The organism is Pseudofrankia saprophytica, from assembly GCF_000235425.2.
GTDB lineage: Bacteria > Actinomycetota > Actinomycetes > Frankiales > Frankiaceae > Pseudofrankia > Pseudofrankia saprophytica.
Map to the genome: position 1 here is coordinate 1,175,849 of NZ_KI912267.1, position 53,341 is coordinate 1,229,189.

The window sequence follows — 53,341 nt, forward strand, 5'->3', positions numbered from 1 at the left end:
TCGGCGCCGGCGGGCTGGTGGCGGCGCGGCCGCAGCTGGCGCAGCGAGCGCGCCACCGGCCGCGGCGAGGTGATCTCGCCGTCCATGGCCCGCGCCGGGGGCCCGATCAGGTCGTGCACCGAGCGCATCACCTTTGGCTGGCGGGCCCGGTCCTCGCCGCGGAAGCCGGTCTCCAGCTCGCGGCCGTCCAGCGACCAGGCGATCACCAGCAGCCGCCCCGGGGCGGCCACCTTGCCGGCGTGCGCGCGCTCCAGCCGGGCGCCGCGGACGGCCTCCCGGGGGATCCAGAACGCCGACGCGCCGCGGTCGACCCGTATGCCAGCGTCGTGGACGGTGAGGTAGGCGCCGTCCCTGCCGGACAGCCCGCGGGCGGAGAACCATTCGAGCCACTGGCCGGCGTCGGTCGTCCCCAGGTAGGCGCCGCGCAACGGCGCGGCGAGCACCGTGCCCGACTCCTGCGGCGGGGCGAGCAGCTCCGGCAGGCCCTCCTCCTGCTGGGCGGCGCGGCGCCGCCAGGTCTGGCGCAGCCAGCCGATCACCGCGATCAGCAGCAGCACGATGCCGAAGACCAGCAGCACGCGCAGGCCGATCAGGCCGGCCCCCGCGCCAGCGGCCACGACGTGGCCGGCGACCGGGCTCATACGATCTTCCCGTCGAGCACCGTCGGCCGTCCGGCGAGGAAGGTCGCGTGTACCTGTCCCGGCATCGTCATCCCCCGGTAGGGCGAGTTCCGGCTGCGGCTGGCGAACCCGGCGGGGTCGACAACCCAGCGCGCCTCCGGGTCGACGAGGGTCAGCGTCGCGGCGGCGCCGACGTCCATCGAACTCCTGGCGTCAACCGGCACGTCGGGCAGGCCACCGATGCGGGCGGGCGCGAGCGCCATCCGCTCGGCGACGCCAGCCCAGTCGAGCAGCCCGGTCGTCACCATCGTGTCGAGAACGATCGAGAACGCGGTCTGCAGCCCCAGCATCCCCGGCCGGGCGGCCGACCACTCGGTCTCCTTGTCCTGCGGGGCGTGCGGGGCGTGGTCGGTGGCGACGGCGTCGATGGTGCCGTCGGCGAGCCCGGCGCGCAGCGCCTCGACGTCCTCGGCGGTACGCAGTGGCGGGTTGACCTTGTACACCGGGTCGTAGGTCGCCGCGAGCTCGTCGGTGAGCAGCAGGTGGTGTGGGGTGACCTCGGCGGTGACCCGCCAGCCCTTCGACTTCGCCCATCGGATGATCTCCACCGACCCGGCGGTGGAGACGTGGCAGACGTGCAGCCTGGAGCCGACGTGCCCGGCTAGCAGCGCGTCACGGGCGATGATCGCCTCCTCGGCGACCGCCGGCCAGCCCGCCATGCCCAGGCGCGCCGAGCAGGTGCCCTCGTTCATCTGGGCGCCCTCGGTGAGCCGCGGCTCCTCCGCGTGCTGGGCGATGACGCCGTCGAACGCCTTGACGTACTCCAGCGCCCGGCGCATCAGCAGCGCGTCGGACACGCAGTGGCCGTCGTCGGAGAAGACCCGCACCGCGGCGGCGCTGGTGGCCATCGCGCCGAGCTCCGCGAGCCGCTTCCCGGCGAGCCCCTCGGTGACCGCCCCGACCGGGCGGACCTCACAGTGGCCCGCGTCCCTGCCCAGGCGCCAGACCTGCTCGACGACGCCGGCGGTGTCGGCGACCGGGTGGGTGTTCGCCATCGCGAAGACGGTGGTGTAGCCGCCGAGCGCGGCGGACCTGGTGCCGGACTCGACCGTCTCGGCGTCCTCCCTGCCAGGCTCGCGCAGGTGGGTGTGCAGGTCGACGAAGCCGGGCAGCGCGTACAGCCCGTCGGCGTCGAGCACCTGGGCACCGGTCTCGGTCGCGTCCAGCGTGCCCGCGGCCGCGGTCTGAACGATCCGGCCGCCGGCGAGCAGCAGGTCGGCCCGGTCGCCGCCCAGCGGCCGCGCCCCGCGCAGCAGCCAGGCCTCGGCCGAACCAGATGCCCGGTCTGACGTCATCTGGTGACCTCCCGCTCGTCGCGCTCGTCCGCCCCGCCCAGCAGCAGGTACAGGCAGGCCATGCGGACGCTGACCCCGTTGGCCACCTGCTCGACGACGGTAGACCGCGCGGAGTCGGCCACCTCCGAGGAGATCTCCATGCCGCGCACCATCGGTCCGGGGTGCATGACCAGTGCGTGCTCCGGAAGGGTGGCCGCGCGGTCCGCGTCCAGGCCGTACCGGCGGCTGTACTCCCGCTCGGTCGGGAAGAAGGCCGCCGACATCCGCTCCTGTTGCACACGCAACATCATGACGACGTCCGAGGCGGGCAGCACGGCGTCCAGGTCGTAGGAGACGTCCACCGGCCAGGCGGACACCCCGTGCGGTACCAGCGTCGGCGGCGCGACCAGCGTCACCTTCGCCCCGAGGGTGTGCAGCAGCCAGACATTGGACCGGGCGACCCGTGAGTGCAGCACGTCGCCGACGATCGTCACGGCGAGCCCGTCGAGCCGGCCGAGCCGGCGGCGGATCGTGAACGCGTCCAGCAGCGCCTGGGTGGGGTGCTCATGGGTGCCGTCGCCGGCGTTGAGCACGCTGCCGCGCACCCAGCCCGCGAGCCGGTGCGGGGCGCCGCTGGCCGGGTGCCGGCAGACGACCGCGTCGGCGCCCATCGCCTCCAGGGTCAGCGCCGTGTCCTTGAGGCTCTCGCCCTTGGAGACGCTGGAGCCCTTCGCCGAGAAGTTGATGACGTCGGCGGACAGCCGCTTGGCGGCGAGCTCGAACGACGTGCGGGTACGGGTGGAGTCCTCGAAGAACAGGTTGACGACGGTGCGCCCGCGCAGCGTCGGCAGCTTCTTCACGGCGCGGCCCGACAGGCGCGCCATCTGCTCGGCGGTGTCGAGCACCAGCAGCGCGTCGTCGCGGCCCAGGTCCGCGGTGCTCAGCAGGTGGCGGTTCACCGGCCGCCTCCCGCGGCGGGCGATGCCGGACCGTCCGGGGAGACGATCAGGACGGCGTCGGCGCCGTCGGTCTCGGTGAGCCGGACGGCCACGGACTCGCGCCGCGAGGTTGGCATGTTCTTGCCGACGTAGTCGGCGCGGATGGGCAGCTCACGGTGGCCACGGTCGACGAGCACCGCCAGCTGGACCGCGCGGGGGCGGCCGTACTCCGCCAGCGCGTCCAGCGCGGCGCGCACGGTGCGCCCGGAGTAGAGGACGTCGTCGACGAGGACGACCACTCTGCCATCGACGCCGCCGTCCGGGATGTCGGTGACCCGCAGCGGGCGGACGGCCCGCAGCCGCAGGTCGTCGCGGTACATCGTCGGGTCGAGTGAGCCGGTCGGCACCGCGACGCCTTCGACGTCGTGGATGCGGGTCGCGAGCCTCGCGGCGAGCGGGACGCCGCGGGTGGGGATCCCGAGCAGCACGACGCCGGCGCCGCCGGAGGTCTTCTCGAGGATCTGGTGGGCCATCCGGCTGACGATCCTGGCGATGTCGGCGGCGGCGAGCACCGTCCGGCTCACCCGTTGCTCGCCGGGGCCGAGATCGCCCGGAGCGGCAGTGGTGCCGCCCGCGTCGGGAGGCCGGGAACCGGCGTCCCCCAGGGCGACACCTAGATCACCAACGGGGTCGTCATTACGGCGAGCAGCGTCAGCCACCCAGCCCTCCTTCCCCGCCTCACGGGACGGTCCTTAAAGGAGCGGTCCGAACGACGGTACCAGTCACCCCGGCCGCTACCGGGCGTCGCGAGGAAGCCCACGGCGTGCTCGCGGGATGTCACACCGTCCTGTCGCGCGGCGTGCACACCGGGACGCGACGGCGGTACGCTCACGCGCCGCCATCCACACTCTCGATGACCCTTCCCCGCTGAACAGTCACCCAGAGCATCCGTATGGCGATTGGACGTGAGAGTGACGTGGACCTCGTTCAACACGGGTCACATCGCGTTACCGTTGCCCGACACCGATCGAGCGGTGTCCGATACCAGAAGTCTCCGAGGGACTAGCGCCAGGAGCGACGGTGGCGCTACAGAAAGTGGTACAAAGAAAGAGGCGACACGACCCCCCTCATGTCGGGTCGCAACCGCCTGGGCACTACTATCGGTAACCGCCGACGGCAAGAGCCTCGGCTCCATCTGACTCAGACCACGACAGGAGTGGGCACTCCGATGTCCGACTATGCGAAGGCGCTCGGTGCTCGGCTGCGGGCAATACGCACCCAGCAGGGGCTCTCGCTGCATGGCGTGGAGGAGAAGTCGCACGGTCGGTGGAAGGCCGTCGTCGTGGGCTCCTACGAACGTGGGGACCGCGCCGTCACCGTTCAGCGTCTGTCCGAGCTCGCCGAGTTCTACGGCGTGCCGGTGGGCGAGCTTCTTCCCGAAGGCTCGACCGTCGCTCCGCTGGAGCAGTCTCCGCGCATCGTCCTTGACCTCGAGCGGCTCTCGCAGGTCCCCAAGGAGCAGGGCGGCCCGCTCGCCCGGTACGCGGCCACCATCCAGAGCCAGCGCGGCGACTACAACGGTCGCGTCCTGTCGATCCGCTACGAGGACCTGCGTTCCCTCGCGGTGATCTACGACACCTCACCGAGCAAGCTCACCGAGCAGCTCGTGTCGTGGGGGGTGCTCTCCCCCGAGGCCGGCCAGGAGGCAGCCTCCTCGGACGCCTGAGGGCGTCCCTCAGCCTGACGCCGGGGCACAACCCGGTACGCCGCACGAGGCGGCGTACCGGGGCAGCCGCGGACCGCGGCCGGCCCACTCGCGAGGCGAGCCAGCCGGCCAGCAGGTAGAGAACTCTCCCCGGACCGGCGGAGAGCCGTCCGCGCGGCTTCCGGGGAGCCAGAGCTAGCCGACCGACGGTTTCCCGTCGAGGAGGCTGGCGAGCAGGCCGTTGACGAAGGCCGGTGAGCGGTCGGTCGAGACCGACTTCGCCAGTTCCACCGCCTCGTCTATCGCCACCCGGTCGGGGACGTCGTCCCGCCAGACCATTTCCAGGACCGCGATCCGCAGGATGTTGCGGTCCACCGCCGGCATCCGCTCGAGTGTCCATCCCTCGGCATGCTCGGCGATGAGGCCGTCGATCCGCCGCCGGTGCTCGGTCACGTCCCGGACCAGGTCACTGGCGTACTCGCTGACCGGTGGGTCGGACTGGGCCGACCGCGCCGCGAGCGTCTCCAGCGGAGAGGCGGACCGCAGGTCCGCCTCGTAGAGAATGTCGAGCGCGCGTTTGCGCGCCTTCGACCTGGCGCTCAGCTGGTCACCCGGCCGAGGTAACGCCCGTCGCGGGTGTCGACCTTCACCCTCTCGCCGGTCGTGACGAACAGCGGCACCTGGATGGTCGCGCCGGTCTCCAGCTCCGCGGGCTTCGTGCCACCCGTGGAGCGGTCGCCCTGCAGGCCCGGGTCGGTGTGCGAGATCGTCAGCTCGACGCTCGCCGGGAGCTCCACGTACAGCGCGACGCCGTCGTGCAGCGCCACCGTCGCGACGGTGTTCTCCAGCATGTAGTCGGCGACCGTGCCCACGACGTCCGGCGGGATCGGGATCTGGTCGTAGGACTCGCTGTCCATGAAGACGAACTCGGCGCCGTCGCGGTAGAGGTAGGTCATCTCCCGCCGGTCGACGGTCGCCACCTCCACCTTGACGCCCGCGTTGAAGGTGCGGTCGACCACCTTGCCGGTGAGCACGTTCTTCAGGGTGGTGCGGACGAACGCCCCGCCCTTGCCCGGCTTGACGTGCTGGAAGCCGACGACGTTCCACAGGACACCGTCGATGTCGAGCGTCATGCCGTTCTTCAGGTCGTTCGAGGTTGCCACAGTGCCGAGTCTCTCTGTGTGATCCGCTTCGTCGAGGTCGCGGACGAGTCTACTGAGTCACTGGTCCGCTCCGTCCGGGCGGCGCGCTCCGGTGCTCCGCGGAGGCGCGCCTCCGCGGAGGCCCGGCCCCGAGCGAAGCGAAGGGGTTGGGCCGCAGCGGAGGTCGCCGCAGCGCACGTTCGCGGAGGAGGACACGGTGCGGAGGTCCCGTGGGAGCGAAGCGAGTACGGGGCCGTAGCGCCCTGCCCGCACGGAGCGAACCAGAGATACAGCTCAGACGTTCTTGGACAGGCGGGCCGCTAGCGCGCGCAGCGCGAGCAGATAGCCCTCGACGCCGAGGCCGGTGATGGTGCCGGTCGCGACGGGTCCGATGACGCTGACGTGCCGGAACGACTCACGCGCCGCCACCTGGGACAGGTGTACCTCCAGGAGCGGCCCGGTAAGCGCCGCCGCCGCGTCGCGCAGCGCGTACGAGTAGTGCGTCCACGCACCGGGGTTGAGGACCACCGCGGCGCCGCTGTCGGCGGCCTCGTGCAGCCAGCCGATCATCGTCGCCTCGTCGTCGGTCTGCCGGCAGTCGACGGCGACGCCGAGCTCCGCCGCGGTCTTCTCCACCTCGGCGACCAGCTGGGCGTACGTCGTGCGCCCGTAGACCGCCGGCTCCCGCTTGCCGAGCCGGCCCAGGTTCACCCCGGACAGCACCAGGATCGGCGTCATCAGCGCGTCCCCTCCCCCGCGGCCACCGCGTCGAACGCGGCCCGCACCAGGGCGGGATCCGGGTCGGCGAGGATGCGCGCCGACCCGAGCGCGTCGAGGACGACGAAGCGCAGCATCCGTCCGCGCGACTTCTTGTCGACCCGCATCGCGGCCAGCAGGTCGGGCCAGGCCCGCTCCGGGTAGCTGACGGGCAGGCCGACCCGGGTAAGCAGCTCGCGGTGGCGCTCGGCGACGGCCCGGTCCAGACCGGCGGCCAGCCGGGACAGCTCGGCGGCGAACACCATCCCGACGGAGATCGCCGCGCCGTGCCGCCAGGTGTAGTGCTCGACCTTCTCGATCGCGTGCCCGAGGGTGTGGCCGTAGTTGAGGATCTCGCGCCGGCCGGCCTCCCGCGGGTCACCGGAGACGACGTCCGCCTTGACCCGGATCGCCCGCTCGATGAGTTCGGGCAGGTGAGCGGCGCCGGTCGGGTCGGTGTCCAGCAGATCGAGGATCGCCGGGTCGGCGATGAAGCCGGCCTTGACCACCTCTGCGAGCCCGGCCGCGGTCTCCGCCGGCGGCAGCGTGGCCAGCAGCGCCGTGTCGCAGAGCACGGCCAGCGGCTGGTGGAACGCGCCGACGAGGTTCTTGCCCGCCGCCGTGTCGATGCCGGTCTTGCCGCCGACGGCCGCGTCGACCATCGCCAGGACCGTCGTCGGCACCTGGACGACGTCCACGCCGCGCAGCCAGCAGGCGGCGACGAAACCGGCGAGGTCCGTCACCGTGCCCCCGCCGAGCCCGATCACCACGTCGTCGCGGGTGAAACCGAGCCTGCCCAGCTCGTCCCAGCAGCGGCCCGCGACGGACAGCTCCTTGGCCTTCTCACCGTCCGCCACGGCGATCGGGTGCGCCTCCACCCCGGCGGCCCGCAGGTCCTCGACCGCGCCGGCCGCCTGGGCGGCCATCGCCGCGGGATGGATGACGGCCGCGCGGGTCCGCCCGGCGACCACGCCGGCCAGCTCGTCGACCAGCCCGTCCCCGACGAGCACCTCGTAGGCCCGCTCCCCGGCGGGCGCCACCGCGACCCGGACCGGTCCGGTCGCCGTTCCCACCCCCGCCGCACCGCTCATCGCACTCACGCCGAGATCCTCGCAACCACGTCCTCGGCGACCTCTTCCGGGGTTCGCCCGCTGGTGTCCACCACGACCGCCGCCACCTCCTTGTAAAGCGGACGGCGCTCGCGCAGCAGCGCGGCCAACCGCGCCCGCGGCGCCTCGATGAGCAGCGGGCGGTCGCGGGCGAGGCCGACGCGCCTGGCGGCGTCGGAGACGTCGACCTCCAGGTAGACGACCGTGTGGCCGGCGAGCGCCGCCCGGCTGGCCGGGTCGATCACCGCGCCGCCGCCGAGGGCGAGCACGCCCGGATGCTCGGCGAGCGCGGCCGCGACGGCGGCGCGCTCGGCGGCCCGGAAGGCGTCCTCGCCCTTCTCGATGAAGATGTCGGCGACGGTCATGCCGAGGGCGGCCTCGACGTCGGCGTCGGTGTCGCGCAGCGTCACCCCGAGCCGCGCGGCGAGCAGCTCGCCGACCGTCGTCTTGCCGGCCCCAGGCGGGCCGACCAACACGGCCGCCGGCCGGACGCCGCTCACGAGAGCACCGCCAGCGACTTCAGGTAGGACTCGTAGTTGCGGCGGGTCTCCTCGACCGAGTCGCCGCCGAACTTCTCCAGCGCCGCGTCGGCGAGCACCAGCGCGACCATCGCCTCCGCGACGACGCCCGCCGCGGGTACGGCGCACACGTCGGAGCGCTGCGCGATCGCCACGGCGGTCTCGCCGGTCGCGACGTCGACGGTCGACAGCGGGCGGGAAAGTGTGGAGATCGGCTTCATCGCGGCGCGGACCCGCAGCACCTCGCCGTTGGTCATGCCGCCCTCGACGCCGCCGGCCCGGTCGGTCGCCCGCCGCACCCGCTGCACGCCGCCTTCGGGCGCCAGCACCTCGATCTCGTCGTGCGCCGCCGACCCGCGCCGCCGGGCCGTCTCGAACCCGTCGCCGAACTCCACGCCCTTGATCGCCTGGATGCCCATCAGCTCGCCGGCGAGGCGCGCGTCGAGCCGCCGATCGCCGTGCACGTAGCTGCCGATGCCCGGCGGCAGCCCGTAGACGACCACCTCGACGACGCCGCCAAGGGTGTCCGCGTCCTTGTGGGCCGCGTCGATCTCGGCGACCATCCGGGCGCTCGTCCCGGGGTCGGCGCACCGGCACGGATCCGCGTCGACCGCCTCGAGCGTGCCGGGCGCCGGCAACGGGGTCCCCGGCGGCACCGCGACCGACCCGATCGACAGGACGTGCGAGATCACCTCGAGGCCGTAGGCCTGGCGCAGGAACGCCTTCGCCACCGTCCCGAGCGCGACCCGGGCAGCCGTCTCCCGGGCGCTCGCCCGCTCCAGCACCGGCCGGGCGTCGTCGAAGCCGTACTTCTGCATGCCCGCCAGGTCCGCGTGACCTGGCCGCGGCCGGGTCAGCGGCGCGTTGCGGGCGACGCCGTCCAGCTCCTCCGGGGCCACCGGGTCCGGCGCCATCACCGTCCGCCACTTCGGCCACTCGGTGTTGCGGACCACGACCGCGACCGGCCCGCCGAGGCTCTCGCCGTGCCGCAGCCCGCCGAGCAGCTCGACCTCGTCCTTCTCGAACTTCATCCGCGCCCCGCGCCCGTACCCGAGCCGGCGGCGCGCGAGCTCGCCCGCGATGTCCGCGCTGGTCACCCGGATCCCCGCCGGCAGGCCCTCCACGGTCGCCACCAGCGCCGGCCCGTGTGACTCCCCTGCCGTCAACCACCGCACCATGCCGTCCAGTCTTTCATGCGCCTCGACCAAGCCAGCCCAGACCAGACCACTATTGATCTTTGGTGCCAGGGCGCGCGGCGCGGCGCGCCCTCACGGGCGAACCGGAGGGCGCGGCGGGTCAGGCGCCCGTGGCGGCGACGAGGATCGCGACGAAGGCGCCGAGCAGCAGATGAGGGCCGTAGGCGATGGGGTCGGAGCGGGTGGCGCGGCGGGTCAGGAGCAGGACGCCGGCGTAGAGGCCGGCGATGACCAGCCCGGTGAGCAGGCCCAACAGCACCGTCGACGGGCCGAGCCAGCCGAGGGCGGCGCCGAGCAGGCCGACCAGCTTCACGTCGCCGAGGCCGAGACCGCCGCGCGGGATCAGGTACATCGCGCCGAAGACGGCGAGCAGGACGCCCGCCGCGGCGGCGGCGTCGATCGCGCGGCGGGCGTCCCAGGTGCCCCGGCCGAGGCCGTCGACGACCGCGGCGAGGCCCAGCAGCGCGGCGAGGACCGGGTAGCTCGGCAGGACGACCGCGTCCGGGAGCCGGTGGACCCGCAGGTCGACCGCCGCCAGCACGATCCCGGCGAGGGTCAGGTAGAGGTAGGCGGGCAGCCAGCCGGGGCGGTCACGCAGCGCCGCCGTGACCGCGGTCACGGCGATCACCGTGACCGCGGCGAAGGCCGCCGTCGACGGGACCGGCCGGCGCACCGGATCGCCCTCGTAGGGGGTGAACGCGCCGACCACCCGGGGCATCAGCGGCACCGTCGCCACCGCGGCCACCGCGAGCGCCACGGCGACGGCCAGCCCCACCCGCCCCACCCGCGCCGTGCGCTAGCGGGCGCGGCTGGTCAGGCCCAGGCCGCCCGTGCCCGGGAAGGCGGACGCGGTGGTGACGCGGCGGGTGAGGGCCTGGGCGCCGGCGGCCATGAGCAGGTCCACGTCGACCGGGCGGCCGGTGAACAGGGTGACCTGCTCGGCTGCCTGGGCGGCCAGCACCGCCATGCCACCGGAGACGCGGGCGCCGGCACGGTAAGCCGTCACGGCGAGCGCCGTGGGCCACGGGTGGTAGAGCAGCTCGACGAGGGGGCAGCCGGCCGGCCAGGTCCACTCGGCCAGTTGGTCGGTGACGCCCTCGGGCGTGGTCGCGACGACGAGGTCGGGTCCGGAGCGCAGGCCACCGGCGACGATCTCCCAGGGCAGCGCCGTGACCGTGAGCCCGACGCGCTCGCCGATCTCGGCGAGCGGGGCGACGGCGGCGGGGCGGCGGGCGATGACGCCCGCGCGGCGCACCCCGACGCTGGCGAGCGCGGCCACGGCGGCGCGCGCCGTCCCGCCGGCACCCAGAATGAGCGCGCGCACGGGCGGCGCGGTGCGGGCCCTGGGCAGCGCCGGCATGGCCGGCTGGTCGGGGGTGGCCGGGGAGCCGGCCGGCAGCGAGGGAGCGAGTACCGTCTCGGCCCCGCTGGGCCCCCGGCCGACGCCGAGGACCTGGCGGATGGCGTGGCGGATGCCGGCGATGTCGGTGTTGTGGCCGGTCAGCGTCCCGTCCGGCTCGACGACGATCGTGTTGAGCGCCCCGACCAGCCGGGCGCTCTCGTCGAGGCGGTCGACGAGCTCGATGGCGGCCGTCTTGAGCGGCATGGTCAGCGACAGACCGGCCCAGCCGGGTTCGCCGCGGACCTGCCTCAGCAGCGCCGGCAGCGTCGCCTCGTCGGTCTCGATCGCGGTGTACGACCAGTCGTCCAGGCCGAGCGAGTGGTAGCCCGCCTGGTGCAGCACCGGCGACAGCGAGTGCGCGATCGGCGACCCGAGCACCGCCGCCCGCCGCGGCCCCGGCGGGGGTGGGGAGGCCTCAGCCATGGCGGCCACGGTCCTCGGCGACTACCGGGGCCCCGATCGGGGCTGAGGGCGTGTTTGCGAACGGAGACACAACGGACCAGGTTGACATAGCCGCGGCCGCTGGTCCAGCCGCCGGCCGCGACGCGTCCGCGAGGCGCGACCCCTCGGGCGGGTCCGGGCGATCGCGCTCGCCCGGGGACAGACTGGCGGCGATCCGCGGGGACCTCCGCGGCGACGACGGTGCGGCCTCGTCGCCCCGGAGCCCGTCCCGGGTGTCAGTCACCAGGCTGCGCGCCCTCGGCGCGAGCCTTGTTCTCCGCGGCGATCCGCTGGTCCTCGGTGGTCGAGAACTCCGTGAACCCCGACTTGGGCAGCCACACGAAGTACAGCCAGGTCCCGTCCGCCGGGCCGAGCGCGGCGTCCAGAGCCGCCTTGCTGGGGTTCGCGATGGCGCCCGGCGGCAGGCCCGTGCCGTTCGGGTTGTTGGCCGACGTGTTGTACGGGCTCGGGTTCGCCAGATCGCTCTGGGTGAGCTGCCCGGTGGGCTTGTCCACGGCGTAGCGCGTCGTCGCATCCATTCCGAGCGTCCGGAACGCGCCGGTCCGGTCGCCGAGCCGGTTGTAGACCACCCGCGCGACCTTCGGCCGTTCCTCGGGAAGACGCACCTCCATCTCGACGATCGAGGCGATGGTGATGATCTCGGACGGGGTCCTGCCCAGCCGCGCGGCCCTGCCCTCCAGGTCGAGCGCGGTGGCCGTGCTCACGAACTGGTCGACCATGTGCTGCAGGGTCTGGACCGGCGTTTCCTTCGGGTTCAGGTTGTACGTCGTCGGGAAGAGGTAGCCCTCGACCTTGTTCTTCGCGCTCGGCCCTGGGTCCTTCCAGTAGCCCGGCAGCTTCAGCCCATGGCCCGCCGGGTCCTTGACGATCGCCTCGTACTGGTCCTTCGGCACACCGAGGATCCTGGACACCTCGGTGATGATCCATTCGACCGTCCTGCCCTCGGGGATCGTGAGCCGGTACTTGTTCGCCGTCGGGTCGAGCAGCGCCTCGAGCGCACCCGCGGCGCTCATCTCCTTCTTCAGCGTGTACGTCCCCGGCTGGATCTTGATGGAGTCCGGGTTGTTGGCCGCGGCGGTGATGAACGCCTTCTGGCTCTTGACCACACCGGCGTCGAGCAGCACCTTCGCGATGTTCTGCGCGCCCGCGCCCTGGGCGACCGTCACGGTCACGCTGCCAGTACCGGGACCGGGATAGTCGGGAATCTCCGGCGGGCCACCGATCTTGCCGATCATCTTGCCGCCGACGAAGATCAGACCGCCCAGCACCAGCGCGACCACCACGAGCATGGCGAGCAGCTTCGGCAGCGCGCTGCCGCGGCGGCTCCCGCCATCGGCGCCCCGGTGCCGGCTCATGCCGCCCAGCGGATGCGCGCCGCGTCGCCGGTCGTCATCGCCCGCCGGGTCGACGTCGTGATCGAGATCATCATCCAGCTCATCGTGGTGGCCCCGACCGGAGCGGCCCAGGTCATCGTCGTCATCCAGGTAGTCGTCGTGATCGAAGTCGTCGTCGTCGAACTCGGCATGGCGCGCGCCGCGATGGCCATCCTGGCCTGTTCGGCCGCCAGGCGCGCGCGGGTCGGCCGGGTAGCGCTCGTCCTCCGCGTCGTCGGGGCCGTACAAATCGTCAGGTGGGGCGATCCGGAAGCGCAGCGCCTCGGTGCGCCGCTCCATCCCCGCGGGGCCACGGCGGCCCGCCGGGTGGCCGCCCTCGTTCGGGGGAGGCGGCGGCGCGGAGTGCGCGCCGGTGCCGAGGCTCCCGGGGCCGGCGTACGGTGCCGGCTCGGGTCGCGCCGGCTCGGGTCGCACAGGCTCGCCATAGCCGCCGCCCACGTCGCGGTGGCCGCCCGGCGGCAGTCCGCCCGTCTGGGCGGCCGTGAAGCCACCGGTGCCACCGGTGCCGCCCGCGCCGGACACGTCGGCCGGACCGGAGAACCAGGTCGTGCGGGACGGCTCGGCCGTGCCGGAGAGCCCGGCCGTGCCGGATGGCCTGCCCGTCGCGGGGAACCCGTCCGCGACGGGCAGGCCATCCGGGCGTGAGAGCCCGCTGCCGGTGGCATATCCAGCCGCGGGGTAGCCCCCGTCATAGCCGGTGACGTCGAATCCTGTGTTTCCGCCCACGTCGGGCTGGGCCTGGGCCGACGGGTACGGATCGGCGGAGGCCTGCTGCCCGTCAGCCACATACCCGGCGTCCAGGTAGCCGGAGCTGGCACTGGTGCCCGGTTGGACGGCTTCACCCCGAGCGAAGTAGCCGCCTGGCTGCTGGTCTCCGGTCCGTGGGTACGGGTCGACGAGGAACGGGTTCTGGTAGGCGGACTCGCCCGTGCCGCCCGTGTTCGCGGCGTCGTGGCCTGATCCGCCGGCCTGGCCGTAGCCGCCTGGCGCCGGATACCCGGCCGCGCCGTCGCCGGCTCCCTGGCCGGTTGCGCCCTGGACGCCATAGGCGTCGTAGGTGCCGTAATCGTTGGCGCCCGCCCCGTAGCCGGGGTTCTGGTGGTCCGTCGGCTGGTATCCGCCGCCGGCCGGCTGGTATCCGCCGTCGGCGGCGTAGCCAGCCGCCGGGTAGGCGCTGTCCTGGTAGCCGGTCTGGTAGCCCGCCGGGGCCTCGCCCGTCGGCGGGCCGGTCACCAGCGGGCCGGTCACCGTCGGTCCCAGGGGAAGGCCGCCGTCGACCGTGGGACCCACGTACGGGTTGAGGACGGGCGGGCCGACCACCGTCCCGCTCATCGGCGGGCCGGAGACGGACGGGCCAGGGGCGAAGGAGCCTGCGGCCGAGGGACCGGACACGGACAGGCCGGGGAAGTCCACAGCGGGGAAGGCCGAGCCGACCGTCGGGCCGGACAGGTCGGGCCCGCTCGACGTCACACCCGCCTGGCCCCCCGGATAGCCGGGCTGATCGCCGACGGTGAAGACGTCCCCATAGCCTGGGCCGGTGGCGCCATAGCCAGGTCCGGTAGGTGAAAAGCCACCGGTGGGACCGCCGACGGCGGGCGCCGCGAACGGGTCACCGGCGACGGGCGAGCCGCCGACGGTGATGTCCGCCGCGTCATCCCGCGGGTCACCCACCGCGAACGGATCGACGGGCCGGGTGCCGTCCCGCGGCGGGCTCGACCATGGGTCGTTCCCGTTCCCGTTCCCGTATCCGTACCCCGCCCCGCCCCCGACGCCGTTGTCGAGGTCCCAGTGTTGGCTCACCGATCTTCCGTCGGGCGGCGGTCCCCGGGGGGTCCGCCGGGTGCACCACGACGCGTGTCCAGGGCGTGTTGCAGGATCTGCACGGCTGCCTCCTGGTCGACGAGATCGCGACGGGCACGAGATCTCAACCCACGCTCGGCCATTCTGCGATGCGCCGCCACCGTCGTCAGCCGCTCGTCGACGAGCCTGACAGGTACCGGGGCGACCCGGTCGGCCAGCATCCGCGCGTACTGCCGCGCGGCGCTGGCCGCCTGACCCTCCTCGCCAGCGAGGGTCATGGGCAGACCGACCACCACCGCCACAGCCTCCCGTTCCCGGGCAATCTCGGCAAGCTGGGCGAGATCTCTGTTTTCAGACACGTCCCGACGAAGGGTACCGACCGGTAGCGCGAGCACCCCATCCGGGTCGCTCGCGGCCACGCCGACGCGCACCGTGCCGACGTCGACTCCCAGCCAGACGCCGCGCGGCAGCTCCCGCCGGTCGGCGCGATGTCGCGGCTTGCGCCGCCGCTGTGGTGCCGATCCGCCCGGATCCGCCCCCGCCGTCCCCGCCGAGGCCACAGGCTTAGGAGGCGGCGTTCTCGGCCACCAGCTCGCGGACCTTGGCCAGCGCGCGACCGACGCCCGTCACGTCGCCGCCGCCGCCCTGGGCGACGTCCGGCTTGCCGCCGCCCCGACCGCCCAGCTCGGCGGTCGCGGCCTTGACCAGGTCGCCCGCCTTCAGGCCAAGGGCACGCGCGCCCTCGGTGGTGACGACGACCAGGAACGCCCGCTCGCCGGCCGCGGAGGCGGCCGCGACGACCGCGGGGCGGTCGATGAGCCGGCCGCGGACGTCGAGCGCCAGCCTGCGCAGGTCGTCCGCGGACGTCCCGTCCGGCGCCTCGGCGGCGACGAGCGCGACCCCGTTCACGTCGACGGCGCTGTTCGCGAGGCCCGCGGCGCCCGCGAGCACCGCCTCGGCGCGCAGCCGCTCCAGCTCCTTCTCCGCGTCGCGCAGCCGGGTGACCACGTCGGAGACCCGGTCGACCAGCTCGTCGGGGCGGGCCCTGAGCACGCCCGACAGCTGTGAGACCAGCAGGTGCTCGCGGGCCAGGTAGCGGAACGCGTCCAGACCGACCAGGCCCTCGACCCGCCGGGTACCCGCGGAGATCGACGACTCGGAGAGCAGCTTGACCGCGCCGAGCTGGGCGGAGCGGGCGACGTGGGTGCCGCCGCACAGCTCGCGGGCGTAGTCGCCGACGTCGACGACACGCACCCGCTCGCCGTACTTCTCGCCGAACAGCGCCATCGCGCCCAGCCTGCGGGCCTCGTCCTGAGTCGTCACGAACGCGGTCACCTCCAGGTCGCGCAGCGCGACCTCGTTGACCTCGTCCTCGACGTCGGCGAGCACGGCGGCCGGCACCGCGCCCATCGCGTGGAAGTCGAACCGCAGCCGGCCCGGCGAGTTCAGCGACCCGGCCTGGGTCGCGGCCTCACCGAGGGCGCGGCGAAACGCCGTGTGGACCAGGTGGGTGGCGGTGTGCGAACGGGAGATCGCCCGGCGCCGGTCGGCGTCGACGGTCACCTCGACCTCGGCGCCAAGGCGCAGCTCGCCGCGCAGCACCCTGCCGCGGTGCATGAACAGGTCCGGGATCGGCTTCTGCACGTCGAGGATCTCCACCTCGCCGCCGTCGAAGACGAACCGGCCTAGGTCGGCCTCCTGGCCGCCGGACTCGGCGTAGAACGGCGTCGTGTCGATGACGATGCCGACGTCCTCGCCCTCGCCGGCCGCCGGGATGCCCTGCCCGGTCGCGGCCGACACCAGCCCGACGACGGTCGCCGCCCGGGAGAGCTCGGTGTAGCCGGTGAACGAGGTCGGGCCGGAGCGGGCCAGGATCGGGCGGAACACCGACAGGTCGACGTTGCCGATCCGGCGGCCCGCACGGTCGGCCTTCGCGAGCTCACGCTGACGGTCCATCAGCCGCCGGAAGCCCGGCTCGTCGACGGTGAGACCCTGCTCGGCGGCCATCTCCAGCGTCAGGTCGATGGGGAAGCCGAACGTGTCGTGCAGCTGGAACGCCTCGTCGCCGGCGAGCTGGGTGGCGCCGGTGGCGCGGGCCTTGCCGACCGCGGTGTCGAAGATCGTGGTACCGGTGCGCAGCGTCTCCAGGAACGCCTGCTCCTCGGCGACGGCGACGCTGGTGATCGCCGCGCCGCGGTCGATCAGCTCGGGGTAGATCGAGCCCATCGCGGCGCGCGCGACACCGAACAGCTCCGCCATCACCGGCTCACGCCCGCCGAGCAGGCGGACGTTGCGCACCGCGCGGCGCAACATCCGGCGCAGTACGTAGCCGCGGCCCTCGTTGGAGGGCACGACGCCGTCGGAGATCAGCATCGCGGCGGTGCGGGTGTGGTCGGCGATGACGCGCAGCCGGACGTCGTCGGTGTGACTCTCGCCGTACCGCCGGCCGGTCAGCTCGCCCGCGCGGTCGAGCACCGGGCGGGAGATGTCGATCTCGTAGAGGTTCTCGACACCCTGGAGCAGGGTCGCCATCCGCTCCAGGCCCATGCCGGTGTCGATGCTCTTCGCCGGCAGGTCACCCAGGATCGGGAAGTCGTAGCCGGCGCCCTCCCCCCGCGCGTACTGCATGAAGACGAGGTTCCAGACCTCGAGGTACCGGTTCTCGTCGGCCTCCGGGCCGCCCTCGCGGCCGTACGCCGGGCCGCGGTCGAAGTAGATCTCGCTGCACGGGCCGCACGGGCCGGGCACGCCCATCGACCAGTAGTTGTCCTCCTTGCCCCGGCGCTGGATGCGCTCCTCGGGCAGCAGGGTCCGCCAGATCTCGGCGGCCTCGTCGTCGTCGTGGTAGACCGTCGCCCACAGATCGTCGATCTTGAAGCCGTAACCCTCGGTCAGCAGCTCGAAGGCGAACGGGATGACCTCGGCCTTGAAGTAGTCGCCGAAGGAGAAGTTCCCGCACATCTGGAAGAAGGACGCGTGCCGGGCGGTCTGGCCGACGTTGTCGATGTCGACCGTGCGGACGACCTTCTGCACGCTGGCCATCCGCGGCGCCGGCGGCGCCAGGTCACCGAGGAAGTAGGGCTTGAACGGCACCATGCCGGCGTTGACCAGCAGCAGCGTCGGGTCCTCGGCGATCAGGGACGCGCTGGGGACAACAAGGTGGCCGCGCTGCTCGAAGTGGTTGAGAAAGCGCCGGCGGATCTCGGCCGTTTCCATCGGATTCACGTCGTCCAGAGTCGAGGTGTCACGGTCAGGGCGGTGACCCGCCCGTGACCGAGCGGTCAGGGATGACGCGGCGCCGGGCACCTGCCCACCGGCACCGCAGATCTAATCCAACTTAGTACGTGAGGCACGGGCAACGGCGCGCGCGGCGTTGCGACGTCACCGTACTGCCACGCCGCGCGACGACACCACGAGGTTTCGCCGTCCGCCGTCCGCCGGCCACCGTCCGCCGGCCATCAGCGGGCGCCGGCCTGCTACAGGCGGCGCGGATCCGGCAGGCTCGGCGCCTCGGAGGCGCCCGCGGGCAGCTCGTCGTCCTGATCGTCGTAGAGGCCGAGCGCGTCCCGCAGCTCGTCCTCCCGCTCGGCCATGAACTCGCGGACGTCGGCCATGAACTCCGACAGCGACGCCACCAGCGAGCCCGCCATGCTCCCCGGAGACAGCGCCGACGCGGCCTTGGCCGCCTGGCGGACGACCAGCACTCCGGCGACTGCGCCGAAGGTGACGTAGAACAGCCGGCGCGACATCTAGCGGCCCCGCACCGGCTCGTCGAAGTCGGCCGCCGTGGGCTGGACGGGGGCCGCGCGCCGGCTCGCCCGGGCGGCCTTCTTCTCGGCCTTCATCTCGGCGGCGACCCGGGAGCCGACCTCGGCGCGGGTCCGCTTCGCCGCGGCCTGGCGGACGCCGTAGGAGAAGGCCGCGACCCGCACGATCGGGCCGCCGACGGTCGCCGCGAACAGCGAGCTCATCGACGACACGTTCGTGCTGATGTTCTGCACGTTGGCCGTGATCGCGTCGATCCGGTCCAGTTCCTTGTTGACGTGCGAGAGCGCGACGTTGACCTCGTCGACGGTGGCGCCGGCCTGGCGGACCCGGGCGGTGCCCTCGTCGATGGCGATGCCGGTCTGGCGGACCCGGGCCGCGGTCTCGTCGAAGATCTTGCCGAGCTTGTAAAGGGCGTAGCAGCCAAAGAGGACGAGCACGGCGAAGGCGCCCGAGGCAATCAGCCCCGCCATCGCGCCACCGGACATCTTCGCTCCTCCTCCGTGGTGGGCCGGGCCCCTGCGTCGCCGGGATCTGCCCGGAACGCGAACACCGGTTGTGTCAGGACCTTACCGACCGGATGGCCCGAAGCACGGCGCGCCCCGCTAAGAGCCCTGCTCTCGTGGGCCGGGCGCCGCGTCCGGCCCGGCGCCGCCAGCCGCTGGTCGCGCGCCGCCGCGCAGCACGGCGCGCAGCTCGTCGGCCCTGGCCGAGGCACGCCGCTCGAAGCCCAGCTGACCGGGGCGGAAGTAGTCGACGCCCACCAGCTCGTCCGGCGCGTACTGCTGGTCGACCACCCCGCCCGGGTAGTCGTGCGGGTAGCGGTAGCCGTCGCCGTGCCCGAGCCGGCGGGCGCCCTGGTAATGCGAGTCACGCAGGTGGGCCGGCACCGAGCCGCCCCTGCCGGCCCGGACGTCGGCCGTGGCCGCGTCGATCGCGCGGATCACCGCGTTGGACTTGGGGGCGAGCGCAAGATGGATCACGGCCTGCGCGAGCGCCAGCCGCGCCTCCGGAAGCCCGATCATCTCCAGGGCCTGGGCCGCGGACACGGCGACGCCGAGCGCACCCGGGTCGGCCATCCCGATGTCCTCGCTCGCAAGGATGATCATGCGCCGGGCGACGAAACGCGGGTCCTCCCCGGCCTCCAGCATCCGGGCCAGGTAGTGCAGCGCCGCGTCGGCGTCGCCGCCGCGCATGGACTTGATGAACGCGCTGACGACGTCGTAGTGCTGGTCACCGTCCCGGTCGTAACGAACGGCCGCCCGGTCGACGGACTGCTCGAGCAGCGCCAGATCCACGGCGGCCGCGGGCTCCCGCGGACCCGCCGCGGTCCCTGCGACCGGCTCGCTCCCTCCGACTGGCTCGGTCTCCCCGTTCGGGCCCTCCCCGGCCGGACCCTCCCCGGCCGCTGGGACCTCCCCGGCCGCCGCGGGCTCGCCCGTCACCGTGGGCTCGACGACCGGCTCGGCCTCGACGGCCGGCTCGGTGCCGGGGGCCAGCGCGGTGCCCGCGGCGGCTGGCTCCCCCGCCGTCCCACCCCCGGCCGGGACCTTGGCCAGGGCCGCCTCGGCGCTCGCCTCCAGTGCGGTGAGCGCCCGGCGGGCGTCACCACCCGCGAGCCGGACCAGATGGTCCAGCGCGTCCGGGGCGATGCGCACCCGACCGCCGTAGCCGCGTGGGTCGACCAGCGCCCGGCGCACCAGGACGCGGATGTCGTCGTCGGTGAGCGGAGTGAGGGTGAACAGCAGCGAGCGCGACAGCAGCGGGGCGACGACGGAGAACGAGGGGTTCTCGGTGGTCGCGGCGACCAGCGTGATCCAGCCGCGCTCCACCGCGGGCAGCAGCGCGTCCTGCTGGGTTCTCGTGAACCGGTGGACCTCGTCGATGAACAGCACGGTGCGCAGGTCCGGCTCGGGCACCGGCCCGCGCGCCTGCCTGGACCGGCCACTCGACAGGGCCAGTGCCGCGCGAGCCTCGTCGATCACCGCCCGGACGTCCTTCACCCCGGCCGTGACCGCCGACAGCTCGCGGAACCGCCGCCCGGTCGCCCGGGAGACGATGTGCGCGAGCGTCGTCTTGCCGGTGCCCGGCGGGCCCCACAGGACGACCGAGGTCGTCCCGCCGCCCTCGACCAGCCGGCGCAGCGGGCTGCCCGGCCCGAGCAGATGGCGCTGGCCGACCAGCTCGTCGAGCCCGCGCGGGCGCAGCCGATCGGCCAGCGGCCCCGTCGGCGTCACCGGCGCCGCGTCCGCGGCGGGGCGGTCACCGGCGACACCGCCGACCGCGCCGCCGGTGGCCGGGGGCACCGTGTCGAACAGGCTCACCCGTCAACCGTACGGCGGACAGGTCACGGCACCGTGCCCGGTGCCCGTACGGCTCGGCACAGCCCCGTGGTCGAGCTGCTGCAAGGGGCGACGTCCGCAGGGCCTGGGTCGTGGCCCGCGGCGGACCGGCGCTGGTCAGCCGCCGACGCGCTGGTAGCTGGCGAGGTGCGCGAGGTCGGGGGCGGTCTCGGCGATGACGGCGCGGAACCGCGCGGCCGCGGGCGGGCCGAGGCCGTCGCAGATCTCGGCGAACAGGTCGCGGGCGGCGCGGCGCGGCCAGCGCTCGGGCAGCAGGTCAAGCGGCAGGTCCGGGTCGAGGCTGGGGAAGCGCCGCCAGGCGGCGAGCGTCGCGGTCCGCGCGACCATCGCCTCGGCGCCCGTCACCGCGCCCGCCCTGACCCGGTCACGCAGCGGGGCATGGGTGGCGACGAAGTCCTCGTAAAGGGCGTGCAGCTCGGTCAGGTCCCAGGCGGCCATCGGCGGGCGCGGGTCGCTGCGGCGCGCGTCGACGGTCGTCGTCAGGACCGTGGAGGCCAGCACGCCCAGCTCGGCGAACGCCCGCCGCGCGGGCTCCGCGACCGGGCGAGGACTCACCCACATGCCGTCGTAGAGCGGGGCGAAGCCGAGCCAGCGCAGCCGGCTGCGCACCGCGTGCCTGACGTCGCGCAGGTCCTCGGGCAGCGAGAAGGCCGCGACGGTCCACCGGCCGTCCCAGGGCTCGTGCCGCTCGCCGAAGGCCCGCAGCCGGTGCACGTTCTCCAGCACGACGGCGGACGCCTGAGCCGTCAGCCCGTAGTAGGTGTTGCGCCCGACTCGGGACGACTCCAGCACGCCGCGCCGGGCGAGCCGCGACAGCGCCGCCCGCGCGCCGACCGTCGTCACGTCGAAGTCGGCGAGCAGCGCGACCAGGGCGGCCGACGGCAGGTGCTCACGGCGGCCGTGCCAGTAGTCGCCTAGCAGGCTGCTGAGCAGCCGCTGCGGATGCGACCCCTCCTGGGAACGCGGCAGGTCGACCTCGGCCTGCCCTGGCAGGGCGCGCAGGGTCGGCCGCTGGCGCGGAACGAGCGGACTCCCCGGCAGCTGGTCCGGACCGATCGTCCGGCGCGGCGACGTCACAAAGGGGCAGTTTACGAGCGGCCGGCACCAACCCGGGAGGATCTTGAAAGTTACGATCGGCCAATCGGCCCCGCTCCAGTGACCGCGGGCCAGGCCGAAGCGGCCCTTCTCGATAGGCTTGGCCGATCGAGAAGGCACCCCGGCGCGACGATGGCGAAGTCCCACGGGCCCGGAGGCCGTTCCAGGTAACTCAGCGTTTTCCGTGGTCCGTGGAGGTACCCGTCATGATCGACCGGGACGAGATCGATGCCCTGTTCCCGTCCGATCTGCCTGAGCCGGCGTACTGGGAGACGCGGTACCCGCCGCGGGACCTGCCGCCGGGCGCGATGGTGACCCGGCTCGGCCCGAGCCCGACCGGTTTCGCGCACTTGGGCGGCGTGTACGTCGCGATGCTGGACAAGGACCTCGCCAGGCAGTCCGGCGGCGTGTACTTCATCCGGGTGGAGGACACCGACGCAGCCAGGACCGTCGAGGGCGCCACCGCGCTGTTCGACGTGGCCTTCGGCTACTTCGGCGTGACGGCGGACGAGACCGACCAGAACGGCGCCTACGGCCCGTACACCCAGTCAGCGCGGGAGCAGATCTACCTCAGCTACGTCAGGGAGTTCCTCCGCGGCGGCTTGGCCTACCTGTGCTTCGCCACCAGAGAGGAGCTCGCCGCGGCCGCCGACGAGCAGCGCGCGGCGAAGGTGCCCACCGGCTACTACGGCCGCTGGGCTCCCTGGCGCGACGCCCCCGCCGAGCGGGTTCGTGAGGCGCTCACGGCCGGCCGGCCGTACGTGGTCCGGTTCCGCTCCCCCGGCGACGGCGGCCGCGCCGCGTTCACCGACCTGGTGCGCGGCGACCTGTCGGCCGACGCCAACCGCAACGACGTCGTCATCCTGAAGAGCTCCGACAACCCGGTGCGGCTGCCGACCTACCACTTCGCGCACGTGGTGGACGACCACCTGATGCGGGTCACCCACGTGATCCGCGGCGACGAATGGCTCTCATCCGTCCCGGTGCACCTGCAGCTGTTCGCCGCCGCCGGGTTCGAGCCCGTCGCGTACGCGCACATCGCGCCGCTGCTGAAGCAGGACGGCACCGCGAAGCGGAAGCTCTCCAAGCGCAAGGACCCCGAGGCCTCGGTCGAGTTCTTCATCAGCGCCGGCTACCCGGCGCCGGCCGTGCTCTACTACCTGCGCGGGCTGATCAACGGGCGGCTCGCGGAGCTGCCCCTGGAGCAGGCGCTGCACGAGCCGCTGCGGCTGTCCGAGGCGGGCGTGTCCGGGGCGCTGGTCGACCTGGTCAAGCTGGAGGACATCTCCGCCGACCACATCGCCACCATCCCGAGCGAGGAGATCCTCGGCCAGGTCGTCGCCTGGGCCGAGGCCTACGACACCGAGCTCGCGGCGGCGGCACGGGCCGAGCCCGAGCTCGCGCTGCGGGCGCTCGACATCGAGCGGACGGGCGTCGACAACCCGCGCAAGGATCTGCGCAAGTGGTCGGACTTCCGCCCGGTCTACGGCTACTTCTTCACCGGCCTGTTCGAGCCGGTGACCGACCCGGCCGACCCCCGGCTCGGCGCGCTCGCGCCCGAGGTCGTCCGGGAGCTGTGCGCCGAGTTCCTGCGGAACTACCAGGACCTGACCGACGGCGACGCGTGGTTCGGCCAGTTGCGTGCCGCGGCGGCGGCCACCGGCTTCGCCGGGAGCCCCAAGGAGTACAAGGCCGACAAGGACGCCTTCCACGGCTCCACGAAGGAGGCGTCGCAGGTCATCCGCGTCCTGCTCACCGGCTCGAACCGCAGCCCCGCCTTCCACCTCGTCTCCCATGCCCTCGGCGAGGCCGAGGTCCGCCGCCGCGTCGGCGCTGTCCTCGCCTGACCGGCCACGGGTCTCGTCCTGCTGTCGTGCGTTGTGGCCCCGAGCCTTCTTCGTCCCACGACGCGGGACAGGTTCCCCACAACGTCTGACGAGGCTGGCGGACCGGCCGACGGCGATGGAGGGGACACCTGGATGTCGGTGCCGTCGCGCGTCCACCGGTCCAGCGCGGGATGGTGGGCGCCTCGACGCCTAGCCCGACGGGTTCGCAGCCCCGGGCTGGGCGAGTCAGCCGCCCAGCAGCCGCGCGAGTCGGCGAAGGCGCAGGCCAGACGTCGGGTGCAGATCAGAACGCGCAGCCTCGGCCAGCAATGCCGCCGGCTCGGTCGAAACGAATCTGAGCTCGTCCAGCTCCTGTCCCCGCCCGGCCTCCAAGATCTCGATAGACGACCATGGTGCGCGGAGAACGGCCACCAGGCTGACGTTCATGATGGGCATCTCGATGACCGCCGTGGGTACCGAGATGTCCACCTGGTCGGCGGGCAGCCCGAGCTCTTCGACGAACCCACGCCTTGCGGCATGGACGGCTGGGTTCTCACGCCCCGGCGCGAAGTCGTCGCCGGTCAGCTGTTCCTCGAAGCTGGCCGACCATCGTCCGGGCGCGTACGGGGTGCCTCGACCCCGGCGCGCCATCAGCACCTCGTCATCCGAGCTAACGACGATGCAATGCATGCACGCAATGCCGGGCAGTTGGACAGCCCCACGTAGCCATCCCTCGATCATCCGATCCTGGTACTCACGTAGCCGTGGGTGCGCGCGCCGCAGGGCGCGGTGGAAGGCTGCACCCTGTTCCCAGGTCGTCGCCGCGACTGATACCTCCGTCACGCCGCTGTCGGACCTGGAAACCGCGCGGAAGCGGTACTTCGATTCCCAGCCCTCACCGACCTCGGCGTAGTCCTGATCGGTGGCGAATTCGGCCGCCTCCGGATCGATTGCCGCCTCCTCCGTCTCGACCAGGCCTACGACAACGCTGCTATTTCCGCTGTGGTCGCTGTGGGAAGGCTGCGCCAGCACCTCGAAACCGCCTTCGTCGACAAGGCAGTCCTCGGCCTTCGTGGACCTCGTCACCAGGTCGAGCAGCTCGCGCGCGAGCAGCGGGCGCCCCGCCGAGGCGGCATCGCGGGCAGCATCGACGACCAGCCAGCGCCGAGCGGCGCGCAGCGCGGGGGTCGGGGCATTGTCGATCTGCGTCGCGAGCGCTTCCCGGCACGCCTGCCGGACGTCGGCGGACAGCGGCGGACCGCCAAGCTCGTCGACCAGCGCGGCGCGGGCTCGCGGATCCTCCGCGATGCCAAGGCACCTCGCGATGACTCTGCGTACGAACGTCTGCTGATGCGCGAAGCCGTCGATCAATGCCGTGAGCAGCTGGGGAGTCAGTTCGCCCCGGGCAATCCGCTCATATGCGCGGTCGGCGTAGGCCCGCACGACCCGCCAGTCGGAGTACTGACCCCGTTCGTCAAGCGGGTTGAGGTACCTGACGATCTCTTCTTCGTCAACCTCCGGAGCGGCGCCCGACGCCTGGCCAGCAAGGCGTGCCACGCTTTCCACGGCGGCCCGCCGCGTCCGGGGATCGAAATCCAGCTCCACGATGATCCGCTCCAGAATGCCGATGGATGACGCACGCTCCGTGTCGCCGAACTCCTGACCGAACTCGCCCAGTGCCTCGGCGACCTCGCCGAGAACCTGATGGTCGGCCCCCGACTCCAACTCGGCGAGCGCGAACTCCTGGAGTGCCAGCAGCGCATCCGGGGTCCGGTATCTCGCGAGCGCCTCGACGAACCGTCGGCGCAATGACCAGCGAACCAGCCCATCGCGTAACACCGGTATCGCGCGCTCGGGCCGAGCAGTGTGCCAGTCCTCGACCACTTCGAACACGGACGCCAGCGAACTGGCCGCCTCCGGAGTGACCCGCGCCGGCGGGCCAAGCCCGCTCGCCCTCGCGTCGGCTTCCGACCTGGGCGGATTCACCTGATCGCCAGCGAGACAGTCGAGAACGAGCGGCAGCAGGACGTCGAACTTGTCGCGCAGGACGTAGGTCGCTGCCCATGCCCGAGCGTTCCAGCCCGGGCTGAGCCGCTTCCGATCCAGCATGTCCACGAGCTTGTCGAACGCCCCCCGCTTCAGGTCCTCGTCGGAGGCGTCGTGTGCGACCTGCACGGCCATGGCGAGCAGTGGCCAGTCGCGGTCATCACCCGCGTCCCACGACCACCAGAGCGCATCGACGGCAGTACGCGCCATCTCCGCGGCGAGCGCGACACCCAGCCGCTCCCTTACGGCACGCTGGACCAGGGCGTGCACCCGCACCACGCCGTCATCGACCGTCACGAGACTGAGGCGATGCAGGCACCGCAACCCGTCCCGCGCGTGGTCGGCCGTCACCTCGTCTCCGTCATCGGCACCCGCGACCCATGCGCTCGTGAGCCAACGTAGAGCGGCCGGCGCCTCGAAGACCCTAGCGGGCGCACCGTTGGGGTCGAGCAGGCTCGCGAGCCGCAGCAGCGGCAGGGCCAGCCCCCTGGGCGCCAGCTCGTTCGCGATCTCGATCGACAGAGACCAGGTGACGTCGATCGTTCGCTGGTACTGGTCGGGGACAGCGTCAGCCTCGGGGAAGAGCTCGGCAAGGCGGCGACGGCGGTCCGTGAACCGTCGGCGGTAGTCGGCACACGTCAGGTCCCGGTCCCGCATGAAGGCGACCGCCTGGCCAAGCGCGAGCGGCAGGTTCGCCAGGTCCCGCGCGACTCCCTCTACGTCATCCGCGAGCCGTGGGTGCTCGGCCAGCGCCGAGCGCAGATAGGTCCTCGCCTCAAGGTCGGTGAACACGCCGAGGACAATCATGCGTCGATTTTCGGTGACCAGCGCCGCGTCACGACGACGGGTCGTGACGATGGTGCGCCCCGAGCCCGTGGCAGGTGGCCACAGGTCACGCAGGTGGCCGGGGGCGGTAAGGTCGTCCAAGACGATCAGCCAACGTCGCGAGGTGGTCGCGAGCCACGCCAGGAATCTGCGGGCCGCGTCCTCGGACGCATGTTCGTCGGTGCCGGTGAGCTGCCGCGCGGCCTGCGCATACTGGGCCACGACCGTCTCACGCGACGAGGCGGAGACCCACATCAGGAGATCCACAGTGCCCGCGCCGAGCGCCCGCCTGGCGTACGCGGCGGCCAGCTGCGTCTTGCCCACCCCACCGAGCCCCGCAAGCACCTGCGAGAGCACGGCCGTCCGCCCGCTGGCGGCGATGTCATCAAGAGCGCGCGCCTCCGCGCGCTCCAGAAAGTAGCCAGCCGGCGCGGGTACCACACCCACCTGAATCGGCGGAGGCGGTGGCACTCCAGGGAAGATCGGTCCAGGAAGGCCTGCTTCCGGAAAGACAGGCGGCACGGTCGGCCGGGATCGACCGGCTACCGCCGCCGCGAGCCTTTCCAGAAGGCGAGCCCTGGCCGCGGCCTCGTCGATACCGAACAGGTCAAACGAGACGACCTGCCCGAGGAGCCCCGGGAGCTGGCATTCCGCGATCCGGACCGGTATCAGCCGACGTGCGGCACCCACCGGATCAGCCGCCAAGGCCGCAGACCAGCCGGCCTGGGCATACGTCGATTCCAGGTAGGCACCGGAAATCAATGCGATCGTCCGGTCCCCGCTGGCGGCACCCCGTTGCGTCGATGCGACCCAGTTCGTCCCCGGGACGAAGTCCCACGCCTCCACGAGCACCCGATAGCCCACGCTCTCCAGCTGCCAGGCGACCCATTCCGCCCAACCCTGATCGGCCCTCGCGTGGGAGACGAAGAAATCCAGGGGCCCCTGGGTACTTCCCGCAGTGGTCTCGCCGCCGAGCATGACGCCGGATCATGCCACCCGAACCACTCGCACAACAATCACTCCGACCCGGTGAAAATCAGTGAGGCGGGCCGGGCTAGCCGCCCGCGATGGACGGGATCACCTGGATCTCGGTGCCGTCGCGCAGCGGGGTGTCCGCGCCGGCGAGGCGTCGGCACTCCTCGCCGTCGACGAACAGGTTCACGTAGCGGCGCAGCGCGCCGCGCTCGTCGCGCAGCCGCCGCTCCAGCGCGGGATGGCGGGCGGCGACGACGTCGAGCGCGGCGGCGAGCGTCGCCCCGGCCACCGGCAGTTCCAGCTCCACCTGGCGCGCGCCGCCCGCGTGCTGGCGCAGCACCCCGGGCAGCAGCACCGTCACCCGCATGGCCGCCCCTTCCCCTGCTGCCGGGGACGGGGGCTGCCGGAATCTCGAACGAAGAGCATCTCGGCACCTCCTGTGGCCCGCTGGCTTTGGCCCGTTAGACCACGGCCGCGCGGACGCAGGTGACGTCGGGCAGGTGGGCGGCGACCCGGACCCAGCTGTCGCCCTCGTCCCGGCTGGCGTAGACCTCGCCGGTGCGGGAGCCGAAGTAGACCCCGGCCGGGTCGGCGTCGTCGGAGCACATCGAGTCGCGCAGCACGGCCGTCCAGAAGCCCTCCTCGGGCAGGCCGGCGGTGCGCGGCTCCCAGGAGGCGCCGGCGTCCTCGCTGCGGTACACCCGGCAGCGGCCATCCGGTGGGAAACGCTCGCTGTCGGCCTTCAGCGGGAAGTTGTAGATGACGTCGCGTCGGCTCGGGTGGGCCACCATGGCGAACCCGAAGTCGCTGGGCAGGCCATCAGCGATCGAGACCCAGCTGTCGGCGCCGTCGTCGCTGCGGTAGACGCCGCCGTGGTTCTGCGCGTACAGCCGCTCGGGCCGCACCGGGCAGGGAGCGACCTTGTGGACGCACTGGCCGAACTCGGGGTACGGGTCGGGAAGATAGCCCGCCTTGATCCCCTTGTTCGCCGCCGACCAGTTCTCGCCGCCGTCGAGCGTGCGGTAGACGCCGCCCGACGACATCGCCACGGTGATCCGCTTGTGGTCGACCGGGTCGGGAAGCACGGTGTGGATCGCCTGGCCGCCGTAGCCGGGTTCCCAGTCCGGGCGGTGCGGGTGGTCCCACAGCCCCTGGACCAGCTCGAAGCTTCGCCCGCCGTCCGTAGAGCGGAACAGCGCTGACGGTTCGACGCCGGCGTAGACGACGTCGGGTTCGCCGACCGGCCCCGGAGTGATCTGCCAGACGCGCCGCAGCGCCGTGTCGGTGCCCGTGGGGAACGCGATCGGCGCGGTCGCCGGCTCCCGCCAGCTCGCGCCCAGGTCGTCACTGATCGCCACGTTCGGCCCGAACCACTCGCTCGACAGCCCGACGAGCACCCGGGGCACCGGGCCGCGGGTGTCGATCGCCGCCGAGTACACCTCGACCATCGGGTGGTGCGGGCCGGTGACCTCCCAGCTCGCCCGCCCGTCCCGGCTGCGCGCCAGCCACAGCCCCTTGCGCGTGCCGATCACCAGCAGCACCGTCGCCACCATCAGACCTCCCGGAGTTCCGCGGTCGCATCAAGCCGTAGCCGGCATTCTGGCCGGCCCTTCGACAGGAACCGACTCCCCGATCGCGCCAGACTCATCGCTCATCGCGGCAGAGTCCCGAAAACGCCCACCGGGTCCGAATACGCGCCGAGCCCTACGCCGCATCTCCGGGAACTACGGAACGACTGGACGCGCCGCAACCGGTTCCGATCATGCGACGCCGAAGAGAGACTCGCGCCGTGGCGGACATCCAGAGATCTCCAGCGACACGGTGGCGGGGTGCCTGTCCCCTCACCAGCGAAATCCGAGAGCGCGGCCGGTGAGCGAGCGGGAACTACGGCTGAACTCGCTGGGACGATATGCGAAGACGTCGTCGCGGCTGGTGCTGGAGGAGCACGGACACTGCGAGGTGCCAGCCGGCTGCGGCGGAGTGGTGATGCGGTGGCGCGACCCTCGGGCAGGCACCCCGTTCACCATGCGGATGGTTTCCCGCGGCTACGTCACCGACATGTTCCTGGACGGCGCCCGGCCGCCCTCGGGTCACACCATCGTCCCGTTCGGCGAGCACGTGGTCGCGTTCGCGATCAGCGGGTTCCCCGCGGGCGTGCCCTTCCTCGCCTTCTCGGGCACTACCCGCGCCGAGAGCCAGGTCATTCCGGACGTCGAACAGCAGTTCCCGCAGGTGGTCCTGTCGGCCGCCGACGGGACCTGGCGCTACCGGCGGACGGCGCCGGACGACTACACCTGGATGCTGCCCGGCTTCGACGACAGCAACTGGCCGGCGATGGTCGCTTTGGAGTGGCCCGCGCCCGACCCCGGTGAGCGTCCCGACTACCAGGTCACCTCGCTCACCAGCCAGGGCGCGCTCGGGCTCGGCATCGAGATCCCGGACCGCGAGCTGCGATATCCCACCGACGAACCACGGCGGGCCTGGATCCGCAGGACGTTCACGCTGGTTCCTCCGCCCGAGGTGGCGCGGTGAGCCCGATCGCCCGGCCACCGCTGGTCGTGGTCCCGCAGCATTTCGGCAGCACGGTCTTCGACCGTCGCACCTCCCGATATCTCCCGTTCGACGCCGCGGCCACCGCGGTGCTGACTGAGCTGGCCGAGGCGCCCATAGGCGAGGTGCTCGCGCGCCTGGCCGACGACGAGCGGCGAGACCAGGTCATCCGTTTCTACGAGGACTTCTACGACCGCGGGTTCTTCACGGTGGACGGCCGGCTCGCAGGAACGGTCCTCGAGGGTCTGGACGTGCCTGCGGATCATCTCGTCGGCCCGCTGGCCGTCCATCTCGAGGTCGTGGGCAGCTGCAACCTCACCTGCACCCACTGCTTCGCCGGTGACCTGCCGCGGCGCGGCGAGCGGCGGCTCGCTCTCGACGAGATCGACGACCTGTTTGCCCAGATGGCGTCACTGGGCAGTTTCCGGCTGGGTCTGACCGGCGGTGAGCCGCTGCTGCGCAAGGATCTGTTCGCTGTGATCGACCGGGCGCTCGCGCACGGACTCGCCCCCTGCGTCACCACGAACGGCCTGCTCATCACGGACGAGGTCGCCCGCGAGTTCGGCCGGCGCGAGCTGGTCTGGCTGAACGTGAGCCTCGAGGGCGCGACCGCGGCGACGAACGACGCCGTCCGAGGCGAGGGCACCTTCGCCCGGGTGCTCGACCGGCTGGCGGTGCTGCGCCGCCACGCCCGCTTCACCCTGGCGTTCACGATCATGCGCAGCAATCTGGCCGAGATCGAGGCCTGCGCGCGGCTGGCGCACCAGGTGGGCGCGGACACGGCCGTCTTCCGGCCGCTCTACCCGGTGGGCGTGGCACGCGAGAACCTTGACCTCATGCCGACGTTCGCCGAGTACAGCTCCGCGCTGCGCACGCTCTCCGCGCTCGGCGACCTCGAGATCGAGGAGGAAGACGATGAGGGGGCCGGCCTGGATGTCCGCCACATCGACCCGTTCAGCCCGTTCTCCCGAGACGAGTCCCAGTCGGTGATCTACCAGAACTACGGCTGCGGAGCGGGCAACCTGGTCTGTTCCGTCTCGGTGTCCGGCCAGGTCAACCCGTGCAGTTTCCTCGGCCCCGAGTTCGACGCCGCGAACATCAGGAACCGCTCGCTCGCCGACGTCTGGCACGACAGCGCCGGTTTCCGGGCCATCCGGGCGCTGCCGCCCACGGAGCCCACCAGTGCCCACGGCACCACCGCCACCTTCGCCGGCGGCTGCCGAGCCCGCGCGCTGGCCTTCAACGGCTCCATCCACGCACCTGACCCGTGGATCACCGAACACGCGCACGCCGAGCTGGCACTGGCCGGCGCGGTCCGCAACCCGCTGGCGATCGTCGACGTGTCCGTGGGCCGCGGCCACGGCGGCCAGGGCACGCCGTGCGGCGGCTGTGGGTGAGTCGATGACTGAGAAGACCGCGAACGGCGAGTACGCCTGGCTGCTGGAGGATCACGGCACGGCCGGGGACGCGCGCACCCTGTTCCAGATCGCCAACCGGCTGGCGGCCGCCGGCGACGACCGGCTGGCCGCGACAGCCTTCGACCGGGCCTTCGCCGTCGATCCGGACGACGAGGAGATCGCGCTCGCCCGAGCCGTGCATCTCGACGGCCTCGCGGTCGAGGATCATGGCCTGCGGTTCTGCTACGTCCCCGCCGGCACGTTCCTCATGGGTTCGATGGACGGAGAGCCGGACGAGCGGCCGGTGCGCCCGGTCCGGCTCGGCGACTACTGGCTGTCCGAGACCGCGGTGAGCTGGGCGACGTTCTGCGATGTTCTCGGCTGGGAACCGGCGCCCGTCAGCACCCCGCCCCAGGAGCTGGAGCGTAAGGACGCCTTCATGCTCCACCAGGGCAACAAGATCCGCCGGCAGTACTGTGAGGACGGGACCCGCCGGGCCCGGGACTGGCACGCCCATGCTCCCGACGCCAGGTACACCTCCGGTGCCGGAGGACCGACGCTGTCCGCGGTCAGCCTGTTCGGCAGCCCGGACCGGGGTGGCTCCCAGCGTCCCTGGACATACGACGGCAAGCCCATGGTCAGTGTCGCCTGGGATCAGGCCGCGGCGATGTGCGCCGCGATGAGCACCGGCGCCGTCCAGTACCGCCTGCCCACCGAGGCCGAATGGGAGCACGCCGCCCGCGGCGGCTTCAGCGGCCGCCGCCGTCCCTGGGGCGACGAGCCGCCGACGCCGGAACTCTGCGACTTCGACCGTTTCGACGCCTTCGCGATCCGGCCGATGCGCGCACTACCGCCCAACGGATACGGCCTGTTCGGGATGGCCGGCTCGGTGTGGGAGTGGACGGCCGACTGGTACGACGCGGAGTACTACCAGCACGGCCCGGCCGACAACCCACGCGGCCCGGAGTCCGGAGAACACCGGGTGCTACGGGGAGGATCCTGGGCCGACTGCGCCGACGTGCAGACGGTGTCGTTCCGGATGTCGCGGTCCCCCGACATGTCACGTTCCACGCCCGGACATACGCGGGGCATGCGTTCCTACATGGCCGCGAACATCGGCTTCCGGATCTGCCGGACAGCCGCCGTCTGAGTCACACGGTGGCCGGCTCCGGCGCGAGGCCGGCGAAGAGCTTGGACACGTCGGGGCCGTCGTTGAGCAGGGCGATGACAGGGGTCGTCACGCCGTGCTCCACGTAGCGGCGGACGCCGGCCCGGCACTCCTCCAGCGAGCCGTGGACGCACAGCTCGTCGACGACCTCGTCGGGGATGGCCCGCAACGCGCCGGCACGGTCGCCGGCGGCCCAGGCGTCCCACAGGCCGCTCAGTTCGGGCGTGCGGCCGAGCCACTCGTGGAAGGCCCGGTACACCGGGACGGTCAGGTAGGCGGCGACCTGGCGGCGAAGCAGCTGGCGGGCCGCCACCGGGTCATCGTGGACGAGGACGAAGATGCGCACGGCGATCTCGGCGTCGGGGTTGTGTTCCCGGACATGGGGGATCACGCGGTCGCAGTCGTCGGGGGACAGCCAGTTGAGGATCGCGCCGTCGGCCTCCCGGCCCGCGAGGCCCAGCATCCGCGGGCGCAGGGCCGCGACCAGGAGGGAAACGGGCGCGGGCGGGACGACGCCGAGCCGGAAGCCCTTGACCGTGAACGACGGGTACGTCTCGGTGATCTTCTCGCCGGCGAGCGCGCGGCGCAGGAAGCGGACCGTGTCGAGCATCCGCTGGTAGGGCCGCTCGAACGGGATCGAGTTCCAGTTCTGGACGATGACGTCCGACGACGTGCCGAGGCCCAGCACGAACCGCCCCTCGGCCGCCGCCGACAGGGTCGCGGCCGTCTGCGCGAGCAGTGCCGGGCCGCGGGTGAACGCGGGCAGGATCGCCGTGCCCAGCCGCAGCCGCCGCTGCGTCGCGCCGAGCGCGAGCGGGACGACCCCGTCGCCGCCGGTCGCCTCGGCTGACCAGATGTCCGTGTAGCCGAGGTCGGCGAGCTCGGCGTAGCGGGCCGGGTGCTCGGCCAGCGGCACTCCGGCGAGCGGCACGGTGATGCCCCACCGCCCATCCGTCGTCGGTCGGGCGGTTGGCTCGGACAGCGCCTCGGCGCGCGGGTCAGAGGTCACGGACCCGAAGTATGCGACACCTGTCTCTGGTTCGCTCCGTGCGGGCACGGCGCTCCGGCCCCTTGCTCGCTTCGCTCCCAAGGGACCTCCGCGCCGCGGGGTTCCTGCCGGATCGACGAAGTCGATCTGGGAGGTCCGCCTCCTCCGCTCACGGGCGCTCCGGCGACCTCGCTGCGGCCCAACCCCGTTCGCTTCGCTCCGGGGCCGGGCCTCCGCGAGGCGCGCCTCCGCGCCCGCACGGTCACCCGCCGCTGAACGTCAGCAAACCACAACGACCCGGTCTAGAAGCATCCCCGCGAGCGCCGAGGTCTCGGGTTGGTGACGTCACCGCGGAAGGCAAGCGAGCTGGCGCGGAGGCGCGCCTCCGCGGAGGCCCGGCCCACGAGCGAAGCGACGTGGGTTGGGCCGCAGCGGAGGTCGCCGGAGCGCACGTTCGCGGAGGAGGACAGCGCACGGAGGTCCCTTGGGAGCGAAGCGAGTAAGGGGCCGTAGCGCGCTGCCCGGACGGAGCGAACCAAGGACAAACTGGTTACGGTTACCGCCATGGCCGAGTCTGTGCTGTTGTCGCGGCGAAATCTGGACTTCCTGCTGTATGAGTGGCTGGACGTGACGGCTCTTACCAGCCGGGAACGGTTCGCCGAGCATGGGCGGGAGACATTTGACGCGGTTCTCGACCTCGCCGAGCAGGTCGCGACCGAGCACTTCTATCCGCACCTGCGCGCGGCCGACACGCACGAGCCGACGTTCGACGGGGAGCGGGTCTCGATGATCCCGCAGGTCGGCGTGGCGCTGGACGTGTTCGCGAAGACCGGCCTGGCGGCCGCCACCTTCGACGCGGAGCTGGGCGGCGCGCAGTTGCCCGACGTGGTCGCGAGCGCCTGCTTCGCCTGGTTCCAGGCAGCGAACATCTCGACGTTCGCCTATCCGTTCCTGGCTGTCGGCAACTCGAACCTGCTGGTCACCCATGGCACGCCCGAGCAGGTCGACCGCTACGTCCGCCCGCAGCTCGAGGGGCGTTTCTACGGCACGATGTGCCTGTCCGAGCCGCAGGCCGGCTCCTCGCTGTCGGACATCACCACCCGGGCCGAGCCGCGCCCCGACGGCACCTACCGCCTGTTCGGCAACAAGATGTGGATCTCCGGCGGCGATCACGAGCTGTCCGAGAACATCGTTCACCTGGTTCTGGCGAAGATTCCCGGCGGCCCGGCGGGCGTGAAGGGCATCAGCCTCCTCATCGTCCCGAAGTTCCTCGTCGAGGATGACGGTTCGCTCGGCGAGCGCAATGACGTCACGCTCGCCGGCCTCAACCACAAGCTGGGCTACCGCGGCACCACGAACACGCTGCTGAACTTCGGCGAGGGCCGCCACCGGCCGGGCGGCGAGCCCGGTGCCGTCGGCTACCTCGTCGGCGAGCCCCACAAGGGGCTTTCATACATGTTCACGATGATGAACTCCGCCCGCGTGCACGTCGGCGCGGGCGCGATGGCTCTGGGCTATGCCGGCTACCTGAAGGCGCTGAAATACGCGAAGGAGCGCCCGCAGGGCCGCCCGCCGGCCGGGAAGGACCCGCGCTCACCCCAGGTCCCGATCATCGAACACGCCGATGTCCGGCGGATGCTGCTCGCGCAGAAGTCCTACGTCGAGGGCGCGCTCGCGCTCGTCCTCTACGCCGGCAAGCTGCTGGACGACGAGCGCACCGCGCCCACCCAGGCCGAGCGCGACCAGGCGCACCTGCTGCTCGACACACTCACCCCGATCGTGAAGAGCTGGCCGTCGCAGTGGTGCCTCGAGGCGAACAGCCTCGCCATCCAGGTCCACGGCGGCTACGGCTACACCCGCGAGTACGACGTGGAGCTGCACTTCCGGGACAACCGGCTGAACCCGATCCACGAGGGCACGCACGGCATCCAGGGCCTCGACCTGCTCGGCAGGAAGGTCGCCATCGGCGGCGGCGCGGGCCTCGCCGCGCTCGTCGGGACGGCGCGCGCCACCGTCACCGCCGCGACGGCCGCCGGCGGCGAGCTCGCGGACCTGGGCGCCCAGCTGTCCTCCGCCCTCGACCGCGTCGTCGAGGTCACCGGCGTGCTGCACGGCGCCGGCGACCCGGATGTCACGCTCTCGAACGCCACGGTCTACCTGGAGGCCGTCGGGCACGTCGTCGTCGCCTGGTTGTGGCTCGCCCAGGCGCTCGCCGCCGACGGCCTGGACGGCGCGTTCTACGACGGCAAGCGCCAGGCCGCCCGGTACTTCTTCCGCTACGAGCTGCCGAGGACCGGCCCCCAGCTCGACCTGCTCGCGAGCCTCGACCGCACCACACTCGACACCGACCCGTCCTGGCTCTAGGGCCTTTCGCGTTACCTTCGGTAGTACACCCGTCTGTGGGAGCCTGATGGGGTGGTGACGGGGGCGGACCCACTGGCGGGGGCCGACGGGCGCGTCGACGACGGCGCGGACTTCTTCGTGTCCTACACGGCGGCCGACCGGGGCTGGGCGGAGTGGATCTCCTGGCAGCTGGAGGCCGCCGGCGACCGCGTGCTCATCCAGGCATGGGACTTCGGCGTCGGCTCGCATTTCGTCCACGAGATGCACCGCGCCGCCTCGACGGCGGCCCGCACGGTGGCGGTGGTGTCGGCCGCGTACCTGACCTCGGCCTATGGCGAGGCGGAGTGGCAGGCGGCGTGGGCCGCCGACCCGTCTGGCGAGGGCCGCAGGCTGCTGGTGGTCCGGGTTGAGGACTGTCCGCGGCCTGGGCTGCTGGGCCAGGTGGTCGGGATCGACCTGTTCGGCCTGGACCAGCGGGAGGCCGGGGAGCGGCTGCGCGCGGCGGTGCTGGGCGTGCGCGCCAAGCCGCGGCGTCCCCCGGTGTTTCCGGGCGGTACGAATGCCAGCCCGACTCCCCCACGGTTCCCCGGGCCGGCCGCGCCGTGGGACGCGGCCTGGCAGCCGGGCCGGTCGCCGTTCCCGGGGCTGTCCGCCTTCGACGCGAGCCGGGCGGCGGTCTTCAAGGGTCGCGACGACGACGCCCGGCTGCTGGCGGGCAGGCTGGCGGGCCCGGTGGCGGACGGCGCCGGGTTACTGGCGGTCGTCGGCCCGTCGGGGTGCGGCAAGTCGTCGCTGGTCGCGGCCGGGCTCGCGCCCAGACTGGCCGATGATCCCGACTGGTTGGTGACGCGGCCGATGGTGCCGGGCGTCCGGCCGCTGGCCGCGTTGGCGGGAGTGCTCGCCGAGGCGGGCCGCGCGCGGGGCCTGGGCTGGGACCGCGGCGGGCTCGTCGACCGGCTCACCGAGCCGGGCATGACCATGGAGGTCGTCGAGGAGCTGCTCGCGGCGGCGGACCCGCCGGCGCGGCGGCTGCTGCTCGTCGTGGACCAAGCGGAGGAGCTTCTCACCGCCGGCGGCGAGGCGGGCCGGGAGCGCCTTCTCGAGGTGCTGGCGGCCGCGACCGCCGGACCGGCGCGGGTGGTCATGACACTGCGGTCCGAGTATCTGGACCGGCTCATCGAGGCGGCGACACCGGCCGGGCTGCGGGTACGCGCCGAGGCCCTGCATCCGCTGTCCCGGGACCTGCTGCCCCTCGTGATCAGCGGGCCCGCGCGGCTGGCCGGGCTGGCGGTCGACGAGGAGCTGGTCGCCCGCATGGTCGCCGACACCGGCGACGGGCAGGCGCTGCCGCTGCTCGCCTACACGCTGCAACGACTCCACGCGGAAGCCCGGGAGACGGGTTCCACGGTGCTGTCCGCCGCGCTCTATGACCGGACGGGTGGGGTCCGCGGTGCCCTCGTCGAGCACGCGGACACCGCGCTCGCCGAGGCCACGGCCGCCGCCGGCCGCACCGAGGAGGAGGTCCTCGCCGGCCTGCTCCGGCTGATCACCGTGGATGCCGAGGGCCGGCCCACCCGGCGGCGGGTTCCGCTCGACCAGCTCCCCGACCCGGTGCGGGGCACGCTCACCCCGTTCGTCGCCCGCCGTCTGCTCGCCGTGGACAGTCAGCCCGGCGGGCCGGCCACCGTCGAGGTCACCCACGAACGGCTCCTGACCGCGTGGACCCCGCTGGCCACCGCGATCAGTCAGGCGTCCGACCGGCTGCGCCAGCGCGCCCAGGCCGAGGCCGCGGCCGACGACTGGGATCGGCGCGGGCGCCCCGTCGAGCGGCTCTGGAACCTGGGCCTGGCCGCCGGCACACTGGCCGCCGTCGACCTGGGCGACCTGACGTCCACGGCGCGCGACTTCCTGACGACCGGTCGCCGGCACGGCCAGCGCCGCCGGCGACGCACCATCGCGGTGCTGACCGTGCTGCTGCTCCTCGTCACCGCCGGCGGCACCACCGCGACGGCGCAGTGGATCAACGTCGGCCGGCAGCGCCAGGAGGCGATCGCGCAGCGAAACCTCGCGACGGCCCGGGCACTCGTCACCCAGGCCGAGCGGCTGCGCGACCGCGACCCGGCGGCCGCGCTCCCCCTGAACCTCGCCGCGGAGCGGCTGGTCTCCAGCTTCGAGGCCCGGTCCAGCCTGGCGGCGACACTCGCCGCCGCGCCCTGGACCGGCGCCGCGGACGACGAGCAGAACATCACCCAGGTCGCGTTCAGCCCCGAGGGGCGCACCGTCGCCACCGCCAGCTACCTCGAGGACCGCGGCCGCCTGCGGCTGTTCGACGCGAGCGACCCGGCGCACCCGACCGACGTCGCCCACGTCGACGACGACCAGGCCCTGTCGACTGTCCAGTTCAGCCCCGGCGGGCGCACCCTGCTCACCATCAGCGGCCAGGACGACGTGGACGGGGCGCGGCTGCGCCTGTACGACGTCAGTGACCCGCGTCACCCGGTCCGCACCGCCAGTTTCGACGACGACCTGATTCTGGCTGACTTCGCGTTCAGTCCCGACGGGCGGACCCTCGCGGTCGCCTGCTCCTCCATCGAGACCGGCCGCGGGCACCTGCGGCTGTACGACCTCGGCGGCGCAGGCGGCCCGGCGCGGACCGCCAGCATCGACGACGACCAGAACCTCGTCGATGTGGTGTTCAGCCCCGACGGGCGCACCCTGGCGACCGCGAGCTCCGGCATCACCGAGGGCGGCGGACGGTTGCGGCTGTACGACGTCAGCGACCCGCGCGCCCCGGACCGCGTCGCCAGCGTCGACGAGGATCAGAGTCTCTTCAAGATCGCGTTTGGCCGGGGCGGACGCACCCTGGCCACCGTCAGCCGGCCCTCCGCCGAGACCGGTCACCGTATCCGGATCTACGACGTCAGCGACCCGCACGACCCGGCCCGCACCGCGACGCTCGACGACGGTCGGAACCTGGCCAAGGCAGTGTTCAGCCCCGACGGGCGCAGCCTCGCCATCGCCAGCGACCTCGGCGACGGGAGCGGCGGCCAGGTCCGGCTGTACGACGTCGGTGCCGCGCGCGGGCCGGCCCAGGTCGGCACCATCGCCGACGACGCCGACGACGCCGACGACGACATATACAGTCTCGCGTTCGGCCCTGACGGGCACGTCCTGACCATCACGACCCCGCGCGGCGACGCGGACGGGACACGGCTGCGGGTGTACGACGTCCGCGACCCGAGCAACCCGCTGCCCACCACGACCGTCAAAGACAACCAAGACATCGCCTCGGTCGCGTTCAGCCCCGACGGCCGGACAGTCGCCACCGGCAGCGTGCCAAACGACACGAACGGGGGCCGGCTGCGGCTGTATGACCTCGCCGCTCCGCGCAACCCGGTCGGCACCGCCGCCATCGACGATGACCAGTTCCTTGCCCTGGCCGCGGTCAGCCCCGACGGGCACACCCTCGCCGTGGCCAGCGCGCGGATCAACGGACGCGGAGGCCGGCTGCGGCTGTACGACATCAACGACCCACACGCCCCGGCCCTCACGGCGGCCGTCGACGACGACCAGGGTCTCGGCGCGGTCGCGTTCAGCCCCGACGGGCACACGCTCGCCACGAGTTCCGGCGGTGATACGGCTCGCGGGCGGCTACGGCTGTACGACGTCAGCGACCCGCGCGACCCTGTCCGCATCGCCGCCGTGGATGACGACCAGAACGTCGTCGGCGTCGCCATCAGCCCCGACGGGCACACCCTCGCGACCACCAGCGCGCTCCCCGACACCGACGGCGGGCGGCTGCGGCTGTACGACATCAGCGACCTACGCCACCCACGGCGGGTCGCCAGCATCGGCGACGACCTGAGCTCCTCGCTGGTCGCGTTCAGCCCCGACGGGCACACCCTCGCGACCGCGAGCGCCCATGGCGGCGCCGGCGGCGGCCGGCTGCGGCTGTTCGACGTCGGCGACCCGGGCGACCCGCGGCCTACCGCCGCCATCGACGACGACCAGGATCTCATCGCGGTCGCCTTCAGCCCCGGGGGACGCACCCTGGCCGTCACGAGTGCCGTCACGAACGTGGAGGGCGGGCGGCTACGGCTCTACGACGTCGGCGACCCGCACCATCCCATCTCCATGGCCAGCGTCGACGACGACCAGAACCTCTCCCTGGTCGCGTTCAGCCCCGACGGGCGCACCCTCGCCACCACGAGCGCCCACAGCACCGCTGCTGGCGGCCGGCTACGGCTGTACGACGTCACCACCCCGCGCGAGCCGACCCGCACCGCCAGCGTCGTCGACGAGCAGAACCTCCTCGGTCTCGCGTTCAGCCGGGACGGACGCACGCTCGCCACCACGGGCGGTATCGGGAGCGGTGGACGGCTGCGGCTGTACGACGTTCGCGGAACATCGGCGCTGAGCGGTCGTCTGCGCCCGGTGGCCTGCGGCGTGGCTGCCGGGGGGATGTCCCCGGCGGAATGGCGCGACGAGGTGCCGGACATTCCGTTCGTGCGGACCTGCTGACCGAGCACCACCCTGCGTGCGCCCTCCGAGCGGCCGACGTACCCACCCAGCCGTGTCCGGTGAAACGAACAATCAGGGTACGAAGCATCAATTTCCACACCTGGTCGACTAACAATGTCCGCCATTCCTAGCCCGGCCGACGGCGGTTAGGTTGGCGGCATGGAGTGGCTGCGCCGGCTGTGGCACCAGGGGCGCGACCGCTCGCGGCGGCCGATACACACCATGGGCAAGGAGCCGGACTATCGGTTCAGCCTGGCGAACGAGCGCACGTTTCTGGCCTGGATCCGCACGGCGCTGGCGCTGCTGGCCGGCGGCGTCGCGGTGGTGCAGCTCGTGCCGACCTTCTCGATCGGCTGGGCGCGCCATCTGCTCGGGATCGCGCTGATCGTGATCGCGATCGCGATCGCGGCGACCAGCTACGCCCGCTGGGAACGCCGGGAGCGCGCGATCCGGCTCGGCGCGCCGCTGCCCCCGTCACGGCTTCCCCAGCTCACCAGCCTCGGGATCGCCGTCGTCATGGTCTTCGCGCTCGCCTTCGTTCTCGTCGACGTCGCCCGCGGCCACCAGTGACGCGCGGCCCGGGCGGTCCACGGGTGCACCCCACCGAGCAGCTCGACCCGGGTCTGCAGAGCGAGCGCACCCACCTCGCCTGGCAGCGCACCGGCCTCGGCTTCGCCGCCCTCGGCGCGCTGTTCCTGCACAACGCGTTCGACGGTCACCTCGTGCTCGCGGTCCCTGGTCTGCTCACCCTGCTCGCGGCCGCGCTGCTGACGAGCCGCGCCCAGCGGCGCTACCGCGCGACCGTCGCGGCCATCCAGCTGGGCCGCTCCCCCGCCGACCGTGGCGTCATCGCCGCCACCGCGGCCCTCACCATCGCACTCGGCCTGACCAGCCTGGCCGTCATCCTGCTGCTCTGACGGATCCCGGCCCGGGCACGCCCGGGCCGGTCCCCGCGCCTCAGTCCATACCGCGGCGCCCCGGGGTCCAGAACGGATGGGTGATGACGGCGCGTCGCGGCCAGCCACGGTCCTCCACGAGGTGGCGCCGGACGGCCTGGATGGTGCGCGCCTCGCCGGCCACGTAGGCGACGCCGGGTTCGGCGGGCAGCGCGAGCGCGGCGAGGGCGGCCGGCAGGCGCGGCGAGTCGGCGGCCGGCTCGCCCTCGCGGTAGACGAGGGTGAGCTCGTCGCGGCGCGCGAGCGGGAGCGCGTCGCCCGGACGGTCATGCTCGATCGCGCCGAAGACCGGCGCGTCGGCGGGCAGGGCCCGCAGCATGGCTCCGAACGCGACCGCGGCGGTGTCGTCGCCCGCGAACACGTGGTACGGCGCGTCCGGCTGGGCGACCAGGTGACCCTCCGGTCCCTTGACCAGCACGGCCCGGCCCGCCGCGGCCGCGCGAGCCCAGCGGGCGCCCGGGGCGTCGCCGCCGTGGTCGTAGAGGGCCAGGTCGAGCCGGCCGTCCGGGTGGTAGTCCCACACGGAGTAGGTGCGCTTGAGGTCGCGCGGGTTGCGCAGCCAGGTGCCTGGCGCGGACGGGTCCGCGAGCACCATGCTGACGTGCTGGCCCGGCGTCCAGGCGACCCCGGCGAGCGCCTCGCCGGCGAGCCGGACCAGCCGGGTGCGCGCCGCCAGCTGCTCCGTACCGGTCACCTCGGCCCGCCGCAGCACCCGGCCCAGCGGGTTGCGCGACCGCCCCGACCGCCCCGCCGGCACGGCGTCTGTCGTCTCCATGACTTCCTCCGGGAGCGCTCGTTCTCGTTCGGTTCCACCGTTTTTACCGCAGATAGCTATACGATAGCTAGCAATCAACGCAGACTTCGGCCGGCCTGCCTGGCGCGGCCGGCCACCAACGGAGGTCATGGTGACTCCATCCGAGCCGACCAGAGCCGTCTACGTCCGCATGCCGGACAAGCTCGCGCAGAAGCTGGACAAGGCGGCCGAGCGCTTCGGCGTCAGCAAGCGCGACCTGCTGGCCACCCTCGTATCCGACCACCTCGACATCGAGGGGGATGAGCTCGTCTTCCGTCCGCACGGACGGGGACCGGGCGGGAAGGGCACGAGCGGGAAGGGGACGAACGAGCGCCCGGTCGGCGAGGACGAGGGCGCCGACGACCGGGCCCGCGAGGAGTCCACCGGCGCGCCCCGCGCGCCCAGGCCTGGCGACTTCTGGAAGAAGCGCGCCGCCGACGTCTGGAGCCCGGGGACCGGCGCCGGCGAGACGCGGGCACGGGCGGACCGGGGGAACACCTCCGATCCGGCACCCGCCGCCCCGGTCAGCGAGGTCCTGACGCTCGAGGAGGCCGCCGAGCTGCTGCGGGTCTCGGTCGACGACGTCCGCGCCCTGGTCGAGTCCGGCGATCTTCCCGCCCGCCGCATCGGCGAGGCCTGGCGGCTCACCCGCACCGCCGTCCTCGCCTGGCTCGGCACCGAGTCCCGGCCGGCGTCGGACTGAGGTTCCACCCAGGGGTCCCGGTGTCACCGTCGCGGGGCTCTGGGTCGGGTTTCGCCACGGGGCTCCATCTCGATCTCGGGATCTCGGGGCTCCGTCGCGGCCGCCTCACCGGCACGCGGTGACGAGACGCGGCGAGCCGACGAGGGCGGGCTGGTGGCGCGGCGCCGCGTGGCGGCGGTCCCAGGCACCGGAGACGACGCCGGCGCGCAGGCGGTCGGCGGCGCGGGCGGCTGCGTCGGACGCAATGTGACCCCAGGCGGACTGGGCTTCACGGACCGTCGGGTCGAGCAGGCATTCGGGGCGGCCGTAGAAGGCCTCCACGAAGCCATCAACGCAGTCGGCGGGATTGACACAGAAGCGACGGTTACGGTCCCGCCGAGCGCCGCCTGACCCGGTCGATCGTGAGCATGCGCCGGTTCTCGAAGGCGAGCGGCTCCGGGGCGTACTCGGCGATCCAGTGCGGCCCGAGCACGTCCGGGTCGAAGGTGAGGACGACGACCGGGGCGGGCTGCTCGGCGTCCGCGAGGCCGGGCACCGGAAGCACGACCTGCGCCAGCCGGCCTCCTCAGGCCGAACTCCGCCAGTCCGCATGCCCAGGCGGCGATCAACTAGGTCGTTTCGCGGAGCCCAGCCGATGATCGCTCATCCGGTATGTCCGCGGGCGTTCACCGAGTCTATTTACCCCATTTATGTATGCACCACGAACGATCAAGATTGCCGGATGCAGCCTAGTCCGGTCATGATCGCCCTTGGGGTATGCGCAGCGGCGCCCGCGGAGTGGCGCATCGGCGGCTCCGGCTAGGCCAGCCGTTGCGCGCGTTCACCCGCCGACGGCGACCAACATAGGGCCGGCCCTGCGACGGAATACCAGCTCCTACTGGTCGGTCTGGCCGAGGCGCGCGACACAGATGATCACGTCAGCTCGGCGAGACAGCGGCGCGACCCCAAGAAGCGACCTTCGAGGCGACCGACGCCCCATTCCCCGCAACCGGCCCTAGCCCCTGCGCCCCCGCGCGATTCCCTGCGACCCGTACGATTTTCCGCGCGTCGGCCCTCGCGCGTCGAACGACCATTCGAGGCGTGACGTCAGTTGGGGAAAACGGACCGTCGTCCACAAGGATCCGCCGGCCGCTTGCCTGTTCACCCGCACCGGAGAAACCTGCGGACGTGACCGATCTTGATCGCAAGAGGCTCGCGGACATGAGCCTCGCCGATGCCCTCCGAATCGCGCGACGACAGGACGGCATGATCACGCGTGAGCAGGCGCTGGAGGCCGGCTTGACGGCGGGCCGGATCAGGTGGCTGGTGCGCACCGGCAAATGGTCCCGACCGGGCCGGGCCACCTACCTAGTCCCAGGCGCCGACCCGATTCGGGGTAACGCGCGCGCGGCCGTTGTTCGGCGGCCAGACGCGGTGGTCTGTGGCATCACGGCGGCACGGGTCGCCGGACTCGACGCCTTGCCACTACCCGGTCCAGCCGAGCCCGTACACCTGCTGGTCAGTCGGTGTAACTCGCATGCCCCCGCGTTTGGGGTCGCATTCCATGTGGGCGAGATCGAGGCACGTGACGTGCACAACCTGGCCGGTATCCCCATCACCTCGCCTGCCCGAACACTCGCGGATCTCACGCTCACCTTTGATCGAATGAGGGCGATATCGGTTCTCGACGCCGGGCTGCGTGCGGGCTGGATTCCCGGTATGGACGCGGTCCGCGCGCAGCTGTTCGGACGACGAGGTGCGGTCGCCCGTCGCCCGTGGCTGGCCGAAGTCGATGGTCGCTCGGAGTCGCCGCTGGAGACACACGTGCGGCTGATCCTCGCCGACGCGGGTCTGGCAGCCGAAGAGTTGCAACACCATGTGCATGACGAGGGCGGCTCGATCATCGCCCGCCTGGACCTGGCCTGGCCATCACGTCGGGTCTTCGTCGAGGCGGATGGCGTTGGTTACCACTCGGCTCCCCTCCCGATTCACCGTGACCGTGACCGGCAGAACCGACTCGTCGAACGCGGATGGCGGGTACAGCGATTCACCTGGGCCGACGTCGAACACCGACCAGGATGGATCGTGGCGAGGGTCGCCACCCTGCTCGCTGTCCCGCCTGAGGTGATGTCCGCCTGACAGCACGACAATCGGCGCCAGGCCTGGTACCGGGCCACGCCGGGCCGGGCCGCGGCCAAGCCTGGCGGGGTCAGCCCGGGTCGGGGCGCCAGCGGCAGAAACGGGGCCCATCATGAACTCGAATGAGCGGCCTACCACCTGGTTGGCGGCCGTCTCCGGCGATCACCCAGCCCGCTGGATGCCTTGTGGATCTTCGCTGGGCGAGCGTCAACCTCCCGCACACCAGCGCGCATGCCCATCCGGCGATCTTTGGCGCGCCTGAGCGGTGATGAGCCAGGCTGATCGCGAACAAGGTACGCACAAATACGACAAATCGGGCCGTGGAGAACCAGTCCGCATACTCAGGTGGCGATCATGGATGAGGTCCCTCCGGTTGAGTGCCAATGATCGCCGACGGTGTAGGCGAACTGGCGCTTGGCGGGTGGTCGGAGGCCTGGACCCCGGCCGCCGGGCGGCGGTGGCCGACAGACCGGCGGCGGCCGACAGACCGGCGGTGGCCGACAGACCGGCGGTGGCCGCACATGACAACCGCCGCCAGCGCATGACCACTGTGAGTGCGCGGCGACCACTCTGGGGTACCCGCCGCGGATGGAAAGGCGACGCGAATCTCACGTTCACGTGAGATGGAGGTAGTAGCGTCGGAGGACGTGGCGACGTCGGAGAGCAGAGCGAAGAGCACAAGCCGGTCACAGAGCCCGCACAACACCTCGGCACCGCCGGGGCCGGGCGTCCCAGGCACCAGGACCGCCCCAGACGCGGTAGCCGCCCCAGGCACAGCGGTTGTCCCCGGCTCGACGGGGACAACGGGGGCGACGGCGGCACGGGACAGCGGCTACAAGTGGGTCGCCCTGATCAACACGACCATCGGCATTCTGATGGCGACGATCAACGCGTCGATCCTGCTGATCGCACTGCCGGACATCTTCCGGGGCATCAAGATCGACCCGTTGGCTCCGGGGAACACGTCGTACTTCCTCTGGATCCTGATGGGCTTCATGCTCGTCACGTCGGTGCTGGTGGTGAGCCTCGGCCGGGTCGGCGACATGTACGGCCGGGTCCGGGTCTACAACCTCGGCTTCGCGGTGTTCACCGCCGCCTCGATCCTGCTGGCCGTCACCTGGATGCACGGTGACGCGGCCGCACTGTGGATCATCATCGTCCGGGTCATCCAGGGCATCGGCGGCGCGATGCTGATGGCCAACTCGACGGCCATCATCACCGACGCGTTCCCGGCCGACCAGCGCGGCTTCGCGATCGGCGTGAACGGCGTCGCGGCCATCTCCGGGTCGTTCCTCGGCCTGCTGATCGGCGGTCTGCTCGCGCCGATCGAGTGGCATCTGGTCTTCGTCGTGTCCGTGCCGTTCGGCGTCTTCGGCACCGTCTGGGCCTACCTGAAGCTGAAGGACAACGGCGTGCGGACGCCGGCACGCATCGACTGGGCCGGCAACCTCACCTTCGCGGTCGGGCTGATCGCGGTGCTAGTCGGCATCGTGTACGGGCTGCAGCCTTACGGCGGGCACACCATGGGCTGGACGAACCCGTTCGTGCTCACCTCCATGATCGGCGGCGTGGTCGTGCTGATCGCGTTCTGCTTCATCGAGACGCGGGTGGCCGACCCGATGTTCGCGCTCGAGCTGTTCAAGAACAGGGCTTTCACGATGGGCGCGGTCGCCGGCATGCTCGGCGCGCTCGCCCGCGGCGGGCTGCAGTTCATGCTGATCATCTGGCTGCAGGGGATCTGGCTGCCGCTGCATGGCTACAGCTTCGAGCGCACCCCGCTGTGGGCCGGCATCTACATGATCCCGATGACCGTCGGCTTCCTCATCGCCGGCCCGATCGCCGGCCGGCTCACGGACCGCTACGGCGCCCGCCCGTTCGCCACGTTCGGCATGATCATCAGTGCGGCCGCCTTCGCCATCTTCGATGTCATCCCGATCGACTTCGGCTACGTCTGGTTCGCGCTGGCCCTGACGCTGATCGGCATGTCGATGGGGCTGTTCGCGGCGCCGAACACCACCAGCGTCATGAACTCGCTGCCCGTCAACCGGCGCGGCGCGGGCGCGGGCATGCTCAACACGTTCCAGAACTCGGCGCAGGTGCTGTCCATCGGCGTCTTCTTCACCGTCATCGGCCTGGGCCTCGCCTCGTCACTGCCGGACACGCTCTACTCGGGCCTGGTCGGGCAGGGCGTCGCCAGCGGCAAGGCGCACGAGATCGCCGGGATCCCGCCGGTCGGCAGCCTGTTCGCCGCGTTCCTGGGCTACAACCCGATCAAGCAGCTGCTCGGCGACGGCACCCTCTCGACGCTGCCGGCGGACAAGGCCGACTACCTGACCGGCCAGCAGTTCTTCCCGCACCTCATCTCCGGTCCCTTCGGCGACGGCCTGCACCTGGCGTTCGCCTTCGCGGCCCTGGCATGCCTGCTCGCCGCGGTGATCTCCTGGATGCGCGGCGGGCAGGACCCGCGAGTGCACCGGACGCTCGCCGCCGAGACCGCCGCGGGCCTGGCCGCTTCCGGCGACGTCGCCGCGGACGAGATCGGCGTCGGTGGTGTGGGCGGCCTGGACCCGGCGGAGGCGGATACGGACATACGGGTCGGTCCCTGAATGGCTTGGCATATCCCCGTGAGGGCGGTCGGGGCGAGGCAGACATCCGGCCTCGGACGCCCGGCGTGCTGCGGGCCGGCCGACTTCCTGGGAATACTGGAAGCATGACGGACGGTGGGGCGACGGGGCGCGGCGTGAGCGAAGCCGCGTTAGTGGGTGGCTCGGGCGACGACGGCGCGACGGAGCTGCTCGGGATCGGACCGGCGGCCCGCGAGGTGGGCGTCTCGGTGCGCTCCCTGCGGTACTACGAGGAGATGGCCCTGCTGACCCCGTCCGGGCGCACCACCGGCGGGAACCGGCTGTACGCGCCGGACGACCTGGCCAGGGTCCGCCGGATCCGCGAGCTGCAGCAGCTGCTCGGTTTCAACCTCGACGAGGTCCGCGAGGTGCTCGGCCATGAGGACCGGCTGGCCCGGGTCCGCCACGACTGGCAGGCCGCCTCGGCGGACGAGGACCGCCTGCGCCTGCTCGACGAGGCCCGTGAGGCCTACCTGAAGCTGCGGGACCAGGTGGAGGCCAAGATCAAGCGCCTGGACTCGTTCCGCGACGAGCTCGACGCCAAGATCGCCCGCGGCGACCGCCTCCGCGAGTCCCTGCCGACCTGAGGCGGGGCTGGTGGCGAGGCGCCTCATGCCTCGCCACCAGCCCCGCCGGGCGGGTCAGATGCCGGGGAGGCGGCGGGGAGACGGGCGCAGATAGACGGCCCAGGTGACGACGAAGCAGAGTGCGTAGAAGGCGATGAAGGCGATGTAGGCGCCGTTGCCGGTCTTGTACGTCAGGAACGACTCGCGGAAGGCCAGGTTCACCAGCACGCCGCCGAAGGCGCCGATCGCGCCGGCGAGCCCGATGAGCGCGCCGGACAGGCGGCGCGCCTCCCGGTTGGCGGCGTCCACGTCCGGGTCACCGGCGAGGACCGCCTTCGCCCGGAAGATCGCCGGGATCATCTTGTAGGTGGAGCCGTTGCCGATACCGGCGAAGGCGAACAGCAGCAGGAAGCCGACGAGGAACAGGGGCAGCGACTTCGCCAACGACGCCGCGAGCACCAGTCCGGCGCTCGCCGCCATCGCCACGAAGTTCGCGAAGGTCACCCGCGCGCCGCCGAGGCGGTCGGCGAGGATGCCCCCCACCGGCCGGATCAGCGAGCCGACCAGCGGGCCGAGGAACGTCAGGTAGGCGGCCTTGATGGGCGTGGAGAAGTCGGCCTTGAACTGCACCTGGAGCACCTGGCCGAAGGCGAACCCGAATCCGATGAACGAGCCGAAGGTGCCGATGTAGAGCAGCGACATCACCCAGGTGTGGCCGTCGCGGGCGACGTCGCGCATGGCATGCGTGTCGTTGCGGGCCGAGGAGATGTTGTCCATGAACAGGACCGCGCCCAGCGCCGACAGCACGATCAGCGGCAGATAGATCGCCAGGATCACCCGTGGGTGCTCCTTGCCCGCCGTCGCCAGCACCAGCAGCCCGACCAGTTGGACCGCCGCGACGCCGAGGTTGCCGCCGCCGGCGTTCAGGCCGAGCGCGCGGCCCTTGAGCCGGTCGGGGTAGAGCGTGTTGATGTTGGTCATGGAGGAAGCGAAGTTACCGCCGCCGACGCCCGCGAGCGTGGCCACGATGATCAGGGTGGTGTAGCTGACGCCGGGCTTCAGGATGACGGCCGTCACCGCGAGCGGCACCAGCAGCATCACCGCGGAGACGATCGTCCAGTTGCGGCCACCGAACTTCGCGACGGCGAACGTGTACGGCAGCCGAAGCATCGCGCCGGCCAGCGTCGGGACGGTGGTGAGCAGGAACTTCCCGGCCGGGTCGATGTGGTACTTGGGGCCGAGGAAAAGGACGATGACCGACCACATGCTCCAGATCGAGAAGCCGATGTGCTCGGAAAAAATCGAGAAGACGAGATTCCGACGGGCGACGCGCGCCCCGGTGTTCTCCCAGAACACCGGGTCCTCCGGCCGCCAGTCGTCGATCCACCGGCCCGATTTGGCCGGCGAGGCCACCCCGCCTACCGGCCGAACGCCTTCCGCCGTCGTACTCATGCCATTCCCTTCACTGCGCCTGGGGCCTTGAGGGCAGGCGAGAGAATTCCACGCCCCCGCCAGCCCGACGTCGGGTACCAGGTTCGACATGAACGTAGGAAGCCGCCGTTACGGCGGCAGCCTCCGGCCGTGACGATTCTTGATCCTTTCGCTCACGCCGCTCGCGCGGCCGATGTGAGCCGGCCGTCAAAGAGAAACCGGGTACCCGTGAGCGGGAATGCGTTCCGGCTCACGCGGGCACGCCACAGCCGCGACACGCCGCCGCGAGCATGCGCGGGGCGCGCCGGCGATCGGTCCGCCGGGCGCCCGGGCGGCCAGGCGCGCGGGCGGGCGGCAGGTCAGCCGGTGGCGAGACGGTAGCCGCGCTTGAGGACGGTCTCGATGGCCCGGCCGGCCGGGCCCAGCGCCGTGCGCAGCCGGGCGACCGTCATCTCCATCGCATGCTCGTCGGCCCCGGCGCCCGCCCCGGTGCGGGTGAGCAGCTCGGCGCGGGAGAGCACCCGGCCCGGCCGCTCGGCGAGGGCGACCAGCACCGCCGCCGCCTTCGGCGCGAGCATGACCGGCCGGCCGCCGTCCACGACCACCGCACAGCCCTGCACCCGCAGTCGGTGCCCGCCCGCGTCGACCTCACGGGCGCGCCGCGCGGGCAGCTCCTCGCAGACCGTGCGGACCAGCGCGCCGAGCCGGTACCGCTCCGGGTGGACGACCGGGATGCCCAGGCGGCGCAGCGGCCCGGCGCACACCGGACCGACGCAGGCGGCCAGCACCGGCCCGCGCATGGCGTCGACGAGCGCGGCGTGCTGCCCGAGCTCGGTCGCCGTGGCCAGCAGGCTGGCGACCGCGGGGGCGCTGGTGAACGCGAGCGCGTCGACGCCGCCGGACACCACCTGTTCGACGAGCCTGCGCACCGGCCGTGGGTCCTCCGGCGGCTCCCAGCGGTAGACCGGGACCTCGACGACGTCCGCACCGGCGGCCCGCAGCCCGTCGATCATGCCGGGCAGTGGCTCGCCGTGCAGCTGTATGGCGATCCGCTTGCCGCGCAGGTCCTGGCCGAGCAGGTGGTCGAGCAGCTCGGCACCCGATTCGGAGACCGGCGACCAACACTCCGACAGCCCGGCGGCACGCACCGCTCCGGTGACCTTCGGGCCGCGGGTGAACAGCCGCGCGGCGGCGAGGCCGTCGGACAGCTCGTCGCCCAGCCCCCAGCCGTGGGCGGCCTCCATCCAGCCGCGGAAACCGATCCCGGTGGTGGCGACGACCGCGTCGAGCGGCGCGGCCAGGCAAGCCCTGGTCGCCTCCAGCAGCCGGCCGTCGTCCTCGAGCGGCACGATCCGCAGCGCCGGCGCCTGCACGACCTTGGCGCCGCGCCGTTCCAGCAGGCTGGCGAGCTCGTCGCGGCGGCGGGCGGCGGTCAGGCCGATGGTGAATCCGAACAGCGGGGGTACCGGACCGAGATCCGGTTCCGACATTCCGCCTCCCTCACTGGCAATACGGCCGACCCGGGCTCATGCCTCGCAGACGATACCGGCCAGCATCATCGGAGGCGGTGTCCTGTCAATTTCGTCACGACTTCACCGAGGTAACACACCCGCGGCTCTCGAAGACGATCTCGACAACCTCACGTCGCTAGTGAGCGCTATGTGCGGACATCGTCCCATCGGCTTACCGCGGCGAAACAGAATAGAAATATCAGCCTGACGCCGGGTATTGCGACCGGCCACGCGTGAAAACGCCGGCGCACCCGCGTCGACTACTCCTCCGGGCGCGCTGGACGCTCGGGATCCTGCAGCCGGTCGGTGAGCTCGGTGACCGCGGGGAGGGTCGGCCAGCGCTCGGCGACCTGGTTGTGCAGCCTGCGCACCTGCTTCATGACCCGCCGGGAACCAGTGGCCCGGGCGATCGCGGCGGCGTCCAGGGTGTCCGCGCAGGCCTGCTCCGGCTCGGCGGTGTGGATGTGGGCGACGGCGAGGTGGTAGACGTACTCGGCCGCCCACTCGGCCCGGCGCATCTCGTCGGGGAGGCCGGTGAGCCCGGCCCTGAGGTCCACGGCGGCCTGGCGCGCCCGCCGCGGGTCGACGCGGGCCAGGTAGCGATGGGCGAGCCCCTCCTGCAGCCGGGCGAACGCCGGTGAGAAGTAGTAGCTCCACGCCGGCGGGCCGTCCGGGTGCTCGCCGGCCCTGCACCACATCTCACGGGCCTCGCCGAGCTTGCGGTCGGTCGCCTGCGCGTCGCCGGCCATCGCGTGCCCGCGAGCCTCCTGCCCGGCGTCGTAGGCGAGCTGGCCGGGGTAGACGTCGGGGACCCGCTGCGCGGCCTGGGACAGGCCGATGAGCGGCCCGACGGCGCCCGCCTCCCAGGCGAGGTGGCCCTTGTAGCTCAGGATGTTCGCGGTCAGGCTCCGGTTGTCCGACTCGGCGGCCCACTCCGCGGCGCGGTCGAGCCAGACCCGGGCCTGCGCGGTGGCGCCGGTGTTGGCGTGCAGCCAGCCGGCGAACTGGGCCCACTGCGCCGCGATGTCCACCATCGCCTCGCGAGCCGGGCCTCGGGCCTCGAACACCAACGGCACCAGCGCGGCGAGCTGCGCGGTGACCGGGCCCAGCAGGGGGGCCGACCCGATGGTGTCCTCCACCTCGCGCTGTGCCGCGAGGATCACCGACAGCGCATCGGCCAGCGGGGCGTCGGCCACTCTGGCCGCCCGGCTGGCGGCGCCGCGCAGCCGGGCGGAGGTGAGGGCCCTGGCGGCCGCCTCCTGCGCTCCCGCCGGCGCGTCCGTGCCGGGGCTCGCCGACGCGTCCACGGGCGAACCGAACTCGGCCGCGGGCCCCAGCGCCGTGAGCGCGTCGTACTCGTAGACGTCGAGCGACGCCGGCCGCGGGACCACGGCGGACAGCCGGGTCGCCAGCGCCGCGCGCGCCGCGGCGCGTTCGGCCACGGTCGCCCTCGATGACCGTCCGGCCGCCGGCTCCGACCTGCTGGTGACCGCCCGCGCGAACACGGCCCGGCCGCGGGCTCGCCGACGCGCGGTCGGCTCTCCAGGTGAAGGCTGGGTGCCTCGGGCCTGGTCGCCCGCGTCCCGCGGCTCCGGCGGCCCGTCAGCGCTAGCCGGCGAGCCCGGCCGGTCATCGTGATCGGCGAGGTGGGTCATCCCGGCCAGCTGCGCGAGGCCGTCCAGATCGGCCAGACCACCCAGGCGTGGCGGCCGCCGGACGCCGCTGGACCCACGCGCCGCCGAACGGCCGCCACCGCCACCGCCAGCGGCGGCGGCCTCCGACGGCAGCGCCGCGCGAAAACCCAGCGCGACCTCCGAAGCGGCGTAGAGCTCGCAGTAGGCCCGTTGGTACCGCGGCCCTGGATATGACTCGCCACGCTCGTGCCGGCCAACTGTCTGAAACGTGGCGTTCGGCGGCGTGAAACCCGCGAGGGCCAGATTGCGTATCGCGTCTGCGACCTGGTCGAGCGTCAGCCCGTGGCGTTCCCGGTACCGTCGCAGTCGATCCGGTTCCCAGCCGTGGTGCACACTCGGAGCCATTGGCGTCAGACGCTCCTTCCATGTCCACGCCGAGCATAACGGCCTATGCCAGTAGGCAGTTTGGCCCGACCACCTAAAGGTGGCCCACGGCTAACGGAACGGCTAATCCAACGGCTAATACGAGATCATCCGCAATGGTTCCCCGGATGGCCCCCGCCTACCCCGATTAGCCGAACGTGCTGGATCCGCTGCCGAGCGCAGTTGAAGCTACAGACGACGGGCTCGGCCGGCACCGCTCCCCGGGGCCGGCCGAACCCGGCAACGGTGGGCCGACAGCGTGGTCGGCGCACCGCAGGGCACGGACCGAGCTCCGCCAGGTCCCCGCGCCACAACCCGTCCCACCCGCGCGGCCTCCCCCAGGG

General features: G+C 72.6%; 42 protein-coding genes and 1 pseudogene. 13 read left to right on the forward strand and 30 right to left on the reverse strand.

From position 1 onward, the window contains the following. The 4 genes from FRCN3DRAFT_RS55675 to pyrR form a co-directional block, all read right to left on the reverse strand. A partial coding sequence (locus FRCN3DRAFT_RS55675; RefSeq protein WP_483414358.1) for a PH-like domain-containing protein occupies positions 1 to 641 on the reverse strand: 641 nt, incomplete at its 3' end. Next, the gene (locus tag FRCN3DRAFT_RS0239465; RefSeq protein WP_007516360.1) at positions 638 to 1,975 is read right to left on the reverse strand and encodes a dihydroorotase; all 1,338 of its coding nucleotides are present in this window, start codon (positions 1,973 to 1,975) and stop codon (positions 638 to 640) included. The genes FRCN3DRAFT_RS0239465 and FRCN3DRAFT_RS55675, both read right to left, overlap by 4 nt. Further along, complete coding sequence (locus FRCN3DRAFT_RS0239470; RefSeq protein WP_007516361.1) at positions 1,972 to 2,913, reverse strand: aspartate carbamoyltransferase catalytic subunit; 942 nt, start codon at positions 2,911 to 2,913, stop codon at positions 1,972 to 1,974. The genes FRCN3DRAFT_RS0239465 and FRCN3DRAFT_RS0239470 overlap by 4 nt, the downstream gene beginning before the upstream one ends. Beyond that, the gene (gene pyrR / locus FRCN3DRAFT_RS0239475) at positions 2,910 to 3,611 is read right to left on the reverse strand and encodes a bifunctional pyr operon transcriptional regulator/uracil phosphoribosyltransferase PyrR (RefSeq protein ID WP_007516362.1); all 702 of its coding nucleotides are present in this window, start codon (positions 3,609 to 3,611) and stop codon (positions 2,910 to 2,912) included. The genes FRCN3DRAFT_RS0239470 and pyrR overlap by 4 nt, the downstream gene beginning before the upstream one ends. 509 nt (positions 3,612 to 4,120) lie before the next feature. On the opposite strand from pyrR, the gene bldD reads away from it, so the two are divergent. Next, positions 4,121 to 4,618: a transcriptional regulator BldD gene (bldD, locus tag FRCN3DRAFT_RS0239480; protein ID WP_007516363.1), complete on the forward strand. Its 498-nt coding sequence runs from the start codon at positions 4,121 to 4,123 to the stop codon at positions 4,616 to 4,618. Between the two features lie 174 nt (positions 4,619 to 4,792). Here bldD and nusB read toward each other — a convergent pair whose 3' ends face one another. The 15 genes from nusB to FRCN3DRAFT_RS0239555 all read right to left on the reverse strand — a co-directional run bounded on the left by nusB (position 4,793) and on the right by FRCN3DRAFT_RS0239555 (position 21,581). Continuing rightward, positions 4,793 to 5,200, reverse strand: coding sequence for a transcription antitermination factor NusB (gene nusB / locus FRCN3DRAFT_RS0239485; protein WP_083401707.1), 408 nt, complete (start codon positions 5,198 to 5,200; stop codon positions 4,793 to 4,795). Further along, positions 5,197 to 5,760: an elongation factor P gene (efp, locus tag FRCN3DRAFT_RS0239490; RefSeq protein WP_007516365.1), complete on the reverse strand. Its 564-nt coding sequence runs from the start codon at positions 5,758 to 5,760 to the stop codon at positions 5,197 to 5,199. The genes nusB and efp overlap by 4 nt, the downstream gene beginning before the upstream one ends. Positions 5,761 to 6,033: 273 nt before the next feature. Next, positions 6,034 to 6,477, reverse strand: coding sequence for a type II 3-dehydroquinate dehydratase (aroQ, locus tag FRCN3DRAFT_RS0239495; protein ID WP_007516366.1), 444 nt, complete (start codon positions 6,475 to 6,477; stop codon positions 6,034 to 6,036). After that, positions 6,477 to 7,586: a 3-dehydroquinate synthase gene (gene aroB / locus FRCN3DRAFT_RS0239500; protein ID WP_051467478.1), complete on the reverse strand. Its 1,110-nt coding sequence runs from the start codon at positions 7,584 to 7,586 to the stop codon at positions 6,477 to 6,479. Before aroB ends, aroQ begins: the two co-directional genes overlap by 1 nt. 5 nt (positions 7,587 to 7,591) lie before the next feature. Then, positions 7,592 to 8,104, reverse strand: coding sequence for a shikimate kinase (locus FRCN3DRAFT_RS0239505; RefSeq protein WP_007516368.1), 513 nt, complete (start codon positions 8,102 to 8,104; stop codon positions 7,592 to 7,594). Next, positions 8,101 to 9,300, reverse strand: a complete 1,200-nt coding sequence (aroC, locus tag FRCN3DRAFT_RS0239510; RefSeq protein ID WP_027141349.1) for a chorismate synthase — start codon at positions 9,298 to 9,300, stop codon at positions 8,101 to 8,103. The genes FRCN3DRAFT_RS0239505 and aroC overlap by 4 nt, the downstream gene beginning before the upstream one ends. Positions 9,301 to 9,418: 118 nt before the next feature. Then, positions 9,419 to 10,093 carry a prepilin peptidase gene (locus FRCN3DRAFT_RS0239515; RefSeq protein WP_007516370.1) on the reverse strand — a complete coding sequence of 225 codons (675 nt, stop codon included), beginning with the start codon at positions 10,091 to 10,093 and terminating at the stop codon, positions 9,419 to 9,421. Between the two features lie 21 nt (positions 10,094 to 10,114). Further along, on the reverse strand, positions 10,115 to 11,143 hold the full coding sequence (locus tag FRCN3DRAFT_RS0239520; protein WP_007516371.1) for a shikimate dehydrogenase: 1,029 nt from the start codon (positions 11,141 to 11,143) through the stop codon (positions 10,115 to 10,117). A gap of 254 nt (positions 11,144 to 11,397) precedes the next feature. Further along, a complete protein-coding gene (gene mltG, locus FRCN3DRAFT_RS52360; protein ID WP_007516372.1) occupies positions 11,398 to 14,376 on the reverse strand; it encodes an endolytic transglycosylase MltG in 2,979 nt (992 codons plus the stop codon). After that, entirely contained in the window at positions 14,373 to 14,936 is a 564-nt protein-coding gene (gene ruvX / locus FRCN3DRAFT_RS48545) for a Holliday junction resolvase RuvX (protein ID WP_083401695.1), read from the reverse strand. The genes mltG and ruvX overlap by 4 nt, the downstream gene beginning before the upstream one ends. 4 nt (positions 14,937 to 14,940) lie before the next feature. Beyond that, positions 14,941 to 17,592, reverse strand: coding sequence for an alanine--tRNA ligase (alaS, locus tag FRCN3DRAFT_RS0239535; protein ID WP_027141352.1), 2,652 nt, complete (start codon positions 17,590 to 17,592; stop codon positions 14,941 to 14,943). 260 nt (positions 17,593 to 17,852) lie between these two features. Continuing rightward, a complete protein-coding gene (locus FRCN3DRAFT_RS0239540) occupies positions 17,853 to 18,125 on the reverse strand; it encodes a DUF6167 family protein (protein ID WP_007516375.1) in 273 nt (90 codons plus the stop codon). Then, complete coding sequence (locus tag FRCN3DRAFT_RS0239545; protein WP_007516376.1) at positions 18,126 to 18,629, reverse strand: DUF948 domain-containing protein; 504 nt, start codon at positions 18,627 to 18,629, stop codon at positions 18,126 to 18,128. A gap of 117 nt (positions 18,630 to 18,746) precedes the next feature. Next, positions 18,747 to 20,465, reverse strand: a complete 1,719-nt coding sequence (locus FRCN3DRAFT_RS0239550; RefSeq protein WP_007516377.1) for a replication-associated recombination protein A — start codon at positions 20,463 to 20,465, stop codon at positions 18,747 to 18,749. A 135-nt stretch (positions 20,466 to 20,600) separates the two neighbouring features. Then, a complete protein-coding gene (locus FRCN3DRAFT_RS0239555; protein ID WP_035931204.1) occupies positions 20,601 to 21,581 on the reverse strand; it encodes a PaaX family transcriptional regulator in 981 nt (326 codons plus the stop codon). 224 nt (positions 21,582 to 21,805) lie between these two features. On the opposite strand from FRCN3DRAFT_RS0239555, the gene FRCN3DRAFT_RS0239560 reads away from it, so the two are divergent. Further along, positions 21,806 to 23,446 carry a glutamate--tRNA ligase gene (locus FRCN3DRAFT_RS0239560; RefSeq protein WP_007516379.1) on the forward strand — a complete coding sequence of 547 codons (1,641 nt, stop codon included), beginning with the start codon at positions 21,806 to 21,808 and terminating at the stop codon, positions 23,444 to 23,446. A gap of 225 nt (positions 23,447 to 23,671) precedes the next feature. Here FRCN3DRAFT_RS0239560 and FRCN3DRAFT_RS50375 read toward each other — a convergent pair whose 3' ends face one another. The 4 genes and pseudogenes from FRCN3DRAFT_RS50375 to FRCN3DRAFT_RS0239575 all read right to left on the reverse strand — a co-directional run bounded on the left by FRCN3DRAFT_RS50375 (position 23,672) and on the right by FRCN3DRAFT_RS0239575 (position 28,824). Continuing rightward, positions 23,672 to 26,743, reverse strand: a complete 3,072-nt coding sequence (locus FRCN3DRAFT_RS50375; RefSeq protein ID WP_232794397.1) for a HEAT repeat domain-containing protein — start codon at positions 26,741 to 26,743, stop codon at positions 23,672 to 23,674. Positions 26,744 to 26,872: 129 nt separating this feature from the next. Next, positions 26,873 to 27,274 (reverse strand): annotated as a pseudogene (locus tag FRCN3DRAFT_RS58030) (toll/interleukin-1 receptor domain-containing protein); the annotation flags it as partial. Positions 27,275 to 27,350: 76 nt separating this feature from the next. After that, the gene (locus FRCN3DRAFT_RS0239570) at positions 27,351 to 27,638 is read right to left on the reverse strand and encodes a MoaD/ThiS family protein (RefSeq protein ID WP_007516381.1); all 288 of its coding nucleotides are present in this window, start codon (positions 27,636 to 27,638) and stop codon (positions 27,351 to 27,353) included. Positions 27,639 to 27,732: 94 nt separating this feature from the next. After that, positions 27,733 to 28,824 carry a WD40/YVTN/BNR-like repeat-containing protein gene (locus FRCN3DRAFT_RS0239575; RefSeq protein WP_007516382.1) on the reverse strand — a complete coding sequence of 364 codons (1,092 nt, stop codon included), beginning with the start codon at positions 28,822 to 28,824 and terminating at the stop codon, positions 27,733 to 27,735. 316 nt (positions 28,825 to 29,140) lie between these two features. Between FRCN3DRAFT_RS0239575 and FRCN3DRAFT_RS0239580 the strand changes: the two genes are divergently transcribed. The 3 genes from FRCN3DRAFT_RS0239580 to FRCN3DRAFT_RS48555 are packed head-to-tail and all read left to right on the forward strand — an operon-like array spanning position 29,141 to position 32,368. Continuing rightward, entirely contained in the window at positions 29,141 to 29,803 is a 663-nt protein-coding gene (locus FRCN3DRAFT_RS0239580) for a hypothetical protein (RefSeq protein WP_007516383.1), read from the forward strand. After that, positions 29,800 to 31,218, forward strand: coding sequence for a radical SAM protein (locus FRCN3DRAFT_RS0239585; protein ID WP_007516384.1), 1,419 nt, complete (start codon positions 29,800 to 29,802; stop codon positions 31,216 to 31,218). Before FRCN3DRAFT_RS0239580 ends, FRCN3DRAFT_RS0239585 begins: the two co-directional genes overlap by 4 nt. Positions 31,219 to 31,222: 4 nt before the next feature. Further along, on the forward strand, positions 31,223 to 32,368 hold the full coding sequence (locus FRCN3DRAFT_RS48555; RefSeq protein WP_007516385.1) for a formylglycine-generating enzyme family protein: 1,146 nt from the start codon (positions 31,223 to 31,225) through the stop codon (positions 32,366 to 32,368). Between the two features lies 1 nt (position 32,369). On the opposite strand, the gene FRCN3DRAFT_RS0239595 is transcribed toward FRCN3DRAFT_RS48555, so the two are convergent. Next, on the reverse strand, positions 32,370 to 33,395 hold the full coding sequence (locus FRCN3DRAFT_RS0239595; protein WP_232794398.1) for an LLM class F420-dependent oxidoreductase: 1,026 nt from the start codon (positions 33,393 to 33,395) through the stop codon (positions 32,370 to 32,372). A gap of 543 nt (positions 33,396 to 33,938) precedes the next feature. Here FRCN3DRAFT_RS0239595 and FRCN3DRAFT_RS0239600 point away from each other — a divergent pair. From FRCN3DRAFT_RS0239600 to FRCN3DRAFT_RS0239615, 4 genes are all read left to right on the forward strand, one after another. Further along, positions 33,939 to 35,738 carry an acyl-CoA dehydrogenase gene (locus FRCN3DRAFT_RS0239600; protein WP_007516387.1) on the forward strand — a complete coding sequence of 600 codons (1,800 nt, stop codon included), beginning with the start codon at positions 33,939 to 33,941 and terminating at the stop codon, positions 35,736 to 35,738. 54 nt (positions 35,739 to 35,792) lie between these two features. Beyond that, on the forward strand, positions 35,793 to 40,238 hold the full coding sequence (locus FRCN3DRAFT_RS48560) for an nSTAND1 domain-containing NTPase (RefSeq protein WP_051467485.1): 4,446 nt from the start codon (positions 35,793 to 35,795) through the stop codon (positions 40,236 to 40,238). Positions 40,239 to 40,397: 159 nt separating this feature from the next. Further along, positions 40,398 to 40,808 (forward strand): YidH family protein, encoded by a 411-nt coding sequence (locus tag FRCN3DRAFT_RS0239610; RefSeq protein WP_007516389.1) that lies wholly within the window; start codon positions 40,398 to 40,400, stop codon positions 40,806 to 40,808. A 23-nt stretch (positions 40,809 to 40,831) separates the two neighbouring features. Then, positions 40,832 to 41,155, forward strand: coding sequence for a DUF202 domain-containing protein (locus FRCN3DRAFT_RS0239615; protein ID WP_007516390.1), 324 nt, complete (start codon positions 40,832 to 40,834; stop codon positions 41,153 to 41,155). A gap of 40 nt (positions 41,156 to 41,195) precedes the next feature. On the opposite strand, the gene FRCN3DRAFT_RS0239620 is transcribed toward FRCN3DRAFT_RS0239615, so the two are convergent. Continuing rightward, positions 41,196 to 41,969, reverse strand: a complete 774-nt coding sequence (locus FRCN3DRAFT_RS0239620) for a siderophore-interacting protein (protein WP_007516391.1) — start codon at positions 41,967 to 41,969, stop codon at positions 41,196 to 41,198. 127 nt (positions 41,970 to 42,096) lie between these two features. Between FRCN3DRAFT_RS0239620 and FRCN3DRAFT_RS0239625 the strand changes: the two genes are divergently transcribed. Then, positions 42,097 to 42,690 carry a helix-turn-helix domain-containing protein gene (locus FRCN3DRAFT_RS0239625; RefSeq protein WP_035931205.1) on the forward strand — a complete coding sequence of 198 codons (594 nt, stop codon included), beginning with the start codon at positions 42,097 to 42,099 and terminating at the stop codon, positions 42,688 to 42,690. A 105-nt stretch (positions 42,691 to 42,795) separates the two neighbouring features. On the opposite strand, the gene FRCN3DRAFT_RS50380 is transcribed toward FRCN3DRAFT_RS0239625, so the two are convergent. Together FRCN3DRAFT_RS50380 and FRCN3DRAFT_RS50385 are read right to left on the reverse strand one after the other, a co-directional pair. Next, positions 42,796 to 43,011 carry a hypothetical protein gene (locus FRCN3DRAFT_RS50380; protein ID WP_027141355.1) on the reverse strand — a complete coding sequence of 72 codons (216 nt, stop codon included), beginning with the start codon at positions 43,009 to 43,011 and terminating at the stop codon, positions 42,796 to 42,798. A 43-nt stretch (positions 43,012 to 43,054) separates the two neighbouring features. Beyond that, positions 43,055 to 43,234, reverse strand: a complete 180-nt coding sequence (locus FRCN3DRAFT_RS50385; RefSeq protein ID WP_027141356.1) for a hypothetical protein — start codon at positions 43,232 to 43,234, stop codon at positions 43,055 to 43,057. Between the two features lie 536 nt (positions 43,235 to 43,770). On the opposite strand from FRCN3DRAFT_RS50385, the gene FRCN3DRAFT_RS0239640 reads away from it, so the two are divergent. The 3 genes from FRCN3DRAFT_RS0239640 (at position 43,771) to FRCN3DRAFT_RS0239655 (ending at position 48,019) form a co-directional block, all read left to right on the forward strand. Beyond that, positions 43,771 to 44,808 (forward strand): type IV toxin-antitoxin system AbiEi family antitoxin domain-containing protein, encoded by a 1,038-nt coding sequence (locus FRCN3DRAFT_RS0239640; protein WP_232794399.1) that lies wholly within the window; start codon positions 43,771 to 43,773, stop codon positions 44,806 to 44,808. Between the two features lie 623 nt (positions 44,809 to 45,431). After that, complete coding sequence (locus tag FRCN3DRAFT_RS0239650; RefSeq protein WP_007516396.1) at positions 45,432 to 47,414, forward strand: MFS transporter; 1,983 nt, start codon at positions 45,432 to 45,434, stop codon at positions 47,412 to 47,414. 104 nt (positions 47,415 to 47,518) lie between these two features. After that, a complete protein-coding gene (locus FRCN3DRAFT_RS0239655; RefSeq protein ID WP_007516397.1) occupies positions 47,519 to 48,019 on the forward strand; it encodes a MerR family transcriptional regulator in 501 nt (166 codons plus the stop codon). 54 nt (positions 48,020 to 48,073) lie between these two features. Here the strand turns inward: FRCN3DRAFT_RS0239655 and FRCN3DRAFT_RS0239660 are convergent, their stop codons facing one another. The 3 genes from FRCN3DRAFT_RS0239660 to FRCN3DRAFT_RS50390 all read right to left on the reverse strand — a co-directional run bounded on the left by FRCN3DRAFT_RS0239660 (position 48,074) and on the right by FRCN3DRAFT_RS50390 (position 52,979). Continuing rightward, the gene (locus FRCN3DRAFT_RS0239660; RefSeq protein WP_007516398.1) at positions 48,074 to 49,450 is read right to left on the reverse strand and encodes an MFS transporter; all 1,377 of its coding nucleotides are present in this window, start codon (positions 49,448 to 49,450) and stop codon (positions 48,074 to 48,076) included. A 338-nt stretch (positions 49,451 to 49,788) separates the two neighbouring features. Further along, entirely contained in the window at positions 49,789 to 50,919 is a 1,131-nt protein-coding gene (locus FRCN3DRAFT_RS0239665) for a uroporphyrinogen-III synthase (protein ID WP_007516399.1), read from the reverse strand. A 281-nt stretch (positions 50,920 to 51,200) separates the two neighbouring features. Then, a complete protein-coding gene (locus FRCN3DRAFT_RS50390; RefSeq protein ID WP_007516400.1) occupies positions 51,201 to 52,979 on the reverse strand; it encodes a helix-turn-helix transcriptional regulator in 1,779 nt (592 codons plus the stop codon). Between the last annotated feature and the right edge of the window lie 362 nt (positions 52,980 to 53,341).

Excerpts from the sequence above, each read along its gene's own strand:
- aroB (WP_051467478.1), bottom strand. The coding sequence starts at position 7,586 with ATGAGCGGTGCGGCGGGGGTGGGAACGGCGACCGGACCGGTCCGGGTC.
- FRCN3DRAFT_RS0239620 (WP_007516391.1), bottom strand. The coding sequence starts at position 41,969 with ATGGAGACGACAGACGCCGTGCCGGCGGGGCGGTCGGGGCGGTCGCGC.
- FRCN3DRAFT_RS0239665 (WP_007516399.1), bottom strand. The coding sequence starts at position 50,919 with ATGTCGGAACCGGATCTCGGTCCGGTACCCCCGCTGTTCGGATTCACC.
- FRCN3DRAFT_RS0239570 (WP_007516381.1), bottom strand. The coding sequence starts at position 27,638 with ATGCGGGTGACGGTGCTGCTGCCCGGGGTGCTGCGCCAGCACGCGGGC.
- FRCN3DRAFT_RS0239650 (WP_007516396.1), top strand. The coding sequence starts at position 45,432 with ATGGAGGTAGTAGCGTCGGAGGACGTGGCGACGTCGGAGAGCAGAGCG.
- FRCN3DRAFT_RS0239520 (WP_007516371.1), bottom strand. The coding sequence starts at position 11,143 with ATGGCTGAGGCCTCCCCACCCCCGCCGGGGCCGCGGCGGGCGGCGGTG.
- FRCN3DRAFT_RS0239465 (WP_007516360.1), bottom strand. The coding sequence starts at position 1,975 with ATGACGTCAGACCGGGCATCTGGTTCGGCCGAGGCCTGGCTGCTGCGC.
- aroQ (WP_007516366.1), bottom strand. The coding sequence starts at position 6,477 with ATGACGCCGATCCTGGTGCTGTCCGGGGTGAACCTGGGCCGGCTCGGC.
- FRCN3DRAFT_RS48555 (WP_007516385.1), top strand. The coding sequence starts at position 31,223 with ATGACTGAGAAGACCGCGAACGGCGAGTACGCCTGGCTGCTGGAGGAT.
- bldD (WP_007516363.1), top strand. The coding sequence starts at position 4,121 with ATGTCCGACTATGCGAAGGCGCTCGGTGCTCGGCTGCGGGCAATACGC.
- FRCN3DRAFT_RS0239575 (WP_007516382.1), bottom strand. The coding sequence starts at position 28,824 with ATGGTGGCGACGGTGCTGCTGGTGATCGGCACGCGCAAGGGGCTGTGG.
- FRCN3DRAFT_RS0239600 (WP_007516387.1), top strand. The coding sequence starts at position 33,939 with ATGGCCGAGTCTGTGCTGTTGTCGCGGCGAAATCTGGACTTCCTGCTG.
- alaS (WP_027141352.1), bottom strand. The coding sequence starts at position 17,592 with ATGGAAACGGCCGAGATCCGCCGGCGCTTTCTCAACCACTTCGAGCAG.
- FRCN3DRAFT_RS0239560 (WP_007516379.1), top strand. The coding sequence starts at position 21,806 with ATGATCGACCGGGACGAGATCGATGCCCTGTTCCCGTCCGATCTGCCT.
- FRCN3DRAFT_RS0239655 (WP_007516397.1), top strand. The coding sequence starts at position 47,519 with ATGACGGACGGTGGGGCGACGGGGCGCGGCGTGAGCGAAGCCGCGTTA.
- FRCN3DRAFT_RS0239610 (WP_007516389.1), top strand. The coding sequence starts at position 40,398 with ATGGAGTGGCTGCGCCGGCTGTGGCACCAGGGGCGCGACCGCTCGCGG.
- FRCN3DRAFT_RS0239625 (WP_035931205.1), top strand. The coding sequence starts at position 42,097 with ATGGTGACTCCATCCGAGCCGACCAGAGCCGTCTACGTCCGCATGCCG.
- FRCN3DRAFT_RS0239540 (WP_007516375.1), bottom strand. The coding sequence starts at position 18,125 with ATGTCGCGCCGGCTGTTCTACGTCACCTTCGGCGCAGTCGCCGGAGTG.
- aroC (WP_027141349.1), bottom strand. The coding sequence starts at position 9,300 with ATGGTGCGGTGGTTGACGGCAGGGGAGTCACACGGGCCGGCGCTGGTG.
- FRCN3DRAFT_RS0239545 (WP_007516376.1), bottom strand. The coding sequence starts at position 18,629 with ATGTCCGGTGGCGCGATGGCGGGGCTGATTGCCTCGGGCGCCTTCGCC.
- FRCN3DRAFT_RS50390 (WP_007516400.1), bottom strand. The coding sequence starts at position 52,979 with ATGGCTCCGAGTGTGCACCACGGCTGGGAACCGGATCGACTGCGACGG.
- FRCN3DRAFT_RS0239660 (WP_007516398.1), bottom strand. The coding sequence starts at position 49,450 with ATGAGTACGACGGCGGAAGGCGTTCGGCCGGTAGGCGGGGTGGCCTCG.